41 protein-coding genes and 3 pseudogenes are annotated in these 43,059 nt (G+C 65.6%); 18 read left to right on the top strand and 26 right to left on the bottom strand.

Features of this window, described 5'->3' with window-relative positions; translation table 11 throughout:
- The 4 genes from A5652_RS04900 to A5652_RS04915 all read left to right on the top strand — a co-directional run.
- Positions 1-457 (top strand): nuclear transport factor 2 family protein (locus A5652_RS04900; RefSeq protein ID WP_232001087.1); only part of this gene is annotated, 457 nt, incomplete at its 5' end.
- Between the two features lie 18 nt (positions 458-475).
- Positions 476-1,573 carry an acyl-CoA dehydrogenase family protein gene (locus A5652_RS04905; RefSeq protein WP_067347200.1) on the top strand — a complete coding sequence of 366 codons (1,098 nt, stop codon included), beginning with the start codon at positions 476-478 and terminating at the stop codon, positions 1,571-1,573.
- Between the two features lie 3 nt (positions 1,574-1,576).
- On the top strand, positions 1,577-2,407 hold the full coding sequence (locus A5652_RS04910; protein ID WP_067347202.1) for an acyl-CoA dehydrogenase family protein: 831 nt from the start codon (positions 1,577-1,579) through the stop codon (positions 2,405-2,407).
- Positions 2,408-2,551: 144 nt separating this feature from the next.
- Entirely contained in the window at positions 2,552-2,821 is a 270-nt protein-coding gene (locus A5652_RS04915) for a DUF4190 domain-containing protein (protein ID WP_067347204.1), read from the top strand.
- Positions 2,822-2,829: 8 nt separating this feature from the next.
- Here the strand turns inward: A5652_RS04915 and A5652_RS04920 are convergent, their stop codons facing one another.
- Complete coding sequence (locus A5652_RS04920) at positions 2,830-4,017, bottom strand: acyl-CoA dehydrogenase family protein (RefSeq protein ID WP_067347272.1); 1,188 nt, start codon at positions 4,015-4,017, stop codon at positions 2,830-2,832.
- A gap of 242 nt (positions 4,018-4,259) precedes the next feature.
- Here A5652_RS04920 and A5652_RS04925 point away from each other — a divergent pair, with 242 nt between their 5' ends.
- Entirely contained in the window at positions 4,260-4,910 is a 651-nt protein-coding gene (locus A5652_RS04925) for a TetR/AcrR family transcriptional regulator (protein ID WP_067347206.1), read from the top strand.
- A 236-nt stretch (positions 4,911-5,146) separates the two neighbouring features.
- Entirely contained in the window at positions 5,147-5,995 is an 849-nt protein-coding gene (locus tag A5652_RS04930; RefSeq protein ID WP_067347209.1) for a mycofactocin-coupled SDR family oxidoreductase, read from the top strand.
- 3 nt (positions 5,996-5,998) lie between these two features.
- Here the strand turns inward: A5652_RS04930 and A5652_RS04935 are convergent, their stop codons facing one another.
- Complete coding sequence (locus A5652_RS04935; protein WP_067347211.1) at positions 5,999-6,415, bottom strand: DUF5313 domain-containing protein; 417 nt, start codon at positions 6,413-6,415, stop codon at positions 5,999-6,001.
- A gap of 20 nt (positions 6,416-6,435) precedes the next feature.
- Positions 6,436-6,927 (bottom strand): MarR family winged helix-turn-helix transcriptional regulator, encoded by a 492-nt coding sequence (locus A5652_RS04940; RefSeq protein ID WP_067347213.1) that lies wholly within the window; start codon positions 6,925-6,927, stop codon positions 6,436-6,438.
- 85 nt (positions 6,928-7,012) lie between these two features.
- On the opposite strand from A5652_RS04940, the gene A5652_RS04945 reads away from it, so the two are divergent.
- Positions 7,013-7,852: an SDR family NAD(P)-dependent oxidoreductase gene (locus A5652_RS04945; protein WP_067347215.1), complete on the top strand. Its 840-nt coding sequence runs from the start codon at positions 7,013-7,015 to the stop codon at positions 7,850-7,852.
- On the opposite strand, the pseudogene A5652_RS04950 reads toward A5652_RS04945, so the two are convergent.
- The 8 genes and pseudogenes from A5652_RS04950 to A5652_RS04985 all read right to left on the bottom strand — a co-directional run bounded on the left by A5652_RS04950 (position 7,849) and on the right by A5652_RS04985 (position 16,588).
- Positions 7,849-8,436: pseudogene (locus A5652_RS04950) on the bottom strand (SDR family NAD(P)-dependent oxidoreductase). The gene A5652_RS04945 and the pseudogene A5652_RS04950 overlap by 4 nt on opposite strands.
- Before the next feature lie 6 nt (positions 8,437-8,442).
- Positions 8,443-10,890, bottom strand: coding sequence for a CaiB/BaiF CoA-transferase family protein (locus A5652_RS04955; protein WP_067347217.1), 2,448 nt, complete (start codon positions 10,888-10,890; stop codon positions 8,443-8,445).
- Between the two features lie 2 nt (positions 10,891-10,892).
- A complete protein-coding gene (locus A5652_RS04960; protein WP_067347219.1) occupies positions 10,893-12,020 on the bottom strand; it encodes a Xaa-Pro peptidase family protein in 1,128 nt (375 codons plus the stop codon).
- Positions 12,010-13,254, bottom strand: coding sequence for a Xaa-Pro peptidase family protein (locus A5652_RS04965; protein WP_067347221.1), 1,245 nt, complete (start codon positions 13,252-13,254; stop codon positions 12,010-12,012). Before A5652_RS04965 ends, A5652_RS04960 begins: the two co-directional genes overlap by 11 nt.
- On the bottom strand, positions 13,254-14,420 hold the full coding sequence (locus tag A5652_RS04970; RefSeq protein WP_067347223.1) for an amidohydrolase family protein: 1,167 nt from the start codon (positions 14,418-14,420) through the stop codon (positions 13,254-13,256). Before A5652_RS04970 ends, A5652_RS04965 begins: the two co-directional genes overlap by 1 nt.
- A gap of 47 nt (positions 14,421-14,467) precedes the next feature.
- Complete coding sequence (locus tag A5652_RS04975) at positions 14,468-15,712, bottom strand: cytochrome P450 (RefSeq protein ID WP_067347224.1); 1,245 nt, start codon at positions 15,710-15,712, stop codon at positions 14,468-14,470.
- Position 15,713: 1 nt separating this feature from the next.
- Positions 15,714-15,908, bottom strand: coding sequence for a ferredoxin (locus A5652_RS04980; RefSeq protein ID WP_067347274.1), 195 nt, complete (start codon positions 15,906-15,908; stop codon positions 15,714-15,716).
- Positions 15,909-15,919: 11 nt separating this feature from the next.
- On the bottom strand, positions 15,920-16,588 hold the full coding sequence (locus A5652_RS04985) for a TetR family transcriptional regulator (protein WP_067347225.1): 669 nt from the start codon (positions 16,586-16,588) through the stop codon (positions 15,920-15,922).
- A 301-nt stretch (positions 16,589-16,889) separates the two neighbouring features.
- On the opposite strand from A5652_RS04985, the gene A5652_RS04990 reads away from it, so the two are divergent.
- The 4 genes from A5652_RS04990 to A5652_RS05005 are packed head-to-tail and all read left to right on the top strand — an operon-like array spanning position 16,890 to position 20,875.
- Positions 16,890-17,936 (top strand): glycosyltransferase, encoded by a 1,047-nt coding sequence (locus tag A5652_RS04990; protein ID WP_067347226.1) that lies wholly within the window; start codon positions 16,890-16,892, stop codon positions 17,934-17,936.
- A complete protein-coding gene (locus A5652_RS04995; RefSeq protein WP_067347227.1) occupies positions 17,933-19,171 on the top strand; it encodes a glycosyltransferase in 1,239 nt (412 codons plus the stop codon). The genes A5652_RS04990 and A5652_RS04995 overlap by 4 nt, the downstream gene beginning before the upstream one ends.
- Positions 19,155-20,042: a glycosyltransferase gene (locus A5652_RS05000; protein ID WP_067347229.1), complete on the top strand. Its 888-nt coding sequence runs from the start codon at positions 19,155-19,157 to the stop codon at positions 20,040-20,042. The genes A5652_RS04995 and A5652_RS05000 overlap by 17 nt, the downstream gene beginning before the upstream one ends.
- Entirely contained in the window at positions 20,042-20,875 is an 834-nt protein-coding gene (locus tag A5652_RS05005) for a glycosyltransferase family 2 protein (RefSeq protein WP_067347231.1), read from the top strand. Before A5652_RS05000 ends, A5652_RS05005 begins: the two co-directional genes overlap by 1 nt.
- A 28-nt stretch (positions 20,876-20,903) precedes the next feature.
- Here A5652_RS05005 and A5652_RS05010 read toward each other — a convergent pair whose 3' ends face one another.
- Entirely contained in the window at positions 20,904-21,713 is an 810-nt protein-coding gene (locus tag A5652_RS05010; RefSeq protein ID WP_067347233.1) for an SDR family NAD(P)-dependent oxidoreductase, read from the bottom strand.
- Between the two features lie 187 nt (positions 21,714-21,900).
- Here A5652_RS05010 and A5652_RS05015 point away from each other — a divergent pair.
- Positions 21,901-22,669 (top strand): annotated as a pseudogene (locus tag A5652_RS05015) (SDR family oxidoreductase).
- Positions 22,670-22,760: 91 nt separating this feature from the next.
- On the opposite strand, the gene A5652_RS05020 reads toward A5652_RS05015, so the two are convergent.
- The 8 genes from A5652_RS05020 to A5652_RS05055 are packed head-to-tail and all read right to left on the bottom strand — an operon-like array spanning position 22,761 to position 31,910.
- Complete coding sequence (locus tag A5652_RS05020; protein ID WP_369805752.1) at positions 22,761-23,576, bottom strand: alpha/beta fold hydrolase; 816 nt, start codon at positions 23,574-23,576, stop codon at positions 22,761-22,763.
- Positions 23,576-24,568 (bottom strand): cyclase family protein, encoded by a 993-nt coding sequence (locus tag A5652_RS05025; protein WP_067347239.1) that lies wholly within the window; start codon positions 24,566-24,568, stop codon positions 23,576-23,578. Before A5652_RS05025 ends, A5652_RS05020 begins: the two co-directional genes overlap by 1 nt.
- Positions 24,556-25,383, bottom strand: coding sequence for a coniferyl-alcohol dehydrogenase (locus tag A5652_RS05030; protein ID WP_067347241.1), 828 nt, complete (start codon positions 25,381-25,383; stop codon positions 24,556-24,558). Before A5652_RS05030 ends, A5652_RS05025 begins: the two co-directional genes overlap by 13 nt.
- Before the next feature lie 37 nt (positions 25,384-25,420).
- Positions 25,421-26,722: an LLM class flavin-dependent oxidoreductase gene (locus A5652_RS05035; protein ID WP_067347244.1), complete on the bottom strand. Its 1,302-nt coding sequence runs from the start codon at positions 26,720-26,722 to the stop codon at positions 25,421-25,423.
- Positions 26,723-26,724: 2 nt separating this feature from the next.
- Positions 26,725-28,452 carry an FAD-binding protein gene (locus tag A5652_RS05040; RefSeq protein WP_156745165.1) on the bottom strand — a complete coding sequence of 576 codons (1,728 nt, stop codon included), beginning with the start codon at positions 28,450-28,452 and terminating at the stop codon, positions 26,725-26,727.
- An 8-nt stretch (positions 28,453-28,460) separates the two neighbouring features.
- Positions 28,461-29,378: a 3-carboxyethylcatechol 2,3-dioxygenase gene (locus A5652_RS05045; RefSeq protein ID WP_067347248.1), complete on the bottom strand. Its 918-nt coding sequence runs from the start codon at positions 29,376-29,378 to the stop codon at positions 28,461-28,463.
- Positions 29,326-31,047: a bifunctional 3-(3-hydroxy-phenyl)propionate/3-hydroxycinnamic acid hydroxylase gene (locus tag A5652_RS05050; RefSeq protein WP_067347250.1), complete on the bottom strand. Its 1,722-nt coding sequence runs from the start codon at positions 31,045-31,047 to the stop codon at positions 29,326-29,328. The genes A5652_RS05045 and A5652_RS05050 overlap by 53 nt, the downstream gene beginning before the upstream one ends.
- Positions 31,047-31,910 (bottom strand): alpha/beta fold hydrolase, encoded by an 864-nt coding sequence (locus A5652_RS05055; RefSeq protein WP_067347251.1) that lies wholly within the window; start codon positions 31,908-31,910, stop codon positions 31,047-31,049. The genes A5652_RS05050 and A5652_RS05055 overlap by 1 nt, the downstream gene beginning before the upstream one ends.
- Positions 31,911-32,037: 127 nt before the next feature.
- On the opposite strand from A5652_RS05055, the gene A5652_RS05060 reads away from it, so the two are divergent.
- The 4 genes from A5652_RS05060 to A5652_RS05075 all read left to right on the top strand — a co-directional run bounded on the left by A5652_RS05060 (position 32,038) and on the right by A5652_RS05075 (position 36,500).
- Positions 32,038-32,715, top strand: coding sequence for an IclR family transcriptional regulator (locus tag A5652_RS05060; RefSeq protein ID WP_066865690.1), 678 nt, complete (start codon positions 32,038-32,040; stop codon positions 32,713-32,715).
- Between the two features lie 14 nt (positions 32,716-32,729).
- Positions 32,730-34,346 (top strand): FAD-dependent oxidoreductase, encoded by a 1,617-nt coding sequence (locus A5652_RS05065; protein ID WP_067347254.1) that lies wholly within the window; start codon positions 32,730-32,732, stop codon positions 34,344-34,346.
- A gap of 59 nt (positions 34,347-34,405) precedes the next feature.
- Complete coding sequence (locus A5652_RS05070; protein ID WP_067347276.1) at positions 34,406-35,149, top strand: methyltransferase domain-containing protein; 744 nt, start codon at positions 34,406-34,408, stop codon at positions 35,147-35,149.
- A 106-nt stretch (positions 35,150-35,255) separates the two neighbouring features.
- Complete coding sequence (locus A5652_RS05075; RefSeq protein ID WP_067347256.1) at positions 35,256-36,500, top strand: HNH endonuclease signature motif containing protein; 1,245 nt, start codon at positions 35,256-35,258, stop codon at positions 36,498-36,500.
- Between the two features lie 165 nt (positions 36,501-36,665).
- On the opposite strand, the gene meaB is transcribed toward A5652_RS05075, so the two are convergent.
- The 3 genes from meaB to A5652_RS05090 all read right to left on the bottom strand — a co-directional run bounded on the left by meaB (position 36,666) and on the right by A5652_RS05090 (position 39,323).
- Positions 36,666-37,553 carry a methylmalonyl Co-A mutase-associated GTPase MeaB gene (meaB, locus tag A5652_RS05080; protein WP_067347258.1) on the bottom strand — a complete coding sequence of 296 codons (888 nt, stop codon included), beginning with the start codon at positions 37,551-37,553 and terminating at the stop codon, positions 36,666-36,668.
- Positions 37,554-37,560: 7 nt separating this feature from the next.
- Positions 37,561-38,700, bottom strand: coding sequence for a thiolase family protein (locus A5652_RS05085; protein WP_067347260.1), 1,140 nt, complete (start codon positions 38,698-38,700; stop codon positions 37,561-37,563).
- Between the two features lie 104 nt (positions 38,701-38,804).
- The gene (locus tag A5652_RS05090) at positions 38,805-39,323 is read right to left on the bottom strand and encodes a phenolic acid decarboxylase (RefSeq protein WP_067347262.1); all 519 of its coding nucleotides are present in this window, start codon (positions 39,321-39,323) and stop codon (positions 38,805-38,807) included.
- 166 nt (positions 39,324-39,489) lie between these two features.
- Here A5652_RS05090 and A5652_RS05095 point away from each other — a divergent pair, with 166 nt between their 5' ends.
- Positions 39,490-40,092: a cation transporter gene (locus A5652_RS05095; RefSeq protein WP_067347264.1), complete on the top strand. Its 603-nt coding sequence runs from the start codon at positions 39,490-39,492 to the stop codon at positions 40,090-40,092.
- Positions 40,093-40,095: 3 nt separating this feature from the next.
- Entirely contained in the window at positions 40,096-40,959 is an 864-nt protein-coding gene (locus A5652_RS05100) for a proline iminopeptidase-family hydrolase (protein WP_369805753.1), read from the top strand.
- A 21-nt stretch (positions 40,960-40,980) separates the two neighbouring features.
- Here the strand turns inward: A5652_RS05100 and A5652_RS05105 are convergent, their stop codons facing one another.
- From A5652_RS05105 to A5652_RS27420, 3 genes and pseudogenes are all read right to left on the bottom strand, one after another.
- Positions 40,981-41,751 carry an enoyl-CoA hydratase/isomerase family protein gene (locus A5652_RS05105; RefSeq protein ID WP_067347266.1) on the bottom strand — a complete coding sequence of 257 codons (771 nt, stop codon included), beginning with the start codon at positions 41,749-41,751 and terminating at the stop codon, positions 40,981-40,983.
- A 117-nt stretch (positions 41,752-41,868) separates the two neighbouring features.
- Complete coding sequence (locus A5652_RS05110) at positions 41,869-42,951, bottom strand: acyl-CoA dehydrogenase family protein (RefSeq protein ID WP_067347268.1); 1,083 nt, start codon at positions 42,949-42,951, stop codon at positions 41,869-41,871.
- Positions 42,938-43,059: pseudogene (locus A5652_RS27420) on the bottom strand (acyl-CoA dehydrogenase); the annotation flags it as partial. The pseudogene A5652_RS27420 and the gene A5652_RS05110, both read right to left, overlap by 14 nt.

Raw genomic sequence — 43,059 nt, forward strand, 5'->3', positions numbered from 1 at the left:
TCAGTCTAAGAGCGGCCCAACCCGAACTGACGATCTCGTCGAGATTCAGCAGCTGCTCGGGCGCTACGCGGTCACCATCACCCAGGAGGACATCGAAGGCCTCGTCGCCGTCTTCACCCCCGACGGCACTTACAGCGCCTTCGGTGAGACCTACAGCCTGAGCCGATTCCCGGAATTGGTGGCCGCGGCCCCAAAGGGCTTGTTCCTCACCGGAACCGCGGTGCTCGACCTCGACGGGGACGCGGCCAGTGGCACCCAGCCGCTGTGCTTCATCGATCACGCCACCCACGACATGCGGATCGGCTACTACCGTGACACCTATGTGCGCACCGCCGACGGGTGGCGACTGAAGACCCGCGCCATGACCTTCATCCGCCGCAGCGGCGTGCACGACTCCGGACGCCCGCACGCCATCGGGCGTCCCGCCGGTGACTCTGCGGCGCAGGCAGCGACGTAAAGGAGCCGAGCAATCGAAGTGAATGTCGAGCAGTTCAGGGCCGACCTGCGCGCGTGGCTCGACGACAACGATCTGACCCCCGGGCCCGACCACTCGCTGCAGGGGCACATGCGGCAGTTCGCCCGGGTCAGCCGTGCGCTCTACGACGCCGATTGGATGCGGTTCGGCTGGCCGGTCGAGGTGGGTGGATTGGGCGGTCCCGCGGTGCTGCGCGCGATCGTCGGCGAAGAGGTGGTGGGCCGGCGCCTCGCCGAACCCGGACCCTATTCGATGCTCGAAGTGCTCGCGCCCACCATGATCGATTACGCGCCGGCCGAGCTCGCCAAGGAGATGGTTCCCCGCCTGCTGAGCGGCGAAGAGCAATGGTGCCAAGGCTTTTCCGAGCCAGGGTCGGGCAGTGATCTGGCATCGCTGACGACACGCGCGGTCCAGGACGGCGACAACTGGATCGTCAACGGCCAAAAGGTATGGACCAGCTTCGCGCAGTTCTCCACCCGGTGCGTCCTGCTTACCCGCACCGCGCCCGGGCACGACGGAATCACCGCGTTCTTCGTCGATCTCGACACTCCCGGGATCACCATTCGCCCGCTGCGGACGATGCACGGCGTCGACGAATTCTGCGAGGTGTACTACGACGACGTGGTGATTCCGGCAAGCCGGATGCTGGGCAAGCCCGGGGACGGCTGGCGACTGGCCATGGACCTGCTGCCCTATGAGCGTTCCGCCTGCTTCTGGCAGCGGATCGCCTACCTCTATTCGCGTTTCGACGACCTGATCACCACGGCAGCCGAAGCCGGTGAGCCCGACGAATCCGCGCTCGGCGGCGCTTATCTGGCGCTGCACACGTTGCGCTGCCGGTCGCGCGCGACTCAGCACCGGATGCGCGACGGGGCCCGGCTGGGGCCCGACACCTCCATCGACAAGGTGCTGCTCGCCTCCGCGGAGCAGCGACTCTACGACACCGTCCGCGATGTGTTGCCGGGCACGCTCGAGCTCGAAGACACGCCGTGGCGTTCGGAGTACCTGTACTCGCGCGCGGCGACGATCTACGGCGGCACCGCCGAGATCCAGCGCAATATCATCGCCCGCCGGCTGCTCGATCTCGGGAAGGAGTGAACCGTGGCCCCTTCGGCGGATACCGAGTCAGACCCGGAATCGCTGCGCCTGCTGGCAGAGTCGCTGCGGACGACGATGAGCGCCGCCTCGGGAGCCAAGCTTGATGTGGCGCTGGCCGACCTGGGCTGGCGCGACATGCTCCACGAAATGCCCGATACCGCAATCCCTCTGGTGTTCAAGCTGCTCGGTGAGACCGGCGCGCACGCACCCGTGCTGAACGACGTGGTGCTGTGCGCGGCCGGCGACGCGCCCGGAGGCACGCTGCCGCTGCCGTTCGCCGGCGGCTCCTGGGTGCTGTGGGAACGCCGCGACCACCCCGACTCGGCGATCGACGAGTTGCTGCCGATACACCCTGTGCCGCAAGAGGATCCCTTGCCGTCGGCCGCGTTGCATGCGGGTTGGCGAGCCGTGGGGTGGTGGCTGGTCGGCACCAGCCGCGCCATGCTGTCACTGGCTCGTCAACACGCCGTGGACCGCGTGCAATTCGGCCGCCACATCAGCTCGTTCCAGGCTATCCGGCACCGGCTGGCCGAGACGCTGGTCGCGATCGAGGGCGCCGAGGCCACACTGCAGGCCGCGACGGAATGCGATGACCCGCAGGGACTGTCTTCCCTGCTGGCCAAGGCCGCGGCCGGTCAGGCCGCGCTGACCTCCGCACGCCACTGCCAGCAGGTACTCGGGGGGATCGGCTTTACCGCCGAGCATCCTCTGCACCACCACATCAAGCGGTCGCTGATTCTCGAAGGACTGCTGGGCAGCTCTCGGGAACTGACACGCGCAGCCGGAAAAGCGTTGGTGGCGGCCGGTTCTGCGCCGCGGCTGGCACAGCTGTAACGGGTAGGACCCCGCAACCAAGCACAGTGCGCCGAGCATGAGATGCTTCGCGGGGACGATAGTTCGTTAGCGTTTCCCGGAGTCACTTAGTGGTTCGGTCAGCGCTGACGTCGGCCCCGGCCGTAGCCCTGGGAGGTGGGACGCATGAGTCACGCGCAAGCACCACAGAACCAGTTCGGCGTCGCCTCGGTACTGCTGGGCCTGGTCGGCCTCGTCACCTGCTGGTTGCTGCTCGGAGTGCCCTTCGGCATCGCGGCGGTGGTGACGGGCGACATCGCCCGGCGAAGGGTTGCCCGCGGCGAGGCGAACAATCCCCGAACCGCCATGGCCGGCATGGTTTTGGGGACGATCGCGATAGTGGCTGGTCTCGTCGCCATCGGCTACTACGCCCAGCTGGACTCCCGAAACCGTTGAGGCGCCGATCAATTGCGCGGCAACCCCAGTACGCGTTCCGCGATGATGTTGCGCTGGATTTCCGATGTACCGCCAGCGATGGTCGCGGCGAAGGTGCGGGTGTACCGGTCGAACCAGCTGCCGTAGTGGCTATCCAGGTTGAGCGGTGCGAATGGGGCCGTGACCGCACGCAACGCCAGGCCGTCGCCGTCCCTGGCGGTCAGCGCGTCCTCGCTGGCGCGTTGCATTGCCTCCGAGCCGAGCAGCTTGAGCACCGACTGGCCGGGGACGTCCTCTTCGCCGCGAGCGGCTTTGGCCAGCGTCGCCGACCCCAGCAGCCGCATCGCATAGAAGTCCATCACCAGCGTCGCGTAATGATCCCGCTGCACCGGGCCCGAGGGCCTGGACTCGACCGTCAACGCGTGCAGCATGTCCGCGTAATCGAGCCATAGCATCGCGCGCTCGTGGCCCAGCGAACCGGTCGCGACGCGCCAGCCCGTGTTGAGTTCGCCCACCAAGTTCTCGGCCGGCACCCGTGCGTCGGTGAAGAAGACCTCGTTGAAGTCGACGTCGTCGATGTCGCCCACCGAGGCGAATGGGCGGCAAACAACACCGGGGGTATCGGTCGGAATCAGTAAAGCGCTGATGCCTCTGTGTTTTGGCGCATCCGGATCGGTGCGCACGAATGTCAGCAACACATCGGCGTGATGCGCGCCAGATGTCCACACCTTCTGCCCGTTGACGACGAAATGGTCGCCCTCTGAATCGGACGAGCGCATCGCGCGCGTCTTCAGCGAGGCGAGATCCGAGCCCGCGCCGGGTTCGCTCATCCCCAGTGACGCGGTGATCTCCGCCCGCAGGATCGGCACCGCCCAGCGCTGCTTTTGTTCGGGCGTGCCGAATGACAGCAGTGACGCCGCGATGATGCCCACACCCTGCGGATTGAAGCTTTGATAGATCCGCCGCCGGGATAATTCTTCGTGGTACACGTATTGCTGCAACAGGGTGGCGTTGCGTCCGCCGAACTCCGGGGGATTGCCGGGCTGTAGCCACCCGCTGTCGAACAACAAGCGCTGCCACCGGCGCGCCCACTCCGGGATGTCCGAACTCGATTTGGGCCGCACGAACGCCTCGGTCTCGGAAGGCAGATGTGCGTCGAGGAAAGCCACGAATTCGGCTCGGAACGCCTCCACCTCGGCGTCAAAGGTCAGCTGCACAACACTTCCCGGGATGGTCATGAGCACGCAGCAACGTCGGTAGATCCAGGTTTCCGCCGACGACGCGGTTCGCTCTTGCGATTAAGCTTCCATACACACGTCTAAGAGAATAGTATTCTCGTCGTAAGAAAGTTACAATCTCCGACACGTGATCCGTGAGGGGGTCGAGCGCAGCGATGTCACGGCGTTCTCCGGTAGAGTCCAACCATGTTCTCCCCTCGCGGCAATCACCTGAGCCAGCCGTGACCAATCCAAGCGAAGAGCCGGCCTGGAAGCAGCGTGCCGTCGAGCGGTCCATCAAGACGGCGAAACTGCGCGCCGCACAGCGTGTTCAGCGCTTCCTCGACGCGGCCCAGGCCATCATCATCGAAAAGGGCAGCACGGACTTTACCGTGCAGGAGGTCGTGGACCGCTCCCGTCAGTCGTTGCGCAGCTTCTACCTGCAGTTTGACGGCAAACACGAGCTGCTACTGGCGCTCTTCGAGGATGCCCTCAGCCGATCGGCCGACCAGATCCGCGCGGCCACCGAGAGTCAATCCGATCCGTTGGAACGGCTGCAAGTCGCCATTCAGTTGCTGTACGAGGCATCGCGCCCTGATCCAACGGCCAAGCGTCCGCTGTTCACCGACTTTGCCCCCAGGTTGCTGGTCACGCATCCGGCCGAGGTCAAGGTCGCCCATGCACCGCTGCTCGCGTTGCTGACGGAGCTGATGGACGCGGCGCACGACGCTGGAAAGTTGCGCAACACCATCAATCCCAAGCGGGTGGCCGCCATGACCATGCAAACCGTCATGTTCATCGCTCAATCAAGTGGCGGCCCCGATGACGCGACGATGCACCCCATCACGGCAGATGAGGTCTGGGACTTCTGCTCACGCGGATTCGTCGCGTAGCACACCCGAGCACGGCGAGCCCCTCCCTCGCGCGAGATGGAGCAAATAGCGCACCCCATTTGCCGGTGAGAATGAGATTCTCTAATATCTAGAACCATAAATAGCCGAAACGGATTCGTCGTTGACACCCGTGACGGCTCAATGACAGAGTTCAAGGCGGCAAGACCCGCGGTCCTGCAGAACGTGTTCGTTGCCCGCCGAGGCGTGCCGATCGAAAGTCAGGAGTTGAGGTAGCCATGACCGGACGTGTTGAGGGCAAAGTCGCTTTCGTCACCGGAGCGGCACGCGGTCAGGGCCGCAGCCATGCGGTGCGGTTGGCCGAGGAGGGCGCCGACATCATCGCCGTCGACATCTGCAAGCCGATCCGCGAGGGCGTGGTGGACACCGCGATCCCGGCATCGACACCCGAAGACCTCGCCGAAACCGCCGATCTGGTCAAGGGGCACAACCGCAGGATCTTCACAGCCGAAGTCGATGTGCGTGACTTCGACGCGCTCAAGGCGGCGGTGGACAACGGTGTCGAGCAGCTCGGCCGGCTCGACATCATAGTGGCCAACGCCGGAATCGGTAACGGCGGCGAGACTTTGGACAAGACTAGCGAAGAAGACTGGACAGAAATGATTGACGTCAACCTGTCCGGGGTGTGGAAGAGCGTGAAAGCCGGTGTGCCGCACATCCTGTCCGGCGGTCGAGGTGGTTCCATCATCCTGACCAGCTCGGTCGGCGGGCTCAAGGCCTATCCGCACACCGGTCACTATGTAGCGGCCAAGCACGGCGTGGTCGGTCTGATGCGTGCCTTCGGAGTCGAGTTGGGGCAGCACATGATTCGCGTCAACTCCGTGCATCCCACGCACGTGAGCACCCCGATGATCATGAACGAGGGCACCTGGAAGATGTTCCGCCCCGACCTGGAGAGCCCCGGCCCCGACGACATGGCGCCGATCTGCCAGATGTTCCACACGCTGCCGATTCCTTGGGTCGACCCGATCGACATCAGCAACGCGGTGCTGTTCTTCGCCTCCGACGAGTCTCGCTACGTCACCGGCGTGACCCTGCCCATCGACGCGGGCAGCTGCCTGAAGTAGCCGCTAGAACGGGCTGCTGTTCGACTGCCAATCGGCCGATTCGGGTCGCGGCCCGTAGCGAGCGATGTAGTCCTCGTGCATCCGTGCCTGCTTGCGGCGGGCGACCACATCGACCAGATTCGGGTCCAAACCGTGGACGGCCAGCCGGTGCCGGCGCCAGACCTTGTTCAGGGCAAGGGTTATCAGGAGCGCCCAGATGTAGAGCGGCGCGGTCATCTCCGTGTGCACGTAGAGCGAGGCGGGCAGCAGCCAGAATGGAGCGAGGACGAATAGGGGCGGGATGGCCCACCTGATCATGTGCCGGCGGATGGCTCCCTCGCCGGCCAGGTCTTGTGCCACCCAGGTGCGCATCGAGTCGGGCAGTCGCCGGCCATAGGAATAGCCGATCCGCTGCCATAGGTTGGGTTTCGCGTCGGTCATGGTGGCTCCTCGGGGTGATGTCAGGGTTGCAATGCGCCGGCCGCCACGGCGGCTCCGTTGATGCGGGTGAGGACCTGGCGTAGGTTCTCGAGTTCGGACAGCTCGACCCCCAGGCATGCCACGACGGCGGGCGGAATCTCAAGTGCTCGCTCCCGCAAGGCGATTCCGCGCTGCGTGAGCATCACGTCGGTGGTGCGCTCGTCGGCCGCGTTCTTGGCGCGGGTGATCAGTCCTTGCCCTTCCAAGCGCTTGAGCATGGGCGACAGCGTGGCGGAATCCATCTGCAACGCGGCGGCGATCTTCTTGACCGACAACGGGAACTGGTCCGCGTCGGGGGTCTTTCGGTGATCCCACAGTGCCAGCATCACCAGATATTGCGGATGGGTGAGGCCGAGTGGCTCCAAGAGCGGCCGATACACCGCCAAGACCGCCCGGTTGGTCGTCGCCAGCGCAAAACACACCTGGTGGTCGAGGGCTAGCGGATCGATGTCGCGCGCAGCGGGAGCAGCCATACTTGTATGGTGCCCTAATAGTTAGGGTGCTATCTACATGATGTCTGTCACACCGTTTCCGGCGCGAGTAATACGCTCCGATTCTATGGACGATTTCCAGGGACGCGGCGCAGTCATCACCGGCGGTGCAAGCGGCATCGGTTTGGCCACCGCCACCGAATTCGCCCGCCGCGGCGCCCGCCTGGTGCTGGCCGACGTCGATGAGACCGCGTTGGAACGGGCGGTGGTGCACCTCAAAGGCGAGGGGTTCGACGCGCACGGGGTGAAGTGCGACGTGCGGCACCTCGATCAGATGGCTCACCTGGCGGAAGAGTCCTTTCGGCTGCTGGGTCAGGTCGATGTCGTGTTCAGTAATGCCGGGATCGTTGTGGCGGGTCCGCTCGCGGCAATGACCCACGAGGACTGGCGCTGGGTGATCGACATCGATCTGTGGGGTTCGATCCATGCGGTCGAGGCGTTCGTGCCGAAGTTGATCGAGCAGGGCCGGGGCGGCCACGTCGCCTTCACCGCTTCGTTCGCCGGACTGGTGCCCAACGCCGGTCTCGGGGCGTACGGCGTTGCCAAGTATGGGGTCGTCGGGCTGGCCGAAACGCTGGCCCGGGAAGTCAAGGACAACGGCATCGGCGTCTCGGTGCTCTGCCCGATGGTCATCGAGACCGGGCTGGTCGCGAACTCGGAACGAATTCGCGGCGCGGACGACGGGCTGGCGTCAGCGCCCGACCTGACGAGTGGGTTCGGACAGCTCCCGCCGACGCAGGATGACACGGTGTCGGTCGAGGGCGTCGCGCGGCTAACCGCCGACGCGATCCTGGCCAACCGCCTGTACATCCTGCCGCACGAGGCGGCCCGGGCGTCGGTCAGACGCAGGTTTGAGCGCATCGATCGCACCTTCGACGACCAGGCCGCCGAGGGGTGGAAACACTAACCGGACGGGCCCAGCCGGTAGGCCCCGGTGCGGGTCGTGGTACCAACCGCTGGCGGCGTGGGTGCCGCGTCGACGTGTAACGTCTGCCCGGTGAGATAGACCGACATGTCGGAAGCCAGAAATACTGCGGTGCCGGCTATTTCGTCGACACGGCCGGGACGCCCGAGCGGGACGATGTTGCCCATGTCGCTGGTTGCGGCGTCGCTGTTGAACGCGGCCAGGCCTTCGGTGAGGGTGATGTCGGGTGCTATCGCGTTGACCCGAATGCCATAAAATGCCAGTTCCAGCGCCGCGGGGAACACACCGCCCACATTGTTGACCAGAATTGTGGGCGTGCCGAGCTTGGCGGTGGTCCGCTGCACGGCGGCGTCGATCTGCTCGCTGTCCCGGACATCGGTGACAATCCGCAGGGCGCCAACGGATTCGGCAACCCGCGAGCAGGTCTGCGGGTCGCGCTACCAGAGGGCGACTTTGGCGCCGAAGGCAGCCATCCCGGCGGCGATGCCGCGCCCGATGCCCGCTCCCCCGCCGGTCACCACCGCGACCCGGTCGGTGAGCAGTATGTTCGACGGGTCGATCGCCACAGTCGATCAGCTCCTCGCGTGCATGGCCGGTGCTCGGCCGATCACGCCGTCGGATTCCAGGCGGGCGATGTCCGAGTCGGACAAGCCCAGCCCGGACAGCAGTTCGTGGTTGTGCTGCCCAAGCAGCGGCGCATGCTCGGTGTGGAACTTGTGGGGCCCGGCTGAGAACCTCAGCGGCATGGTGCTGAGCCTGGCCGGACCGTTGACCGGATGGTCGACCTCCTCGAAGAAATCCCGAAACGCCAACTGTTCCAGCTCAGTCTGACGGTGTGGTTGCATGACTTTTGCCGCCGGAACGCCGGCGTCCCACAGGGTCTTGATGATCTCGTCGCGGCTGCGGTGCCCGCACCAGGCGGCGAGTTGCGCATCGATGGAATCTTGGTGCTTGCGCCGGCCGGCTTCAGTCGAAAGCCCGGGATCGGTTGCCCAGGACGGTGATCCGAGGGCCAGGCACAAACTGTCCCACTGGTCGTCGGTGGCCACCGCGATGGCGACCCAGCAATCGAGCCGGCCGAATTCGTCGATGTCGGCGCTGAGGTAGAGGTTCTGCGGCGCGGCGGTCGGGCCCCTGTTGCCGGCGCGCTGCAGCAGTGCCCCGTATGCCGAGTACTCGATGACCTGCTCGGCAGAGATGCTCAGCGCGGCATCGACCATCGCCGCTTCGACGAACACGCCTTCGCCAGTGCGGCGCCGGTGCTCGAGCGCGAGCAGTATCGCGTTGAGCGCGTGCACACCGGCGCATGCGTCACCGATCGAATAGGGGTCATACGGCGTGCGATCCGGGTAGCCGGTGAGCCAACTCACGCCGGACGCTGCTTCGATGACGTAGGCGAATGCCGGGTTGTCGCGCCACGGGCCTTCGAGGCCGAACCCTGGCATCCGCGCCAGCACCGTGTCCGGCCGAATCGATTGAACGGCGGCGAAATCCAACCCGATCTGATCCAGCACTCGCGGCGTGAAATTCTCCACGATCACATCGCACGTCGCGATGAGTTCACGCAGCAATTCGCGACCGCGCGGACTCTGCAGGTCGAGGGTCAGTCCCTTCTTGTTCGTGTTGAGGGCCTCGAAGATCGGCGACTTCTCCCACCACTGGTCCTCGGTGATGGGGATGCCGGCGATCATCCGTGCGCCATCGGGGCGGCGGGTGGATTCGACGTGGATGACCTCGGCACCGAGTAAGGCCAAAGCATGGGTACAGCAGGGTCCCGCCCAAAAGGTGGTCATGTCCAAGACCCGAAGTCCGCTCAGGGGAAGCGCTTTCGTCACATCAGTCGGCGCCGATCGCGCCGGAAGGGCCGCGGCGCGGTAGTACCCGGTGTGCTCCCCCAGTCGCGGTGCGGGCTGCGGCGGGCGCAGCTGCGCGGGCCGCATCCGATACGGGTGACTCGGCTGCTGGAATCCGTCGCGCGGATTACGCACAAATGAGTCGCGCTCCACGAAGTGATCGAGCGACGTGACGTTGGCGCCGTTGGCGACCGGCGCGTTGGGAATACGAAATGCCGAGGCCAGTTCCCGAATTTCGTCGACCGGGGTGCCGGCCAGCCAGGAAAAGATCTCGTCGGCATGGATGTTGGCCTGCTCGGTGATCGACAGGGGCGACTCCTCGTCGATCCACTCTGGATGACCCACCATCGCGCACAGGTCGAACCATTGCTGCGCGGTCCCGCAGCCGAGATCCACCAGGCCATCCTTGGCCCGAGCCACTCCCGGAATCGTCGGCCGTCGCATGTCTCGCCACGGCCGGCCGAGCAGCTCGAAGTAGGAGACCGGGTAATAGGTGAGGCACAGAATCTGGGTCTCCAGCATCGAGAGGTCCAGCAGCTCGCCTGCGCCACCGTCGATTCGGCGCCAGCGCGACGCCAACGTGGCCGCGCTTGCGTAGACGCCGACCAGGTACTCACCGGCCTGACCGCCGACGAAGACGGGCGCACGCTCTTGCTCGCCGCGACCGAGCCCGACGATCCCTCCCGACCACGCCTGCAGGGTGAACTCGGTCGCCGGGCGGTCTCGCCAGGGGCCTTCCAGCCCGAACGCGGTGATCGAGGTGACGGTGAGGTGTCGGTGGCGGCCGTGAATGGCGTGCGGCGTGAAGACCGGTTGCTCTGCCACTTTCGAGCCGGCCGACCACACCACCGCGTCGGCGGACGCCAGTAGCCGGTTCACCAGATCGGTGTCGTCGTCGCTGGTAGGGTCGGCCACGACGCTGTGCTTTGCCCCGGCCAGGAAGCTGAACAAGGCACCATCACCGCCGGCCGGGATCCCAGCGCCCGAGGCCGACCACCTGCGCAGCGGATCACCCTCTGGCGCTTCGACTTTCACGACGTCGGCGCCCGCGTCGGCGAGCAACTTGGTGCAGTAGGCGCCGGCTATCCCGGTGGACAGGTCGACGACGGTGTAGCCGCTCAGCGGCGCTCCGACGCGGTGTCGCGCCGGCTCCGAGGGCTCGGGCATGGCTAGGGCTGCCAGAACGGGCTCGCGGTAAGCACTTCGGCGCCGTCCGCGGTGATCAGGACCGCTTCTCGCCCGAATACCGCGCCGACCTCGTCTTCCCACACGTAGCCCGTCACGGCCAGCACCATTCCCGGCTCCAGGCATTCCCGGGCAGCGGTGGTAGGCAAGTGTCTGGAAACGACGGGTGGGTCGAACCCCATGCCGAGGCCGCGTGCCACCGGCATCGGTGGTTCGGGCTCACCCGCGGCCTGATAGGCGGCGAGCAGTTCATCGGCACCCGTGCCGGGACGACAAGCGGCGATCAGCTTGTCCCATAGGCGTTCCCAACGCTTGTGTAGTGCTGCCGCACCGCTGGGCGCACGCCGGTTGTCGGCGGGCCAGGTTCGGCCCACTTCGCCGACGTAGCCTCCAGCAAGCACCCCCGCGGAGAACGCCACCAGATCGCCGTCCTGGATGCTACCGTCGCCGCGAGCGCGCTGCCATGGGTGCTTGCGCGATGTCACCCATGCGACATCTTGATTCGACGGCGTGCTGACACCGCCGGCCGCGGATGCCTCTAACAGGACACCGGCCAGCGCCTGCTCGGTAATCCCTGGCCGCAGTTCAAAAACCGCCGCCGCGAGCGCCGACTCGGCTACCGCGACGGAGTCCCGCAGCGCAGCGACCTCTTCGTCCGTCTTGATGCGCCGCGCGGCCCGCATGGCCAGCTCGCCGTCGACCAGCTGCGCGTTGGGGAACGCGGTCGGCAGGAGTTGCGCGAAAACTGGGGATAGCGCGTCGGTTCCGACGCGTCGTGCGGTCGCCGCGCCGTCGATGCGCTGCAGGGCCGCCATTGTGTTCATCGGGTTCCAGGAGATGCCGTAGAGGTTCTCGTGGGGAATGTCTTCGGGGACGCCCTCGTCCCAGGTGCTGAGGAGGTGCACGGCGCCGGTCTCGCGCACCAGCACGCAGGTCGGGCCGAACGGCCGGGTGCCGGCCACCCACAGTTGCGGAGCCCCGGTGACGTAGCGGACATTGGCTTGCCGACCGAGGACCAGTACGTCGAGATCGTGTGCCGCCATCTGGGCCAGCGCCCGCTGGCGGCGCCCGGAGCGCAGCGTGCGCTCGTCGGGCAGCACTTCAGTTGCCATAAGGGTCATAGGGGTAGTCGGTCAAACGGATCCAGCCTTCCTCGGTGATCACCAGGACCTCTTCGCTGCGGTAGCCTCCGGTGCCGTCCTCCCATACGACGGGCTCGAGAACCAGCACCATCCCGGATTGCAGGACGAACTTCTCGTCGAACTCCTGCCCGAGATCGGTTCCGATCATCGGCATTTCGGCGGCGTTGACGCCGATCCCGTGGCCGAGGTAAAAGTGCGGCAGCCACGGCTTGGTCCCGCCGTTGGCCTTGATGGCGGCCCGGCCCAGATCCGCCGCGGTGGCACCCGCCTTGGCGACGCCGAGAACCGCGCTCATGATCTCGAACCATTTGTCGAATTGCGCCTGCTGGCGCGGGGACGGATCCCGGCCGACGATCCAGGTGCGCCCGAAGTCGGAGCAGTAGCCCTGATACGTGATGCTGACGTCGGTCCACAGCACATCGCCTTCGGCCAGTTCGCGCTCGGTGGTCAGGAGCGGCAGCGCCAAATCGCCGTGCGTGGTCCACACGCCCTCGGCCTTGCTCGGCGGCATCACCTGCCAGATCGGCTCGAGCATGCTGGCCGTAGCGCCCAGTTCGAAGGCGCGGCGCAAAAAGCTTGCCGACAAATCGATCTGGCGGATGCCGGGTGCCAGGCGTTTCTGCACCTCGACCATCGCCTCGTCGGTGATCCGGATTGCGGTGCGCATGCAAGACAATTCGTCCGGCGTTTTCACCGACTTGGCGGCGCTGACGATGGCCGCGGCATCAACGGGTGCGCCTCCCGGGAACAGGAGCTTGGTGGCGCGCGACATGGCGCCGGTGAACTCGTCGACCGCCACGACCGCTCGGGCCGGAATGAGATCGCCCAGCTGACGCGCGAAATGCTCGACGCCTTCATCGAATTCGAGGTAGACGGGTCCGTGCAGGTGATCGGCGGGCAAGTCCGCTTCCTGCGAGGCGCCCTCCCGAAAGGGCAGGAACAGGTGCGGCCATTCGTCGCCGGCGAGCACCACGGCCACCGGCCGTTCGACGTAGGACAATCCGGCGTCGCCGAGTGGCCAGCTGGCGCCGGTGGCATAGACCACGGCGTTGTTGCCCAGCAGGATCATCGCGTCGACACCCCGCTCGGTCATCGCCGAACGCAGCCGGGCCCCTGTCTGGCGGCGCAGGCGAGCCAGGTCGGCTGTTTCGGGAATCACCAATCCGTCACCGGTGTTGGTGTCCGATCGCGCGAACGTCGTCACTACAGGCCCAGGAACTTCGTGATGTTGCCGCTGACGATCTTCACCGCATCCTCGGGACCCACCGCGTCGACGACGGATTTCAGCGATTTCTCGGAATAGCCGTAAGTGCTTTCGTTGTGCGGATAGTCACTGGACCACATCACCTTTTCCACCCCGATTTGGTCGATCAGCTTCAGGCCCAGCGGGTCGACCATGAACGACGCGCTCATGTGGGTGTCCCAGTAGTGGCGCACGTCGTGTTGCAGCGGCCGGTTGAACATGTGCTGGTAGGAGGCAACCAGGTGCTCGGCGTCCTGCAACGCCCACGGCACCCAGGAGATGCCGCCCTCGAACCAGCCGATCCGCAACCCGGGGTGGTCGTCGAGGATGCCGCCAAAGATATACTTGGAGAACGTCTCCCGGAATCCGTCGATGTTGATCATCATGCCCACCACGACGCTGTTGAACTCGGTTGGGCTTTTCGGCGGGGTTTCCCCGATATGGTGCGTTACGGGAAGACCGGCGGCCTCGATCTCGTCCCACACCGGCCGCATAGACGTGCTGGAGTAGTCGATCGGGTTGCCGTCGTCGCCCTTCCCGGGATTCAGCGGCATCAAGAAGGTCTTGAGCCCCAACGCCTTCAGCTCTTCCAGAGTCTTGCGGGTGCCCTGCCGGTCCCACCAGTTGATCAGGCCGGCACCGTAGAAGTGGCCGTTGGAACGCTCCTGCAGCTCGGCGATGTATTCGTTGTAGATGCGGAAGGCGAGCTCGCGAAGCTGTTTGTCCGGGTAGTGAAACAGCGCCAGCACCGCGTTGGGGAACGCCAATTCCTTCTCGACGCCGTCGTCGTGCAGCTCCTGGATCCGGGCTTCGATGTTGGTGCTCGCGGCACCGGGCAGATCGTCGTACTGCATCAGCACGGCGCTGAAGTCGCCCGGCAGGAAGGACTGTCCTTTGCGGCCGACTTGGTAGGCACCGTCCTCGTACCAGATCCGCGGCGCCTTGTCCTTCAGGTCGTCTGGAAAGCGTTGATAGAAGATGTCATCCGCCAACGAGATGTGGTTGTCCGCCGAGAACACGACGGTCCCCTGCGGCAAGCCGACATCGCTGCCCGCGGCATGGCCACGCCGATCCTTTGGAGCGCCATAACCTCCGGGCGGATAAAGCGTACTTGTTTGAGTCGTCATCGTTGACCCTCCATTTGGATCCGAATTTTGATGAGTAGCGAGCTGGGCTACCAGGTCACCGGCAGTTCGTAGACACCGTAGGCGAGTCGGTCGTCTTTGAACGGAACTTCCTCGATCGGAATGGCAAGTTGCAGCGTGGGGATGCGCCGGGCCAACGTGTGGAACACGATCTGCAGTTCCGCGCGGGCCAGCTGCTGTCCCACGCACTGATGCCGGCCGTAGCCGAACGCAACGTTGCGGTCGGCGCCCGAGCGATGCAGGTAGAGCCGGTCCGGTTCGGCGAACGCGTCCGGATCCCAGTTGGCCGGGGCGAGATCGATGATGATGCCCTCTCCGGCACGGATCGTCTCGCCGGCGATGTGGATGTCGTCCAGCGCGACGCGACGCTGGCCGTTTTGAATGATGCTGAGATAACGCAGCAGCTCTTCCACCGCACTCGCGACGACCTTCGGATCTTGGGCATCGCGGATTACGGCGAGCTGGTCGGGGTTTTCCAACAGGGCGAGCACACCGAGCCCGATCATGTTGGAGGTGGTCTCATGCCCGGCGATCAGCAGGCCGGTGCCCAGCTGGGCGGCTTCTTTCACGCTGAGTTCGCCGGCCTTGACCCGCTCGGCGAGGTCGGACACCGCGTCCTCGGCCGGATTCTCCATCTTGGCCTCGACTAGCTGGGCGAGGTATTTGTTCAGATTCATCGCGCCTTTGACGGTGTCTGCACCGGTCGCGTAACGCGCGAGGCCGACGTTGGCGTGGTGCTGGAACATGTCGGCGTCGTCGTAGGGAACGCCCAGCAGCTGGCTGATCACCAGCGAGGGCACCGGCAGCGCCAATGCGGTGACGATGTCGGCGGGTTGTGGCCCGGCAAGTATCGCGTCGATGTGTTCGTCGGTGATCCGCTGGATGGTCGGGCGCAGGTTCTCGACACGCTTGAATGTGAACGGCTTCGACAGCATGCGCCGGAATCGGGTGTGCTCCTCACCGTCGGCGGTGAAGACCGAACGCGGGCGCTTGTGCACCGTGGACAGCATGCCTTCATTCCAGTGCGGGAATCCGGGCTGCCGGTCGTCGACGCTGACCCGGGAATCCGAAAACAGCTCGCGCACTTGCTCGTAGCCGGTGATCAGCCACGGTGTGCTGCCATCCCAGATCCGCACCCGGGACAACGGCCTGGCTTCCGCCAATGCCATGACGTCGGGTGGAGGCGCGAACGGGCAGCGCGGCTCCCTGGGCATCGGGTAGTCCGGGATATCGGAGGTCTGCGCTGTCGCAGTGCTCGTCAGTGTGTCTGACATGTCATTCCTCGATGTGGATGGCGAGCGCGGGACAGGCCGCAGCGGCCCGCCGCGCGCCTTCGGCCTGCTCGGGCGTTGGATTGGGATTGAGGAGGACGACGACGCCGTCGTCATCGCGCTGATCGAACACGTCGGGGGCATTCATCACGCAGTTCCCCGAAGAGGCGCAAACATCTTGATCGACAGTCACTTTCATCCGCGAGCCCTTCACTCGTAGGCCGTCACGGGCGCCAACCACAGGCCAACGATCGCGTCGATGAGCCCGGATGCCGCCGCCCGCCATGAACGATGGGACGTCAATGCGCCTGTGGCAAAAGCGCGTTCCCGATCGGCGCAGGTGTGCATCAACAGGTTTCGGGCCATGATGTTGCGTTCGAAGTGCACATCGGCAGGCAGGTTGGGCAGGCAGCGGTTGAAGCCGTCGACGACCTGTACCAGCGACGGCGAACTGAGCGCGCCCTTGACCACGATGTTGTAGTAGGCAGGATCTGTCATGGCCTGGGCAGCGAAGCGCGCGTACCAGGTCGGGTTTCCGAGCTGCTCCAGATGATCGGTGAGGGGGCGCACCAAACAGGCCACCCAGGACCGCAATTCGCCGGACCCGCCCGATGCCAGCAGGTCGGACACCATCTGCTCGCGGAGCTCCTCAACGGGTCCGCGGTGTTTCTGCTCGATCGCCCGCACCAGGTCGGCTTTGGTGCCGAAGTGGTACCCGACGGCGGCGTTGTTGCCCTGGCCGGCGGCCTCGCTGACCTGCCGGTTGGACACCGCGAACATGCCGTGCTCGGCGTAGAGCCGCTCGGCCGCCACCAGGATCGCCTCCTGGGTGGAGCTGGCCCGATCGGTGCGGACGGTCCGGCCGGCGGTGGTGGTCATTGGATCAGTCAACCTCGTGCGGCTGTTTAAGTCAAGCGCTTGATTTAATCCGAAGCACGATCTCGGGTGGGTCGCCGACGAAACAGCGTCCCTCCCGGGCGCCGCGAAGCGTCCGGCCTGCCGCTACGAATGGCTACGGGTCCCACAGTTTGGTCCCTTCGGTGGCGGGTATTGCAGTTCCGCACTGTTCTTCAGAACGCAGGAACGGTTCTGCTTTCTCGGTGGGCGGGACAGTGCCGCCACGACACGCGGCCGCCCCACGATCTTCAGGAAGGGGCCCGAGTTGCTGCGTGTCGCTTCGGTGCCGGCGTCACACGTCTATGTTCGTCATCTCAGTGATTCGGACATGGATTGCGTTGTACGCCTTGATGATCCGGTTCCCGCGGACGGTCGCACCGTGCCGGGAGGCTGGTGGCCGCCCCTGATGCTGGAACCGGGCTGGGTCGGCGCCAATCACTCACAATTCGACGTGTTCCACATCCACTTCGGATTCGACGCCGTGGGTCCCGAGGTCTTGGCCGGAGTTGTCGAAGACCTCAAAAGGCATGACAAACCGCTTGTCTACACCGTGCACGACCTGCGCAATCCGCACCACCCGGAGCCCGAAGCCCATGCCGCGCAGCAGGACGTCCTGATTTCCGCAGCCGACGACCTCATAACGCTGACACCGGGTGCCGCACAGCTGATTTGGGAGAATTGGAGACGGCGAGCTCGGGTCCTGCCGCATCCACATGTGCTTGAGCGGGAGTGGATCGAGAAGCCCCGCAGTCCCAACGATCGATTCGTCGTCGGCCTGCACGCCAAAAGCCTGCGCGCCAACATGGACCCGTTGCCCATCGTCCACGCGCTGACGGCAATCTTGTCGCCGTTGCCCGACGCGATCCTGCAGGTCGACGTCCACGACGAGATCTTCGATCCCGACAATCACTGGTTCGCCCCGGAGGCCGGCGCGGCGCTGCTGGCCTACGACTCACATGAGCACGTCCACGTCCGAGTGCACCCGTACTTCTCCGACACCGAACTGTGGGAATACCTCGCGTCGCTGACGGTCTCGGTGCTGCCCTACCGTTTCGGCACCCATTCGGGGTGGCTGGAAGCCAGCTACGATCTCGGAACCGCCGTGGTCGCGCCCAGCTGCGGCTTCTACCACCAGCAACGCCCCTGTGGTGTGTTCGGCTTCGGCGACGAAGGCTTCGATGAAGAATCGCTGTGCCGTGCGATCCACCAGGCATACGCCCGTTGGGCCGCCGGCCGCCCCGCGCCGAGGGCCGGCTGGCCAGCGCGGCTCGCCGAAAGACGAGAGCTGGCGTCCGCGCATCGCGCCATCTATTGGAACGTCCTGAGATGACGGAACGACCGCGCGTCGCGCTGATCGCCTCTACGCGCTATCCGATTCGGCAGCCGTTCGCCGGCGGGCTCGAAGCCCATGTCTGCCACCTGACCCGCGCGCTGGCATCCCGCGGTTATCGGGTGTCGCTGTTCGCGGCAGCCGGTTCGGATCCCGGCTTGAAATGCCGGACACTCGACGTGCGTCCGCTGAATTTGTCCGAGGCGGCGCGCCGCGACGTATCAATGCCCCCAGCCGCCTTCATGGCCGATCATCACGCGTACCTGTCATTGATGCTGTGGCTCGCCGGCCCCGGCAGTCGAGAGTTCGACGTCATCCACAACCACAGCCTCCATTACCTACCCGTGGCGATGGCCCCGGCTTTGTCCACCCCGATGCTGACCACGGTGCACACACCGCCAACTCCGTGGCTCGAATCGGCGATCGGCGCGTCCACCGGGCACGGCACTCGCTTCGCAGCCGTTTCCCAACACACCGCGGCGGCGTGGGAAAACCTCACCGGAGATATCACGGTGGTTCCCAACGGCATCCACACGGGCCAGTGGCCCCTCGGCCCGGGCGGGCCTTCCCTGGTGTGGTTCGGCCGGATCACCCCGGAGAAGGCGCCCCATCTGGCAATCGCAGCGGCCCAACAGGCTTGCAGGCCTTTGATACTCGCCGGTCCGGTCGTCGATCGGAAGTACTTCCTCAGCCATATTCAGCCTCACTTGCACGGCGATATTCGATATGCCGGCCATCTGGACCATGAGCGTCTGGCCTACTTGGTCGGTCATGCCGCGGCGGCGCTCGTCACCCCGTCCTGGGACGAGCCGTACGGCCTCGTCGTCGCCGAAGCGATGTCGTGCGGCACCCCCGTTGTGGCGTTTGACCTCGGTGGTATACCCGAACTCATCAGCACCTCGTCGGGACGGTTGGTCGCTGCCGGTGACGTAACCGCGATGGCGGATGCGATTCCCGACGCGATAAGCCTGCCGCGAACAAAGGTGCGCGCACACGCTATTCGGCACTGTTCGGCGGACGCGACGGTGACCTCCTATACCGACTTGTACCGACAAATGACGGAAGACTTCGGGGGCAGGCAAGATGATCGGCTATTACATTCACCACCAGGGTTTCGGACATCTGGCGAGAGCGATGAGCATCTGCGCGCGGATGCGCCGCCCGGTGACCGCCCTCACGTCACTGGATGTTCCCGAACCACACCCGTTTTCGATGGTCATGAGGCTGCCACGTGATGACGAGGGACCGCAGCCGCGCGAGGCCACCGCACATGGCGCGCTGCATTGGGCACCCCATCACGACGCCGGGTTCAGCGCGCGAATGAAAGAGATCGCAACGTGGGTATCCGATGCGCGGCCCGAAGCCGTCGTCGTCGATGTCTCCGTGGAAGTCGCGTTGTTCATCCGCCTGCTCGGCGTACCGGTGATCGTCATGGCGCTACCCGGCAACCGAGTCGATGCACCGCACGTGCTGGCCCACCGCCTGGCCGATCACATCGTGGCGGCCTGGCCGCGGGCATTGTGTGTGCCGGCATGGTTGCGGCAGTGGGACGAGAAAACGAGCTACGTCGGTGGGATCAGCCGTTTCGAGGGCCGCGGTGGCTGCGACGGCGAGTCCGGGTCATCGATACCGACCAAGCCGTTGACGGAAACCCGGGTACTCGTTTTGAGCGGAGCCGGCGACGCGTTCGGCGCATCGCTACAGGACTGCGCCGCAGCGCAATCGGTCCAATCATGGACGACGCTCGGCGGCGAGGGCGGACCATGGAAACCTGATCCGTGGCGCGAAATCCGCGAGGCGGATGTAGTGATCACCCACGCGGGTCAGAGCTGTATCGCCGATGTCGCCGCAGCGAGACGACCCGCAACAGTCGTTCCGCAACGCCGCCCCTTCGATGAGCAGCGCGCCACGGCCCGGGTGCTCAAGCGCCACCGGCTTGCGGTGGTCGCCCGAGGCGTGCCCGATCCTCGTGCTTGGCCAGCGCTGCTGACTGCCGCGACCGCAATCGACCCCCAGCGGTGGCGGCGCTGGGAAGTGGATGGGGCCGCCGGCCGTGCCGCCGAAGCGATCGAGTCGACGGCCCGTCGCTGTAGGCCCGGTGCGTAGTGCGCACCGCAGTCATCACCGTTGTTCACGGCCGCGGCGCCCACCTGCGTCGGCAGCTTGAGGGCCTGGCCTCTGGCACGCTGCGACCGGACATGCACATCGTGGTCGCGCTCGGTGACTCCACCGTCGCTGCCACCGTCGCTGAGCTCGGGGCACCGGCAACCGTGGTTGATTGCCCGGCCTCGCACCCGTTGCCATTGGCGATGGGGCGCAACGTGGGCGCAGCGACGGCGGTGCGTAATGCCGCCGAGCTCTTGGTATTTCTCGACGTCGACTGCATTCCCGGTGCGGAATTACTCAACCGCTACCACAGCGTCGCGGGCAAATCCGAACACGAGAGCGCGATCCTGAACGGACCCGTCACGTATCTGCCGCCGCCCGGCCCGGGCGGCTACGCGATCTCCGAGGTACGGTCGAAACCCCAACCGCATCGCGCGCGGCCCGCGCCGCGGGACGACGCCATCGTCTTCACGACCGACTATGCACTGTTCTGGTCGCTGTCTTTCGCGGTGAAGGCCGCCACCTGGCAGCGGATCGGGGGGTTCTGCGAGCTGTACCGCGGCTACGGCGCGGAGGACACCGACTTCGGGCAATGCGCGGCGGCGCAACGTGTTCCGATGCGCTGGGTTGGCGGGGCACACGCATTCCACCAGTACCACCCGGTCACCGATCCACCCGTAGACCACCTGGACGACATATTGCGCAACGCCGCAATCTTCCATCGGCGTTGGGGATGGTGGCCGATGGATGGCTGGCTGTCCGCTTTCGCGGCCGACGGACTCGTCCGCCGTGACGCCGACGGACGTCCGATCCGCACGGCGGCTCGAACGTGACCGCGGTGGTCACGTCCGAGCGCGTCGATCATCCGTCGCGCTTCTTGGATCGAATCGGCTTGCCCGCCACCGTCCCACCGTCGACCGGCAGCACGGTACCCGTGACATAACGCGAGCGGTCGGTGGCGAAATACAGCGCCGCCTCGGCGACGTCGTCGGGCGTGCCCTCACGCTTCAGCGGCCGATCCTCCCGCATCGTCTCGCGGATCCGTGCCTCGAACTGTTTCAGTTGCTCGGGGTCCATACCAGCCCCCGACTTTCCCAGGATCGGCGTCGGTATGTTTCCGGGCGCGATGGCGTTGACCCGAATCTCGTGGTTAGCCAACTCGATTGCCGCGGCTTTGGTGAACTGAATGACCGCCGCTTTGGACGCGCGATAGATCATCACACCGCCGCCGGCCTGGATCCCGCCGATCGAGGTGATGTTGATGATCGATCCGCCGCCATGACCGACCATGTGCCGCGCGGCATCTCGAGTACCCGCCATCACACCCAGCACGTTGACGCCCATCACGCGGTGAAAATCGGTGAGATCGTCATCGAGCAATTTGCGCAGTGGGCTGGAAATCCCGGCGTTATTCACCATGACGTGCAGGCCGCCGAGATTCTCGACGGCATAGGACACAAGCGCTCCAACCTGTTCGGGGTCGGACACATCCGTCTGCCGGAAGACGGCGGCGGAGCCGAGCGACGACGCCAGCGCCTCGCCGCGGTCGGTCTCGACGTCCGCGATGACGACGCGCGCACCCTCGGCCACAAACCGCTCCACGAGTCCGCGGCCGATGCCCGAGGCCCCGCCGGTGATGACCGCGACTTTGCCATCCAATTCGTTAACCACACGACGAGTTAATCGGCGAACCCGGCATTAAGTCAAGCAATTGATTTAAATCCCGGCTGGAATCCCTCGCCACCAGATCGGCGACGTGGCTCGCGGTTAGCATCGGCACGTTCACAGGGCTTTCGGCCCGCCGACGTCTAGGCCATGCTGAGTAGGCCAGTTCGTCGGGAAACTGAAAGGCGTGATCATGAAGGTGTTGGTAATCGGTGGCAGCGGGCTGATCGGGTCGCAGGTCGTCGCCAGGCTTACCGAGCTGGGACACGAGGCGGTTCCGGCCTCACCGAGGACGGGCGTCAATACCGTGACCGGCGAAGGCGTCGCCGAAGCGGTCGCCGGAGTCCACACGGTCGTGGACGTGTCCCAACTCGCCATCCTGGGCCGACGACGACGTCCTGAACTTCTTCACCACCTCTACCCGCAACCTGCTCGACGCGGAGCGAGCCGCGGGCGTGCAGCATCACGTCGCCCTGTCGATTGTGGGCGCCGACCGGGCGTCCGAAAGTGGCTACATGCGAGCCAAGGTGGCGCAGGAAAAAGTGATCGTGGAATCGGGAGCGCCGTATACGGTCGTACGCGCGACTCAGTTCTTCGAATTCGTTGATGGCATTGCTGATTCGTTCACCCAGGGCGATACGGTTCGCGCACCGCACGGGGCGTTTCAGCCCATTGCTGCCGCGGATGTGGCCCTTGCAGTCACCCGCGCGGCGACGGGCGATCCGGTCAACGGAGTGATCAACATCGCCGGTCCCGAGAAGGATGGCATGGACAACTTCATCCGAACCCGGTTAGCGGCAACGGGCGATGCGCGCACGGTCGAGACGGATGATGATGCCCGCTATTACGGTGCCGTGCTCGATGACCGCAGCATCGTTCCCACCGACGGCGAAGAGGTGGTCATCTACCCGACCACCTTCAGCGACTGGATCTCGGCCCAGTCACCGAGCGCTGCCCAATAGGGTTCTCGGAAAAGGACTTCGACCCAGCACGGCTCGTTGCTAGCACCAGGTAGCCGGAATGATGACTTGCCTGGACTACGTCTTGTGACGTTCAGACTGCACTCAAGAAATCCATCAACAGCTGGTTGACCACCGAGGGCTGCTCAATCTGGGGGCAGTGTCCAGCCTTATCGACCACAACCGAACGGGCCCCGTCGATCTGCTTGGCGATCTCGGCGGCCCAGCCGGCCGGAAGGAGTTTGTCCTCTCCCCCCTCGACGACAAGCGTTGGCGCATCGATGCGTTCGTAGGCTCGCGTGGTCGACGGGGTTGCGGACGGCGTGGCGCCGGGGCGGCGAAACCTGGCAGCGGCGATGGCCTCCCATGCCCCCGGCGCGGTGCTCGACTCGTGACGGCGGCGCACGTAGTCGTCGTCGGTGGGATAGCCGGAGTCGAAGAACAGCGCTTCGACGATCCGGCGCATCGCCGGCACCGTCGCGTCGTAGTTCTGCAGCGCCTCGAAATGCTCGTTCTGCTGTATCTCGCCGCCGCCGCAGATGATCACCAAGCTGCGCGCTGGTAGTAACGGAGTGCCCGACGTGGCGTCGGTGAGCAGATTGATGGCTCCCATCGAATTGCCGACGAAGTGCGCCGAGCCGACGCCGAGCAGTGCGCAAAATCGCGCCACATGCCGAATCCGCATGCCGCGGCCGTCGACGAAGTCGATGACCTTGGCGGACTCCCCGAACCCCAGCTGGTCGGGCGCCAGGACCCGGTGCCGTGCAGCAAGCGCTTCGATGTTGCGTTCCCACCCGAGCTCGGCGCCAGCGCCGAACTCACCACCGTGCAGCAACACCACCGGATCGCCTTCGCCAGCTTCGAGATAGCTGGTGGTCAGCCCGTCAACCGAGATGGTTTTACGCTGCATCATTTGATCGCGATCGGGTTCACCGGTGAGCCCACTGCCCCAACGACTCTCAGCGGCGGGGCGACGAGCTGAAATTCGTAGACGCCGTCTGCGGCGCAGTCTTCGGCCAGCGCGGTGAGATCCCAGTACTCACCGAACATCAGCCCCATGTCGCGCAGGCAGAGCAGATGCAACGGAAAGGTAAGCCCCTCGACGCCCGAAACCAGGTCTTCGACTTGGAGGTTGTCCGCCGCGACGGCGGCGATCTCGTGGTCGTGCAGCCACTGGGCGCATCGCCAGTCCAACCCGGAGTAGCCTTCCGTCTTGTTGCCGGTCATGAGAAACCTTGTCCACCAGCCGGTCCGGATCAGCACGATGTCGCCCCGGCCGATCGTCACCCCCTGCGCGTGCACCACGCCATCCAGCTCTTCCGGCGAGATCGGGTTTCCGGCCTCAAGGAAGACGTCCGCTTTCCGGTGCCGAACCAAGTCAAGTAGCACGCCCCGTGACGTGATGCCCTTACCGTCGACCTTGTCGATGCCGCAGCGGTAGGCCCCCATGCTGGTAACCGAGTCGGCCGGGAAGCCGTTGTAGAGGTGGCCGTCGTAATAGACGTGGGACAACGCGTCCCACTGACTGGCCGCCTGCAGCGGCATGATGATGATGTCGTCGTTGAAGCGGAACGGGTTGTCTGCGGTCATGTAGCCGCTCAGCTGCTGCGCCACCGGGTTACTCGGCCAGTCGGGTCCATACTTGGCAAGGGTGTTCACATCGCCGCCGTCCACGGTCATGACGTGAACGGGGTTGTGCCGGAACCCGAAGGCGCCCTGGGGACCAGACGCGCCGAAGTCCACCCCCAGCGGGAACACCTTTCCATGCCGGACCAGGCTTGCCGCTTGGGCCACCTTTTCCGCGGTGATGAAGTTCAGTGTGCCCAGTTCGTCGGCGTCTCCCCACCGTCCCCAGTTGCTGACATCGCGAGCGACCCGCCGAAAGTCAGTCATACCGGCCACGGTGCGTGTCCTTCCTCGAGTTCCCGCGCGATCGACGCACCCACATTGCCACCGTCGACCCACACCACCTGGCCCGAAATGTAGCTGGCCGCATGACTATTCAAAAAGAGTAGAACGGCGGCCTGTTCGGCCGGGCCGGAAACGCGACCCAGGGGCTTGGGAATGTCGTCGAGGTACCCCTGTCCGTACGCCGTGCGCAACTGGTCCAGGATCGGCGTCTCGGTGACCCCGGGACCGGTGCAGTTGATGCGGATACCGCGCGAGCCCAGCGGCGTGGCGCTGCGCATGGTGTACAGGATGATCGCTTCCTTGGACAATTGATAGCCGGTGCCGAGCGCGTCGGGATGTCCAGCGCACCAGTCGATGCCCTCCCGCATCGTCGCGGTATGCAGGAGTGGCACCACCTCCCGCAGATGCTCCCGATAGCCGGCCGCCGCGAGCGATGACACGCTGACAATCGACGATCCCGCGACCATTTTCGGAGTCAGCGCCTCGGTGAGGTGGCGCGTCCCCAAGAAGTTGATGGTCACGACGAGTGGCGGATCGCCGATTCCGGACGACACGCCCGCAACATTGAACAGCGCATCGACGTGACCCGTTACCTCGGCTGTCGCCGATTCGATCGCCGCCTGATCGGACAGGTCGACTTCATGGAACTCGTCGATCGCGAAGTCGGGTCGCCGTTTGTCCAGCCCGATGACTTCGGCCCCAAGCTCTGTGAGCTGCCGTACCACGTGTTCGCCGATGCCCGAAGCGCATCCGGTGACCACCGCACGGCGGCCGTCGTAGCGCCACAGCTCGTCGATCTGTCCCAAGGCTCGCCTCGAAATTCTCCCGACTCTCCGTCCGCCACTACTTCTGCTGCTCCTTGGCGCGCTGCGCCGCCTGAACGCGACCTTCGTTGATCTCCGCCATGGCCTCGGGGATCTCGCTGGCGGTGAACTTACCGCCGCGACCGGTCGGGAGTCCACCGAACGAGTAATCCTCGTCGAATTGCGGTGCGGTCGATTTCGGACGGCGTGCCTCCACCTTTTCGATGACGGGCTCCAGCCGCTTCGCCTTTTCCGCCACGGCCTTTGCGTCCCGCTCGATGAATTCGGGCAGCACCTCTTTGCCCATCAACTCGATGGATTCCATGGTGCCCTCGTGGCTGCGCGGGTTGAGCAGCAAGATGATCTCGTCGACGCCGCTCTCCTCATAGCCGCGCAGGAACTCGCGCACTGTGGCCGGAGAGCCGATCGCGCCGCGACCCGGCCCATACGCCAGCGTCGGATCCTTTTCCACCTCTTCGAGATACCGCTGCCACACGCCGGTCCGCCCCGGCGTGTGCACCCCCGTCATGTAGTAGTGCATGATTCCGAACGAGAAGAATCCGCCGCCCTGTCCGAGCCGCTCCAGGGCCTCGTCATCGGTCTTGGCCACCATCATGGACAGGTCACCGCCGATGGCGAGGATGTTGGGGTTGATCCGGGGAGTGACGGGGACGCCGTTCTCCTCGAACTCTTTGTAGTAGCCGTTGACGCGCTCGGTGAGCGGTCCGGGACCGGTGTAGGCGAAACTCAAGGCGCCGATCGCCTTTTGGGCCGCCATCTGCACGCTGGCCGGCCGCGTGCAGGCAACCCAGACCGGCGGGTGCGGCTTTTGCAGCGGCTTGGGAACGACGTTGCGCGCCGGCATCTGGACGTGTTCGCCGCTGAAGCCGGTGAACGGTTCCTCGATCATGCAGCGGATCGACACCTCGAGGGCCTCTTCCCACTGTGCCCGCTTGTCGGCGGGATCGATATTGAATCCGCCGAGTTCGCCGACCGACGACGATTCCCCGGTGCCGAATTCGACGCGGCCGTTGGAGAGGAGGTCGAGGGTGGCGATGCGCTCGGCCACCCGGGCCGGGTGGTTGACCACAGGCGGCAGGTGCATGATGCCGAATCCCAGCCGAATGTTCTTGGTCCGCTGGCTGGCCGCCGCCAAGAAGATCTCCGGTGCCGTCGAGTGGCAGTACTCCTCGAGGAAGTGGTGCTCGGTCAGCCACACGGTGGAGAAACCCGCTTTGTCCGCGGCCTCGACCTCGTTGAGACAGTCCTGCAGCAAGACGTGCTCGTCATCGGGCGCCCAAGGCCGCGGCAGGGCGAATTCGTAGAACAGTGAGATTTTCATCGTTACCTCCTATGAGTATTAATGGCTCGGTTGGCCGCTTGGGCCGCAACGTGTTTCGCCGCGACATAGCCGAAAGTCATGGCGGGGCCGATCGTCGCCCCGGCACCGGCGTAGCTGCGGCCCATCACCGGCGCGGAGGTGTTGCCCACCGCGTAGAGCCCGGCCAGCACGGTGCCATCGGTTCGCAGCACGCGGGCGTGTTCGTCGGTCAGCAGGCCGCCCGAGGTCCCGAGGTCGCCGAGCACGATCCGGAAGGCGTAGTACGGCGGATTACCAAGTGGGTACAGGTTCGGGTTGGGCAAGGTGTGGTCGCCGTAGTAGTTGTCGTACACGCTGTCCCCGCGGTTGAAATCGTCATCGTGGCCCTTGCGGGCGAGTTCGTTGAAGCGGCTGGCGGTTTCGGCAAGCTGTTGCGCTGGCACGCCGATCTTTGCCGCCATTTCCTCCCATGTTGTGGCCGCTTTGACCACGCCCGATTCCAGCCAGGCGGCCGGGACCTTGTGGCCGGTGGGAACCGGCGCGCCCGGGATCTTGGGTATCGGCAGGTGTCCTGCAACCACATAGCGGTTGAACGATCTGTGGTCGGTGATCAGCCAGCACGGGATGTGGGTCACGCCGGACCTCTGGCCCTCGATCATGGCGTGACCAAAGTCCATATAGGGGGCCGCCTCGTTGATGAAGCGCTTGCCCGCACCGTTGACGATGAACTGCGCCGGCATCATCCGCTCGTTGAGCATGAACTGCATGCGGCCGTCCGGCCACTGAATCGCCGGGAACCACCAGGCTTCATCGAGCAGGTCCGTTGCGGCGCCGACCTTCTGGCCGGCGCGGATGCCGTCGCCCATGGCCGTGGGATTGCCGAAGCTCCAGTCCTGATCCACCTCGGGCAGAAGCTCCTTGCGCCAGGCGAGGTCGTGGTCGAAACCTCCCGAGGCCAGGATGACGCCCAGGCGCGCCCCGATCCGCTGCGACTCGCCCTCGCGTTCCACCACCGCGCCGGTGACCGCTCCGTCGGAGTCGGTGAGCAGCTGCACCATCGGCGAGTCCAACCAGAGCGGGATGCCCCGTTCTCTCAGCGCCAGCCGGAGCCGGGCTGCCAGCGACTGTCCGATGGCGGCCATCCGCTCACCGAGCACCCTCGCCCGCACCATTCGCGCAATCAACCTCAGCAGGACGCCTTTGCCCGCCCACGACTGCCTGATCCGATAGAACGTGCGCAGGTCCTTGGGCCCCAACCAGATTCCCTTCGGGGCCAAGGCCAGTGGCTGCAACAGTTTCTGTTCGTCGGGGCCTAGCTTCCGCAGGTCGATGGCGGGCACGTTGATCGTGCTGCCGAGCGCTGAGCCGCCGGGCAACTCCGGGTAGTAGTCGGCATAGCCTGGCTTCCAGACGAATTCGAACCATCCGGACAGCTGCTCCAAGAACTGGAGCATCTGCGGCGCGGTCTCGACGTACTGCCGCAGCCGTGCCTCGCTGACCAATCCGTCGGTGATCTGTTTCAGGTAGCCCACGACGGCTTCGGGCGAGGGCACATAGCCCTCCCGCCGCTGGGCGGGGGCCCCGGGCACCCAGATGCCGCCACCGGACAAAGCGGTGGAACCCCCAAAGTGGGACGACTTTTCGACCACCAATGCGTCAAGCCCGGCGGCCTGCGCCGTCAGCGCTGCTGTCATGCCGCCACCGCCGGACCCCACGATGAGCACGTCGACAACGTGGTCGAAGCCGTCCAGTGCGGCCGTCATTTCGGAAGTGCCGTTCTGATGGCGAAACCGGCGATCAATTCGGGTGCGGGTTTGTAGAAACGCCCGGTGATTTCGTAGGGTCCCGCTGATTCGAGCGCCCCGAATGCCGCCACCCACGTGCGGATCTCCTGCGCGGAGCTGCCGCCCTCATGGGCGACGAACGCATTCGACCACCCGTCCAGTTCGCCCAGCCGTCCTCCGTCGATGATTTCCAGGAATCGGTGGTCCCAGTCCGGGTTGAGTGCCTGCAGGTCGCTCTCGCCGGCGGCGAAGTTTCTGGCCGCGTCGATGACCGCGACTTGCCGGGCCTGCCGTTGTTCGGGTGTCATCGGCCGGCCGTGCACGATCCGCTCCAGCACCGGCGCGGGCGCCGTCGCCAGGCTCGGTACCGGCGGGCTGTGCGAGAGCCCGCCGGATCCCAGGATCAGTACCCGCTTGTCCAGGCTGGCAAGGTAATTGCCGACAGCGGCGCCGAGCGCACGGCAGCGATGCATCGGGCCAAGCGGCACGCCGATGGCGTTGACGAAGATCGGTATCACGGGACGCGCGGTGGCGTCGCCGAAGAGCTTCTCGAGCGGTTGGACCGTGCCGTGGTCGACATCCATGCTGGCCGACACCGCGACGTCGACGCCCGCATCGAGAACCGCCTTCGCGCACTCGGTCGCAAGCGTCTCGGGTACGTTCAGCGGGCCGGCGTGGGTGCCGTAGTCGCCCACTCCGCGGGCGCTGGTGCCAATGCAGAAGGGCGGCATCACCTTATAGAAGAAGCCGTTGTAGTGATCCGGGGAGAAACTGACCAGTAGTTCGGGGTCATACTCCTCGACGAAGCTTCGCGCTTCGGCGATTGCGCCCTCGATGTCGTCAAGCAGGTCCCGCGACGGCCCCGGAAGATTCAGGAGAGGGCTGTGCGACATACAGCACAGAGCCAGTGCCACTTTGCAAATCACCCCCTCGCGGCGTGAGTGTGAGTGCGTCGAAGAGCGCGGCACTCAGGTCCGGCGCGCGCTGAGCGATGCAGGCACCCGCGATGCATCGGTCGGGGCGCAAAAACAGCACCGAGTCCGAGTGGGTGTCGAACCAGGCCTTGAGGCCACCGTGCCGGTCGCCCACCACCACCACGTCGGGGTCGTCGTGTCCGGTCCAGTGCAGCTGGGTCGCAGGACGCAGCGCAAAGAATCGGGCACCCAAAGCTTTCCAGTTCGCGAAGGCCACATCGCCGAGGATCTTGCGCGGGTTGTTGTTCCAGCACAGCACGGCGAACCACGACCCGAGCACGTCATCGAGCAACACGTCCTGCTGGTCGCGGGTGTCGACGCGCGGCTGGACGAATAGCGTCCCCACCGGCGAATCGGCACGCCCGGGGGCGGCGTGCACGACGGCCCCGTGCTCGTAGCGGGGCATCGGCTTGAACCGCATTTCCAGCACATAACGCTTGAGCGACGGGACGATTGACGCCGACCGCACCAGGAGATCCCGCGCGGTCGCCACGCGGCGGTTGGTCGGTGAGATTACCCGGCCCACCATGGTAGACAGGTCGATCATCGCGCGGGCGTGCTTGCGGCGTTCCACGTCATAGGTGTCCAGCAGCTTGTCGTCGGCGCGGCCGCTCACCACCGCGGCGAGCTTCCAGCCGAGGTTCGCCGCGTCGCGGATCCCGCTGTTGTACCCCTGGCCCTGCCACACCGGCATCAGGTGGGCGGCGTCCCCGGCGAGCAGCAGCCGGCCCTGGCGGAACGCACCGGCGATCCGCGAGTGGTGGGTGTACACCCGGCGCCGGATCACGTCGACCCGGTCGGGGTGGGGCACCATCCTGGCCAGCATCTGCGTCAGGAACGCGGGGTCTTCGGCCTGCTCATCGGTCTCGTCGGCGTGAATCATGAACTCGAAGCGGCGAATTCCGTGGGCGATCGAGATCGAGGCGTACGGGCGTTCGGGATCGGCGCCGACCTCGCTGTTCGGGTGCCCGAGCGGGTCGTTGGCGATGTCGACCACCAGCCACCGGGTGGACGATGTCGTTCCATCGAACGACACGCCCATCGTCCGGCGTGTCATGCTGCGGCCGCCGTCGCACCCGACCACATAGCGCGCCCGCACGCGCGAGGCGTCACCGTCGTTGTCGGCGCCGCCGAGCTCGACAGTCACCCCGTCGGCGCTTTCCCGGCATGCCGTCATCGGATGCCCCCACCACACCTGGACGTGTTTGAATCGGTCCAGGCCGGCGAGCAATTCGGCGTCGACGAGCGGTTGCACAAAGCCATTTCGTTTGGGCCAGCCGAAACATGCGTCCGGCGGCGCCATTTCGGCGAGCACTCGGTGCTTGGCGTCGACGAACCGCAGAATCTGATTGGGCACGGTGTGCGGCAGCACCCGGTCGGCGAGCCCGATCGACTGGAAGGTCCGCAGCGCCTCGTCATCAAGGCCCACCCCGCGGGGGTAGTCGATGAGGGTGTCTCGCTCGTCGACCACCACCGTGCGGATGCCTTGCAGGCCAAGGATGTTGGCGAGGGTCAAACCGACCGGGCCGGCGCCCACAACGAGGACGTCGGTATCGATGTCGGGAACCTCCTGCCCAGCTGCGACCATCACCGGCCCAGCAGAAAGTCGAGGTGCAACTGGTTGAACGTTTTGGCGTCCTCGTACTGCGGCCAATGGCCGCAACCGGGCATCACCTCGAAGCGCGCGCCGGGAATCATTGAGGCCATCCGGCGTCCCTCCGTCACATCCGCGGTGGGGTCGTCACTGGTCCACAGCACGAGCGTCGGGGCGACGATCGACCCGTATTCGTCGGGGCCCAGGATGTTGCGTGCGCGAATCTCCGGATCTTGCAGCGCCATGATGTCGCTCATCGCGGAGACGAATCCCGCTTGCCGATATACCCGTTGGCGACTGGCAACCAGGTCGTCGTAAGACTTGGACTTGTCGGCCATCAGCCATTTGATGCGCGCTTGCACCGTTTCCCAGGTCGGGTCCTCGGCGGCGGCCATGGACAGCGTGATGATCCGCTGCATCACCAGGGGATCGGCCTGAGATCCGCCGGCGGTGTTGAGGACCAATCGCTCGACGACATCCGGATGGTCGACCGCGGTGCGTGCGGCCACCCAGCCCCCGAGCGATTCGCCGCTGAGGTAGGCGCGATTGACACCGATGGTGCGCAGCACCGCCATCAGATGCTCCACGTAGTGGACGACTTCCAGCCGATGCCCTGGCTTGTCGCTGTATCCGTGGCCAAGCATGTCGATCGACCAGGTCCAGAAATGCTCCGCGTGCGCGGCGAGGTTGCGCACGTAGGCCTCGGCGTGGCCGCCGGAGCCGTGCAGCAGCATCAGCACCGGCTTGCCGGGATCGCCGGCGCGCAGGTAGCGGGTGCGGATTCCTCCGGCGTCCAGGTAGCCCTGCTCAAACGCGACGCCCTGAAGATCGCTCCAGATGCTCTCGAACTCCGCCACGGTGCTGTCCGGCCTCCAGATCGGGGGAAATCTCGTTCTCGTTTTCGGCTTACTTGGTGTGCTAATATCGCACACTAATGTGCGTTATATATAGAGCTTCGCTCTCGTGGGAAGGTCTGTCAAGGCTGTGACGGGGTCTGGAACCGGTTCGCAGACCCTGGCCAGGGGTTTGACCGCGCTGCAGATGGTGGCGGATTCCCCTTCCGGGCTGACAGTGCAACAACTCGCCGATCAGGTGGGCGTGCATCGCACCATCGCCTATCGATTGCTGACGACGTTGGCCGAGTTCCGTCTGGTGGCCAAGGGGGAGGACGGCCGTTACCGGCCGGCAGCGGGCCTGGCCGTGCTCGGCGCTTCCTTCGATCGCAATGTGCGCCAAGTCAGCCTGCCGACGCTGCGCGCCCTGGCCGATGAGCTCGGCACGACCGTGTCCTTGCTCATCGCCGAAGGCGATCAGCAGGTCGCGATCGCGGTGATCGTGCCCAGCCATGTCGCCTACCAACTTTCGTTTCACGAAGGCAGCCGATACCCGCTCGACCGCGGTGCCGCCGGCATCGCCTTGCTCGCGTGCATGCCTCCGCGCCCGGGCGAACGCGAGTTGGTTTCCCGGGCGCGCGAACGCGGTTGGGTGACGACCTACGGCGAGATCGAACCGAATACCTACGGCCTGGCCGTCGGGGTGCGCCGCCCGGTGCCGTCACCGCCAACATGCATCAACCTCATCTCACACCGAGAAGACGTGGTGATGCGCGGGAAAGACGCGGTCGTCAAGGCCGCCAAACAGTTGTCGGAGCTATTGAGCTGAAGGGATAGCAGTCCATGTCATGGGACCACGAAGTCGACGTTGCCGTGCTGGGCAGTGGGGCCGCCGGCCTCACCGCCGCGCTGACCGCGGCCGTCGCGGGCGCCTCGGTGGCGGTCTTCGAAAAGGCTCCGACCGTCGGCGGGACCACCGCCGTCTCTGGCGGCATCGTGTGGATCCCTGCCCATAACCGTTCTGCCGACGGTGAATTGACGCCCGCCGATGCGTTGCGCTACCTGCGGGCACAGTCGCTCGGGTCGATGGACGACGAGCTGGTCGAAACGTTCGTGCGCACCGGGCCGGCGATGCTCGATTTCATCGAGGCACACAGCGGTCTTCAGTTCGAGATTGCGACCGGCTTCCCCGACTACCGCCCCGAATTACCGGGCGGGCAGCCGACGGGAGGCAGGTCGCTGAGCGCGGCCCCCTTCGATCTGGCCCAGCTCGGCGAATGGGCAACGCAGATCACGTCTTTCCCGGCCGACTGGTCAAACGTTGGTTTCGATGCCGAGACCAGGGCGCGACTGCACGCGGCGATCGACGAACGAACCAGCCATCTGTGCGTCGCCGGCACCGCGTTGATCGCTGGGCTCCTCAAGGGCTTGCTGGATGCCGGGGTGACCCCACACACCAATGCACGGGCCGAAGGACTCATCGCCGAAAACGGAGAAATCACCGGGGTGCGTGTGGCCCTGCGGGATCGGACGATCAGTGTTCGCGCCCGGCACGGCGTCATCTTGGGCACCGGCGGCTTCGAGTGGGATCCCGCACTGACACAAGCTTTTCTGCGCGGCCCCATGCACGGCGCCGTCTCGCCGCCCAACAACACCGGCGACGGTTTGCGCATGGCGATGGAGCACGGGGCCGACCTGGCCAACATGGGCGAAGCGTGGTGGGTGCCGATCGTCCAGATCCCGGGGGACACCATCGAAGGCAAGCCGCGCAGCCGCAGCGTGCGGCTGGAACGAACGCGGCCCCGAAGCATCATCGTCAACTCCGCCGGCCGGCGCTTCGTCAACGAGGCCTGCGATTACAACTCGATGGCCGGCGCGTTCCATTACCTGGATCCTCGCGGCGGCTACGTCAACGACCGCGGGTGGATGGTGTTCGATTCGATTCACCTGCAGCGCTACGGATTTCTTGGTATCGAGCCGGGCCAACCCGTTCCGGACTGGTTCTGTGAGTCGGCAGACCTGGTCGAGTTGGCCGCCAAGACCGGGATCGACGCCGACGGTCTGACCCGCACGGTCGAGAGCTGGAACCGTCATGTGGCCGCCGGCGCGGACCCCGACTTCGGCCGCGGCTCTAGTGCCTACGACGGCTACTGGGGTGATGACAGCGCGACCACACAGGCCGGTAAGACGCTGGGCCCGATCGACACCACCCCGTTCTACGCGGTGCCGGTGAGCATCGGTGCGATGGGCACCAAGGGTGGACCGCGCACCGATCACGACGCCCGCGTTCTGCATGTCGGCGGCGAGCCGATACCTGGCCTATTCGCGGCGGGCAATGCGATGGGTGGTGTGACCGGACGCGCTTACGGCGGCGCCGGCGGAACCCTGGGCCCGGCAATGGTTTTCGGTTATCGAGCGGGTCACGCGGCCGCCACCGGGAAGTCGGTCGACCTGCAGTAGTAAGTGCGGACCGGCGCCGATGCTGGCGTAATCGAGCCCGCCTGCGTCATCCTGGGATGATGGTCGCCTACGACTGGATCGGTGCCACCTATCGGAGCACTCGTCGAGCGGATCCGCGGATCGCCTCGCAGGTGCATGCCGCCCTCGCCACGATGGGCACCGTCGTCAACGTCGGGGCGGGTACCGGCTCCTATGAACCAGCCCAGACCGTCGCCGCGGTCGAGCCCAGCATGGTGATGATCGCGCAGCGTCCCGCGGGAGCTGCGCCGAGTGTCCAGGCCATGGCGGAGGCCTTGCCACTGCGCGACAAGTGTGTTGACGCCGCGATGGCGATGCTGACAGTGCACCACTGGCACGACCTCGCGGCCGGAATCGACGAATTACGCCGCGTCGTGCGCCACCGGATAGTCGTATTGACGTGGGATCAATCGGTGATCCAGAAGTTCTGGTTGCTTCGTGAATACCTGCCCGCCGCCGCTCGGATCAACGAAGAGCTTCATGTTCCGATCGCGCGACTCGTTGAGTTGCTGGGAGGGGCGCACGTGTACACGGTGCCCGTACCGCATGATTGCACCGACGGATTCGGCGCTGCATTTTGGCGCCGCCCCGAGGCGTATCTTGACGCCACCGTGCGCGCGGGTATTTCCATGTTGGCGTACGCAGATGAGAGCTCCCTGGCTGACGGTCTGGCCCGGCTCGCGGCCGACCTGCGGACCGGACGGTGGCATCAACGGCACGCGGGCCTGATTGAACAACAACAGCTGGACGCCGGCTATCGCCTACTGGTCAGCGATTGCGCTTGATACCGACCGATCCTGGTAAATCCCACCAGCTTTCGACTAGGCCGTGGCGGGACCTCGCGCGGCTGCGCGGCCGGAATTTGTCGGTGGTGGCTGCGATGATGGCGTTATGCCTTTGACCGCATCTGCTGACGCCGTGGTGGTGACTGTGAGTGACCGTCTTGAGGTGTTGTTCGAGGAGCTAGCGGAGTTGACCGGTCAGCGCAATGCGATTGATGGGCGCATCGTGGAGATCGTGGCCGAGATCGAGCGCGACGAGCTGTGCGGGGTCACCGGGGCGCGGTCGGTACCGGCGTTGGTGGCCTGGAAGACGGGCTGCTCGCCAACGAACGCGCACACGATCGCCACCATCGCGAGCCGGCTCGAGGAGTTTCCGCGCTGCGTTCAGGGCATGCGGGAAGGTCGGCTGTCGGCCGATCAGGTCGGGGTGATCGCGGCCCGGGGCGGTAAAGGGTCTGATGAGCATTACGCCCAGCTCGCCGCGGTCGCGACGGTCAACCAGTTGCGTACCGCGGTCAGGCTGGAGCCGCGACCCGAGCCCGAGCCCCGGCCCGAGCCCGAGCGCACGTTCACCACGACCACCACCGAGCAGGGCAGCTGCTACCGAATCACGCTTGCCCACCCCGATGCGGCGAAGTTCGAGGCGGCGTTGGCGTCTCATCGTGATGCGCTGATCGCGCAGTGGAAACACGACCACAGCGGTGACGCTTCAGATCAGCGGCCCCCGCTGCCCAGCACCGCCGAAGCGTTCCTGCGTCTGGTCGAGGCCGGCTGGGACGCCGAGGCCACCCGCCGCCCGCACGGACAGCACACCACCGTGGTGGTGCACCTCGATGTCGAGCAGCGCGCCGCCGCACTGCATCTGGGTCCGCTGCTGCCCGACGCTGAACGCCGCTACCTGACCTGTGATGCCACCTGCGAGGTGTGGTTCGAACGCCACGGCGAGGTCATCGGTGCCGGGCGGGCCACGCGGCTGATCAATCGGCGGCTGCGCCGCGCGCTGGAGTACCGCGACCGCACCTGCGTGGTGCCCGGCTGTGGCGCCACCCGTGGCCTGCACGCCCATCACCTGCGGCACTGGGAAGACGGCGGGGCCACCGAGTTGGCCAACCTGGTGCTGCTGTGTCCTTACCATCACCGGTCACACCATCGCGGCGTCATCACCATCACCGGACCCGCAAACGCACTCGTGGTCACCGACGACGCGGGCCGATCACTGAGCCCGGGCTCACTGGCGCGCCCACCCACTTCGCCCCCGCCCGCAGTGGCGCCCTGCCCGGGACCGACCGGCGAACGCGCCGACTGGTGGTGGTATCAACCCTTCCAACCCCAACCACCACCCACCACCAACTAGCGCCGTCGCCGGTAATGATCAGCAGCAGCGGATCAAAGACACCAAATATGTTGAGGCATAGAATGATTCGTTGATAGTACGCATAGCAACGCCGACGTGGCCAACCTGAACCAGATTGCGTCTCAAGTGATCTGCCTGCGCCGACGACCGGAAGACAGCGGACCGTCAGTCCGTTTGAGGCGCGGGAGGTGAGATCAGCTGATCGGCGGCCGTGTAGGGGTCCTGATCGCCGTCGACGACCGACTGGGCGAGCCGGTCGAGATCGGGCTTGGCGCGCAGCCGGGTTTGCGCCAGCGACAAAATCTGAGCTCGGGCGCGGGCAAGCCGGCGGGCGCGGCTGTCGGTTCGGCGGTGGTCCTCGATGGCGGCCATCAGGTCTTCGATGCCTTCACCCCGGGCGGCGATCAGCGAAATGATGGGGGCGCTGGTTTCGGCCCGGAGGTCGCGAACCGTTTGTTCGGCACCGTCCCGGTCCGCCTTGTTGACCGCCACGATGTCGGCGACTTCCAGCACGCCCGCTTTGGCCGCCTGAACCGCGTCGCCCGCACCGGGATTGAGAATGACTACGGTCGGGTCGGCGACGGCGGCGATCTCGATCTCGGACTGTCCCACCCCCACCGTCTCCAGCAGGACCACGTCGTAACCGATCGCGCCCAGCAGCCGGATGGCCGCCGGAACCGCGGCCGCAAGACCGCCCAGATGCCCACGGGTGGCCACCGATCGGATGAGTACGTCGGAGTCGTTGATATGCGCGGCCATTCGAATTCGATCGCCCAACAGCGCTCCCCCACTGAACGGGGACGACGGGTCTACCGCCAACACCGCCACCCGAAGGCCGCGTTCGCGGTAGGCGCTGACCAGCGCGCCGACCGTCGTCGACTTTCCCGCACCCGGCGGCCCCGTGATGCCGACAACCGGCCCCATGCCGTCCGGTGCGGGTCCGATGGTCGCCAGGACCTCGTCGCGCTGCTCGCCCTCGACCAGGCTGAGAAGGCGACCGGCCGCGCGGGGAGATCCATTGCGCGCGCGGGCAATCAGATCAGCGATGATCATGTACGCATTATGGAGCCGCGACCTCGACCACCGTCGCCGAGCCCATTCCACCGCCCGCGCACATAGCCGCGACTCCGATGCCACCGCCGCGGCGGCGCAATTCGTGCACCAGGGTGACCAGCATCCGGGCTCCGGTGGCCGCAACGGGGTGCCCTAGCGAGCAGCCACTGCCGCTGACGTTGACCTTGTCGGGATCAAGCTCGAGCAGTTTGATGGTGGCCACGCACATCGCGGCGAAGGCTTCGTTGATCTCGAAGAGATCTACGTCGGAGGTCGAAAGCCCGGCTCGTTTTAGGACTTTCGGTATCGCCTCCACCGGCGCCAGGCCGGTGATCGCCGGGTCGACGCCGACGGATGCCCAGGACCGGATCGTGGCCAGCGCGGGCAGCCCCAGGCGGTCGCTGGCGATGACCAGCGCCGCCGCGCCGTCGTTGGCGCCGCACGCGTTGCCGGCGGTGATCGAGAAGCCCTCGATCTCGGGGTGCAGCGGCTTGAGCGCGGCCAGCTTCTCCATGGTGGTGTCGCGACGCGGGTGCTCATCGACCGAGAACAAGCCATGCGGCGTCTCGACCGGGACGATCTCCTCTTTGAAGCGGCCTTCGTCGATGGCGGCGACGGCATTGCGGTGCGATCGCAGCGCCCAGGCGTCCATCTCCTCACGACTCACGCCGGCCTTGACCGCGGCGTTCCAGCCAACGGTGATCGACATGTCCATGTTCGGCGCGTCGGGCTTGTTCGGATGGGTCGGCGGGAACCAGTCGACCCACTCACCGTCCACCTGCAGGCGCGAGCGTGGCGACGTCGATGCCGCATTCACACCGCCCGCGATGATCAGCTCGTCCATCCCGGCGCGCACGCTCGCGGCGGCACTCTGCACCGCCGCCTGCCCGGCCGCGCAGTGCCGGTTGTTGGCCAGACCGGGTACGTGGGGCAGCCCGGCCGTGATGGCCGCGTGGCGCGCGATCACGCCGCCACCGTAGAGACCTTCGCCCAGGATCACGTCGTCGATCTGCGCCGGGTCTAGATCCCTTGCCGCTTCGGTCACCACATGGTGCGCCAGATCGAACGCGCTGGTATCGCGCAGTGTGCCCTTGCGGGCTGTGCCGATGGGGGTGCGGAGGGCGTTCACGATGACGGCTTCGGGCACGGGTCTTCTCCAGTTCAACCAGCAGGTGCGGGACGCCGAGAGGCATCCGCACATTCACGAGAATCATATTCTCTCATTGCGAGAGTACGAGTCGCAACAAGCGGCTAGTTGGTGCGGTTCGACCATTCCGGCGGCAGGTGTTCGGGACCGGTGTCGATGACGGTCTCGTCGTCGGTTCCGACGTATTCGAACAGGGTGATGTAGGCGAATTCCGGGACTTCGTAGATGGGATAGGTCGGGCCTTCGTCGCGGTAGGCCCGCATCTCATCCAGATGGTCGTTCTGGAAGCAGACCGTGTGCTCACCGTGCGCGCGGATCCACTGCGGGAAGAAGATGACGCCGTGGATGCGGCGTTTTTCGGGCAGGACGTTGACGGCCACGCAGGTCCCGGTCGGTTCGGTCCAGGAAATTTTGAAGCTGTCGTCGTCAAGTTGGACGAGGTTGACCTGCTGGTCTTTTACCCAGCGCCCTCCAACATGTCCGGAGTGGATGCGGTAGTCGATGGTGGTGGAATTCTTGACGTACATTTCGTACTGCCAGCCGTTGGCGTAGGTATAAACGAAGCGATATCCGACAATTCCCGAAAGATCTTGTGGTGGGATCGGATTCGTGACACTCGTCATTGCCATTCCTCCCATTTGGGCCGCTGCTTCTGCACAAAGAAAGCCTGCCACGAACGCGGGGCTGCTGCGCAGCCGCGAACGGCAACGTCGACCTTTCCTGGACAGTCCAATGGACGATATCGGCCATGACCGTAGGCCGGTACTCGGATATGTGAGACTGACTGCGATGAGCCACCTGGACGAGGCCGCACGCCGCTCCCTGCTGCGGCGCGGATTTGCGCTGGAATACGCCACCCTGGTGTGGAACGTCGTCGGCATCATTATCCTCGCGTCGGCCGCCATCGAGGCTAAATCGGTGGCGCTGGCCGGGTTTGGTTTGGACTCGCTAATCGAGATCGGCGCCTCACTGGTGGTGATCTGGGAGCTCTCCGGAACCGGAGCAGCCCGTCGACGAAAAGCGTTGCGGATCATCGGTGCCGCCTTCGGAGCGCTTGGCGTGTACCTGTTGGTGCAATCAACGATGGTCCTGGTTGCCGGCTTTCACCCCGAGCCGTCGCCCCTTGGCATCGCTTGGACGACGGTCACCGCGGCGACGATGTTCGCTCTTGCGGCCGGCAAGGCCCGAACCGGTGCCGCCCTTCGCAACCCCGTGCTCACCAGTGAAGGCCGCGTCACCCTTATCGACGGCCTGCTGGCCGTCGCCGTCCTACTCGGCCTGTTACTGAACAGCATCGCCGGCTGGTGGTGGGCGGACCCCCTCGCCGGTTACGTGCTCGTGTTCTACGCTCTGCGTGAGGTCAAAGGAATCTTCTTCACCAATGGTGGGTGAATGATGCAGGGGATGGTCACAGTCCCGGGCGGCGACGTGTGGTTCAAGCGGATCGGCGGCGGCGCGGGTCTTCCCCTGCTCGTCATTCACGGCGGGCCGGGCTTGCCGCACGACTATTTGCGGTCACTGGCGCGGTTGGCCACGGAGCGCGAGGTCGTCTTCTGGGATCAGCTCGGTTGCGGGAACTCCAAATGCCCACCAAGCCGCGAGCTTTGGACGATGGATCGCTCGGTGGCCGAGGTGGACGCCGTTATACGAGCCCTGGACCTGGGCCGCTTCCACCTCTTCGGCAACTCCTGGGGCGGGATGCTGGCCCAGCAGTACATGCTGGACGCGGCACCCGTCGGCGCCGCGAGCCTCACGATTTCCAACAGCATCGCCTCCATCCCGGCGTTCGCGAAGATGGTGGCACGCTTGAAGTCCGAGCTGGATCCGGCCACCCAGGCCGCCATCGACCGGCATGAGACCGCCGGCAGCACGCACGCGCCCGAGTATCAGGCCGCCATCCGCACCTGGAACGAAACCTACCTTTGCCGGGTACGCCCGTGGCCGCGAGAGCTCGAGGATGCCTTCCGGAACATGGGCGCCGAAATCTTCGAGACCATGTTCGGCCCCAGCGACTTTCACATCGTGGGGACGATTCGCAACTGGGATGTGTTCGAAAGGCTCCATGAAATCGCTGTGCCGACACTGGTGCTCGCGGGCAGGTACGACGAATGCGTGCCGGAGCACATGTGGGAAATGCACCAACGCATACCTGGTTCACAATTCGAGCTGTTCGAAGCCAGCGCCCACATGCCCTTCATCGAGGAGCCGGACAAGTTCGACTCCGTGATGCGTGATTTCCTACGCCGGCACGACGGCTGAGGACCTGTAACCGCAACGACCTCAGTTCTTCTTGGCCGCATTGAATTTCGCGACGTTGGCCCGGAAGTCCTCGGTGACGAACGACTGACTTTCGGCCGACAGTGCGTAGTCCAGGCTGGCGAGCACCGCCCGTTCCAGATGGATGTTGAGCACCCGCTTGGTGCTCTCCACCGCCTGCTGCGGGAGTTCCAAAATCTTTTTCGCGGCGGCGATCGCGTCGGCGACCGGATCGTCGACCACATGGTTGGCCAGGCCGAGCTCGACGGCGCGCTGCGCCTTGATGCGGGTGCCGGTGAGCGCGAATTCCTTGGCCAGCAGCAGGCTGATGTGCAGTGGCCAGGTCAACGGTCCACCGTCGGCGGCCACCAGCCCGACTTGCACATGCGGGTCGGCAAGATAAGCATCCTCGGCGATGTAGACGATGTCGCTGAGTGCCACCAGACTGCAGCCCAGGCCGACGGCGGGGCCGTTGACGGCCGCCACCACGGGGATTCGGCAGCGGGCCATGCCCAATACGATCTCGCGCCCGTCCCGGATGGTCTTGGCGCGCAGCTCAGCATCGTTCGCCAGCTCTTCCAAATACGTGAAATCGCCACCCGCCGAGAAGGCCCTGCCGGCACCGGTGATCACCGCCGCACGGGCCGTGGGGTCATCCGTCAGTCGCTGCCACAAACGCGCCAGCCCGACGTGCAGATTGTCGTTGACGGAGTTGAGCGAGTCCGGCCGATTGAGCGTGATGATGCGCAGGGCGCCGTCGGCCTGAACGTCGATCTCGGTAGGCATGTCGTACACGTCAGACTCCTTCTATGGTCGTGACCCGCTTCACGCGGGCTCCGCCCGCGTTCGCGATCACTCCTACAATGGTCGTGACCCGCTTCACGCGGGCTTCGCCCGCGTTCGCGATCACTCCTACAATCCCAAGATCCGTGAAGCGATGATGTTCTTTTGTATTTGTGATGTTCCGCCCATGACACTCTGCGCCCGGCTGTAGAGGTAGGCGCTCAGCAGATCGGGATCGCGCGTTCCCGTGACGGCAAGGGCGGCATGCCCGACGGATTGTTCGACCCACGTCATCAGCAGCTTGTCCAGCGAACCTTCCGAGCCGTGCGATACCCCGTCGAGCTGCTCGGACAGCCGCCGCCGCACGTGATGGGTCAGCATATCCGACTGAACCGCAGCCCACGCCAGCTCTTCGGGCACTTCTCCGTCGTTGCGCGACAACAGCTCTCGGACCAGCTTGCCGTAGCGGGCCGCGTAGCCGAGCGTGGACGGCTCGCGTTCGTGCCCGACGACGGTCATGGCCACGGCCCAGCCGTCGCCAGGAGCGCCGACCATCCGGTCCGCCGGCACCGTCGCATCATCGAAGAACACCTGACCGAATTCGTTGGTGACCCCATTGATCATCTGTAGCGGGCGCTGTTGCACGCCAGGCTGTTTCATGTCCAGGACGAATGCAGACAGGCCGCGGTGGCGCTTCGCCTGGGGGTCGGTGCGCGCCAGCAACAAACATCGGTCCGCCACGTCGGAGTAACTGGTCCAGATCTTGTGCCCGTTCACCACATAGTTGTCGCCTTCCAGGCGAGCGGTGGTGGTCAACGACGCAAGATCCGAGCCGGCGCCCGGTTCGCTGAAACCCTGGCACCAGCGCTCGGTGCCGTTGATGATGCCGGGCAAAAAGCGCTTCCGGAGCTCGTCGCTGGCGTGCGCTCCGATGCCGTACACCAGATACCCGACGCTGGGGCGCGGTGGCGCACCGGCACGCACCAGCTCCTCGTCGACGATGACGTCGTAGACCGGCGCCAGGTCCTGGCCGCCCCAATCGCGTGGCCAGGACAGGCCGAAGAAGCCGTTGTCATAAAGGGCGCGGTGCCAGTCGGCCATGCGCACCCAATATTCATCGCCCGAGCCCGAAAACTCCTTGGCGTGTGCGGCAAGCCACGTGCGTAACCGCTCCCGGAAGGCCGCTTCATCGGGTGAGTCACGAAAGTCCAAGATCGATCTCCTTCAACGCGACCGGCCACAGCTCGGTCGATGTGAGGGCCCGGCGCAGGTAGACATGCGCCACGCATTCCCAGGTGTTGCCGATACCGCCGTGCACCT

The sequence above is a fragment of the Mycobacterium sp. 1165178.9 genome (assembly GCF_001673555.1).
GTDB lineage: Bacteria > Actinomycetota > Actinomycetes > Mycobacteriales > Mycobacteriaceae > Mycobacterium.

Coding starts and splice junctions, on each gene's coding strand:
- A5652_RS04945 (WP_067347215.1), top strand. CDS start 7,013: ATGGACGATTTCCAGGGACGCGGCGCAGTCATCACCGGCGGTGCAAGC.
- A5652_RS05035 (WP_067347244.1), bottom strand. CDS start 26,722: ATGAAAATCTCACTGTTCTACGAATTCGCCCTGCCGCGGCCTTGGGCG.
- meaB (WP_067347258.1), bottom strand. CDS start 37,553: ATGATCATCGCTGATCTGATTGCCCGCGCGCGCAATGGATCTCCCCGC.
- A5652_RS05095 (WP_067347264.1), top strand. CDS start 39,490: ATGAGCCACCTGGACGAGGCCGCACGCCGCTCCCTGCTGCGGCGCGGA.
- A5652_RS05045 (WP_067347248.1), bottom strand. CDS start 29,378: ATGTCGCACAGCCCTCTCCTGAATCTTCCGGGGCCGTCGCGGGACCTG.
- A5652_RS05070 (WP_067347276.1), top strand. CDS start 34,406: ATGGTCGCCTACGACTGGATCGGTGCCACCTATCGGAGCACTCGTCGA.
- A5652_RS04985 (WP_067347225.1), bottom strand. CDS start 16,588: ATGACCACCACCGCCGGCCGGACCGTCCGCACCGATCGGGCCAGCTCC.
- A5652_RS04935 (WP_067347211.1), bottom strand. CDS start 6,415: ATGACCGACGCGAAACCCAACCTATGGCAGCGGATCGGCTATTCCTAT.
- A5652_RS05090 (WP_067347262.1), bottom strand. CDS start 39,323: ATGACGAGTGTCACGAATCCGATCCCACCACAAGATCTTTCGGGAATT.
- A5652_RS05075 (WP_067347256.1), top strand. CDS start 35,256: ATGCCTTTGACCGCATCTGCTGACGCCGTGGTGGTGACTGTGAGTGAC.
- A5652_RS05000 (WP_067347229.1), top strand. CDS start 19,155: ATGAGGCTGCCACGTGATGACGAGGGACCGCAGCCGCGCGAGGCCACC.
- A5652_RS04915 (WP_067347204.1), top strand. CDS start 2,552: ATGAGTCACGCGCAAGCACCACAGAACCAGTTCGGCGTCGCCTCGGTA.
- A5652_RS04960 (WP_067347219.1), bottom strand. CDS start 12,020: ATGGCAACTGAAGTGCTGCCCGACGAGCGCACGCTGCGCTCCGGGCGC.
- A5652_RS05020 (WP_369805752.1), bottom strand. CDS start 23,576: ATGCAGCGTAAAACCATCTCGGTTGACGGGCTGACCACCAGCTATCTC.
- A5652_RS05100 (WP_369805753.1), top strand. CDS start 40,096: ATGCAGGGGATGGTCACAGTCCCGGGCGGCGACGTGTGGTTCAAGCGG.
- A5652_RS04970 (WP_067347223.1), bottom strand. CDS start 14,420: ATGACGACTCAAACAAGTACGCTTTATCCGCCCGGAGGTTATGGCGCT.
- A5652_RS04995 (WP_067347227.1), top strand. CDS start 17,933: ATGACGGAACGACCGCGCGTCGCGCTGATCGCCTCTACGCGCTATCCG.
- A5652_RS04940 (WP_067347213.1), bottom strand. CDS start 6,927: ATGGCTGCTCCCGCTGCGCGCGACATCGATCCGCTAGCCCTCGACCAC.
- A5652_RS04930 (WP_067347209.1), top strand. CDS start 5,147: ATGACCGGACGTGTTGAGGGCAAAGTCGCTTTCGTCACCGGAGCGGCA.
- A5652_RS04955 (WP_067347217.1), bottom strand. CDS start 10,890: ATGCCCGAGCCCTCGGAGCCGGCGCGACACCGCGTCGGAGCGCCGCTG.
- A5652_RS05065 (WP_067347254.1), top strand. CDS start 32,730: ATGTCATGGGACCACGAAGTCGACGTTGCCGTGCTGGGCAGTGGGGCC.
- A5652_RS04980 (WP_067347274.1), bottom strand. CDS start 15,908: ATGAAAGTGACTGTCGATCAAGATGTTTGCGCCTCTTCGGGGAACTGC.
- A5652_RS04975 (WP_067347224.1), bottom strand. CDS start 15,712: ATGTCAGACACACTGACGAGCACTGCGACAGCGCAGACCTCCGATATC.
- A5652_RS05050 (WP_067347250.1), bottom strand. CDS start 31,047: ATGGTCGCAGCTGGGCAGGAGGTTCCCGACATCGATACCGACGTCCTC.